General features: G+C 69.9%; 52 protein-coding genes and 1 pseudogene (1 of these 53 only partly in view). 35 read left to right on the forward strand and 18 right to left on the reverse strand.

Annotated features, from left to right (window positions below):
• The coding region (locus ACFV9C_RS38845; protein ID WP_380201925.1) for a hypothetical protein at positions 1-510 on the forward strand (510 nt) is incomplete at its 5' end.
• Positions 480-2,471 carry a M1 family aminopeptidase gene (locus ACFV9C_RS38850; RefSeq protein WP_380201927.1) on the forward strand — a complete coding sequence of 664 codons (1,992 nt, stop codon included), beginning with the start codon at positions 480-482 and terminating at the stop codon, positions 2,469-2,471. The genes ACFV9C_RS38845 and ACFV9C_RS38850, both read left to right, overlap by 31 nt.
• Positions 2,472-2,566: 95 nt before the next feature.
• Here ACFV9C_RS38850 and ACFV9C_RS38855 read toward each other — a convergent pair whose 3' ends face one another.
• On the reverse strand, positions 2,567-3,475 hold the full coding sequence (locus ACFV9C_RS38855; RefSeq protein WP_380201929.1) for a tetratricopeptide repeat protein: 909 nt from the start codon (positions 3,473-3,475) through the stop codon (positions 2,567-2,569).
• Positions 3,472-4,041, reverse strand: coding sequence for a response regulator transcription factor (locus ACFV9C_RS38860; RefSeq protein ID WP_380201931.1), 570 nt, complete (start codon positions 4,039-4,041; stop codon positions 3,472-3,474). Before ACFV9C_RS38860 ends, ACFV9C_RS38855 begins: the two co-directional genes overlap by 4 nt.
• Before the next feature lie 115 nt (positions 4,042-4,156).
• Here ACFV9C_RS38860 and ACFV9C_RS38865 point away from each other — a divergent pair, with 115 nt between their 5' ends.
• The gene (locus tag ACFV9C_RS38865) at positions 4,157-4,975 is read left to right on the forward strand and encodes an NADPH-dependent oxidoreductase (protein ID WP_380201933.1); all 819 of its coding nucleotides are present in this window, start codon (positions 4,157-4,159) and stop codon (positions 4,973-4,975) included.
• A 31-nt stretch (positions 4,976-5,006) separates the two neighbouring features.
• Here the strand turns inward: ACFV9C_RS38865 and ACFV9C_RS38870 are convergent, their stop codons facing one another.
• From ACFV9C_RS38870 to ACFV9C_RS38890, 5 genes are read right to left on the reverse strand one after another with little or no spacing between them, the layout of a single operon-like run.
• Positions 5,007-5,345 carry a hypothetical protein gene (locus ACFV9C_RS38870; protein WP_380201935.1) on the reverse strand — a complete coding sequence of 113 codons (339 nt, stop codon included), beginning with the start codon at positions 5,343-5,345 and terminating at the stop codon, positions 5,007-5,009.
• A gap of 6 nt (positions 5,346-5,351) precedes the next feature.
• The gene (locus tag ACFV9C_RS38875; protein WP_380201937.1) at positions 5,352-5,813 is read right to left on the reverse strand and encodes a MarR family winged helix-turn-helix transcriptional regulator; all 462 of its coding nucleotides are present in this window, start codon (positions 5,811-5,813) and stop codon (positions 5,352-5,354) included.
• A 58-nt stretch (positions 5,814-5,871) separates the two neighbouring features.
• Complete coding sequence (locus ACFV9C_RS38880; protein ID WP_380201939.1) at positions 5,872-6,648, reverse strand: MerR family transcriptional regulator; 777 nt, start codon at positions 6,646-6,648, stop codon at positions 5,872-5,874.
• Positions 6,649-6,662: 14 nt separating this feature from the next.
• Complete coding sequence (locus ACFV9C_RS38885; RefSeq protein ID WP_380201941.1) at positions 6,663-7,421, reverse strand: ABC transporter permease; 759 nt, start codon at positions 7,419-7,421, stop codon at positions 6,663-6,665.
• Positions 7,418-8,176 carry an ABC transporter ATP-binding protein gene (locus tag ACFV9C_RS38890; protein ID WP_380201943.1) on the reverse strand — a complete coding sequence of 253 codons (759 nt, stop codon included), beginning with the start codon at positions 8,174-8,176 and terminating at the stop codon, positions 7,418-7,420. The genes ACFV9C_RS38885 and ACFV9C_RS38890 overlap by 4 nt, the downstream gene beginning before the upstream one ends.
• Positions 8,177-8,287: 111 nt before the next feature.
• On the opposite strand from ACFV9C_RS38890, the gene ACFV9C_RS38895 reads away from it, so the two are divergent.
• On the forward strand, positions 8,288-9,442 hold the full coding sequence (locus ACFV9C_RS38895; RefSeq protein ID WP_380201945.1) for an MFS transporter: 1,155 nt from the start codon (positions 8,288-8,290) through the stop codon (positions 9,440-9,442).
• Here ACFV9C_RS38895 and ACFV9C_RS38900 read toward each other — a convergent pair.
• Complete coding sequence (locus tag ACFV9C_RS38900; RefSeq protein ID WP_380201947.1) at positions 9,358-10,212, reverse strand: helix-turn-helix transcriptional regulator; 855 nt, start codon at positions 10,210-10,212, stop codon at positions 9,358-9,360. The genes ACFV9C_RS38895 and ACFV9C_RS38900 overlap by 85 nt on opposite strands.
• Positions 10,213-10,314: 102 nt before the next feature.
• Between ACFV9C_RS38900 and ACFV9C_RS38905 the strand changes: the two genes are divergently transcribed.
• Complete coding sequence (locus ACFV9C_RS38905; RefSeq protein ID WP_380201949.1) at positions 10,315-10,500, forward strand: hypothetical protein; 186 nt, start codon at positions 10,315-10,317, stop codon at positions 10,498-10,500.
• Here the strand turns inward: ACFV9C_RS38905 and ACFV9C_RS38910 are convergent, their stop codons facing one another.
• The gene (locus ACFV9C_RS38910; RefSeq protein ID WP_380201951.1) at positions 10,501-11,691 is read right to left on the reverse strand and encodes a PucR family transcriptional regulator; all 1,191 of its coding nucleotides are present in this window, start codon (positions 11,689-11,691) and stop codon (positions 10,501-10,503) included.
• Positions 11,692-11,941: 250 nt separating this feature from the next.
• Between ACFV9C_RS38910 and dnaK the strand changes: the two genes are divergently transcribed.
• The 8 genes from dnaK to ACFV9C_RS38950 are packed head-to-tail and all read left to right on the forward strand — an operon-like array spanning position 11,942 to position 19,774.
• A complete protein-coding gene (gene dnaK, locus ACFV9C_RS38915) occupies positions 11,942-13,807 on the forward strand; it encodes a molecular chaperone DnaK (RefSeq protein ID WP_380201953.1) in 1,866 nt (621 codons plus the stop codon).
• The gene (locus tag ACFV9C_RS38920) at positions 13,807-14,307 is read left to right on the forward strand and encodes a nucleotide exchange factor GrpE (RefSeq protein ID WP_380201955.1); all 501 of its coding nucleotides are present in this window, start codon (positions 13,807-13,809) and stop codon (positions 14,305-14,307) included. Before dnaK ends, ACFV9C_RS38920 begins: the two co-directional genes overlap by 1 nt.
• Before the next feature lie 4 nt (positions 14,308-14,311).
• Complete coding sequence (locus tag ACFV9C_RS38925) at positions 14,312-15,157, forward strand: DnaJ C-terminal domain-containing protein (protein WP_380201957.1); 846 nt, start codon at positions 14,312-14,314, stop codon at positions 15,155-15,157.
• A complete protein-coding gene (locus ACFV9C_RS38930; RefSeq protein WP_380201959.1) occupies positions 15,157-15,462 on the forward strand; it encodes a chaperone modulator CbpM in 306 nt (101 codons plus the stop codon). Before ACFV9C_RS38925 ends, ACFV9C_RS38930 begins: the two co-directional genes overlap by 1 nt.
• A complete protein-coding gene (gene clpB, locus ACFV9C_RS38935) occupies positions 15,453-18,074 on the forward strand; it encodes an ATP-dependent chaperone ClpB (protein WP_380201961.1) in 2,622 nt (873 codons plus the stop codon). The genes ACFV9C_RS38930 and clpB overlap by 10 nt, the downstream gene beginning before the upstream one ends.
• Complete coding sequence (trxA, locus tag ACFV9C_RS38940; protein WP_380201963.1) at positions 18,074-18,505, forward strand: thioredoxin; 432 nt, start codon at positions 18,074-18,076, stop codon at positions 18,503-18,505. The genes clpB and trxA overlap by 1 nt, the downstream gene beginning before the upstream one ends.
• Positions 18,506-18,512: 7 nt before the next feature.
• Complete coding sequence (locus ACFV9C_RS38945; RefSeq protein ID WP_380201965.1) at positions 18,513-19,127, forward strand: manganese catalase family protein; 615 nt, start codon at positions 18,513-18,515, stop codon at positions 19,125-19,127.
• On the forward strand, positions 19,124-19,774 hold the full coding sequence (locus ACFV9C_RS38950) for a BON domain-containing protein (RefSeq protein ID WP_380201967.1): 651 nt from the start codon (positions 19,124-19,126) through the stop codon (positions 19,772-19,774). Before ACFV9C_RS38945 ends, ACFV9C_RS38950 begins: the two co-directional genes overlap by 4 nt.
• On the opposite strand, the gene ACFV9C_RS38955 is transcribed toward ACFV9C_RS38950, so the two are convergent.
• A complete protein-coding gene (locus tag ACFV9C_RS38955) occupies positions 19,749-20,696 on the reverse strand; it encodes a Dyp-type peroxidase (RefSeq protein WP_380201969.1) in 948 nt (315 codons plus the stop codon). The two genes, ACFV9C_RS38950 and ACFV9C_RS38955, sit on opposite strands and share 26 nt — an antisense overlap.
• Positions 20,697-20,877: 181 nt before the next feature.
• Here ACFV9C_RS38955 and ACFV9C_RS38960 point away from each other — a divergent pair, with 181 nt between their 5' ends.
• Together ACFV9C_RS38960 and ACFV9C_RS38965 are read left to right on the forward strand one after the other, a co-directional pair.
• Positions 20,878-21,903: a M23 family metallopeptidase gene (locus ACFV9C_RS38960; protein WP_380201971.1), complete on the forward strand. Its 1,026-nt coding sequence runs from the start codon at positions 20,878-20,880 to the stop codon at positions 21,901-21,903.
• A 34-nt stretch (positions 21,904-21,937) separates the two neighbouring features.
• Positions 21,938-22,885, forward strand: coding sequence for a helix-turn-helix domain-containing protein (locus tag ACFV9C_RS38965; protein WP_380201973.1), 948 nt, complete (start codon positions 21,938-21,940; stop codon positions 22,883-22,885).
• Between the two features lie 72 nt (positions 22,886-22,957).
• Here the strand turns inward: ACFV9C_RS38965 and ACFV9C_RS38970 are convergent, their stop codons facing one another.
• From ACFV9C_RS38970 to ACFV9C_RS38985, 4 genes are all read right to left on the reverse strand, one after another.
• A complete protein-coding gene (locus ACFV9C_RS38970; RefSeq protein ID WP_380201975.1) occupies positions 22,958-23,167 on the reverse strand; it encodes a hypothetical protein in 210 nt (69 codons plus the stop codon).
• A 129-nt stretch (positions 23,168-23,296) separates the two neighbouring features.
• Positions 23,297-25,306, reverse strand: a complete 2,010-nt coding sequence (locus tag ACFV9C_RS38975) for a glycoside hydrolase family 36 protein (protein ID WP_380201977.1) — start codon at positions 25,304-25,306, stop codon at positions 23,297-23,299.
• Positions 25,307-25,312: 6 nt separating this feature from the next.
• Positions 25,313-26,050 (reverse strand): FadR/GntR family transcriptional regulator, encoded by a 738-nt coding sequence (locus ACFV9C_RS38980; protein ID WP_380201979.1) that lies wholly within the window; start codon positions 26,048-26,050, stop codon positions 25,313-25,315.
• Positions 26,047-27,360, reverse strand: coding sequence for an L-fuconate dehydratase (locus tag ACFV9C_RS38985; RefSeq protein ID WP_380201981.1), 1,314 nt, complete (start codon positions 27,358-27,360; stop codon positions 26,047-26,049). The genes ACFV9C_RS38980 and ACFV9C_RS38985 overlap by 4 nt, the downstream gene beginning before the upstream one ends.
• A 135-nt stretch (positions 27,361-27,495) precedes the next feature.
• On the opposite strand from ACFV9C_RS38985, the gene ACFV9C_RS38990 reads away from it, so the two are divergent.
• The 7 genes and pseudogenes from ACFV9C_RS38990 to ACFV9C_RS39020 all read left to right on the forward strand — a co-directional run bounded on the left by ACFV9C_RS38990 (position 27,496) and on the right by ACFV9C_RS39020 (position 35,539).
• Positions 27,496-29,850 (forward strand): glycoside hydrolase N-terminal domain-containing protein, encoded by a 2,355-nt coding sequence (locus tag ACFV9C_RS38990; protein ID WP_380201983.1) that lies wholly within the window; start codon positions 27,496-27,498, stop codon positions 29,848-29,850.
• A 26-nt stretch (positions 29,851-29,876) separates the two neighbouring features.
• Complete coding sequence (locus tag ACFV9C_RS38995; RefSeq protein WP_380201985.1) at positions 29,877-30,866, forward strand: ABC transporter permease; 990 nt, start codon at positions 29,877-29,879, stop codon at positions 30,864-30,866.
• Positions 30,863-31,822, forward strand: a complete 960-nt coding sequence (locus ACFV9C_RS39000; protein ID WP_380201987.1) for a carbohydrate ABC transporter permease — start codon at positions 30,863-30,865, stop codon at positions 31,820-31,822. The genes ACFV9C_RS38995 and ACFV9C_RS39000 overlap by 4 nt, the downstream gene beginning before the upstream one ends.
• A gap of 36 nt (positions 31,823-31,858) precedes the next feature.
• On the forward strand, positions 31,859-33,547 hold the full coding sequence (locus ACFV9C_RS39005; RefSeq protein WP_380201989.1) for an ABC transporter substrate-binding protein: 1,689 nt from the start codon (positions 31,859-31,861) through the stop codon (positions 33,545-33,547).
• Positions 33,548-33,561: 14 nt separating this feature from the next.
• Positions 33,562-34,235, forward strand: a pseudogene (locus tag ACFV9C_RS39010) (alpha-L-fucosidase); the annotation flags it as partial.
• Complete coding sequence (locus ACFV9C_RS39015) at positions 34,236-34,580, forward strand: alpha-L-fucosidase C-terminal domain-containing protein (protein ID WP_380202166.1); 345 nt, start codon at positions 34,236-34,238, stop codon at positions 34,578-34,580.
• Entirely contained in the window at positions 34,580-35,539 is a 960-nt protein-coding gene (locus tag ACFV9C_RS39020) for a glycoside hydrolase family 43 protein (RefSeq protein ID WP_380201991.1), read from the forward strand. The genes ACFV9C_RS39015 and ACFV9C_RS39020 overlap by 1 nt, the downstream gene beginning before the upstream one ends.
• An 81-nt stretch (positions 35,540-35,620) precedes the next feature.
• Here ACFV9C_RS39020 and ACFV9C_RS39025 read toward each other — a convergent pair whose 3' ends face one another.
• A complete protein-coding gene (locus ACFV9C_RS39025) occupies positions 35,621-36,115 on the reverse strand; it encodes a DUF3592 domain-containing protein (protein ID WP_380201993.1) in 495 nt (164 codons plus the stop codon).
• 153 nt (positions 36,116-36,268) lie between these two features.
• Between ACFV9C_RS39025 and ACFV9C_RS39030 the strand changes: the two genes are divergently transcribed.
• Both ACFV9C_RS39030 and ACFV9C_RS39035 read left to right on the forward strand, forming a co-directional pair.
• Entirely contained in the window at positions 36,269-39,691 is a 3,423-nt protein-coding gene (locus ACFV9C_RS39030; protein ID WP_380201995.1) for a beta-N-acetylglucosaminidase domain-containing protein, read from the forward strand.
• Positions 39,692-39,775: 84 nt separating this feature from the next.
• Entirely contained in the window at positions 39,776-41,830 is a 2,055-nt protein-coding gene (locus tag ACFV9C_RS39035; protein ID WP_380201997.1) for a transglycosylase domain-containing protein, read from the forward strand.
• On the opposite strand, the gene ACFV9C_RS39040 is transcribed toward ACFV9C_RS39035, so the two are convergent.
• A complete protein-coding gene (locus ACFV9C_RS39040) occupies positions 41,831-42,253 on the reverse strand; it encodes a MarR family winged helix-turn-helix transcriptional regulator (RefSeq protein WP_380201999.1) in 423 nt (140 codons plus the stop codon).
• Positions 42,254-42,333: 80 nt separating this feature from the next.
• On the opposite strand from ACFV9C_RS39040, the gene ACFV9C_RS39045 reads away from it, so the two are divergent.
• Together ACFV9C_RS39045 and ACFV9C_RS39050 are read left to right on the forward strand one after the other, a co-directional pair.
• Positions 42,334-43,113: an alpha/beta fold hydrolase gene (locus tag ACFV9C_RS39045; protein WP_380202001.1), complete on the forward strand. Its 780-nt coding sequence runs from the start codon at positions 42,334-42,336 to the stop codon at positions 43,111-43,113.
• The gene (locus ACFV9C_RS39050) at positions 43,113-43,865 is read left to right on the forward strand and encodes an MBL fold metallo-hydrolase (RefSeq protein ID WP_380202003.1); all 753 of its coding nucleotides are present in this window, start codon (positions 43,113-43,115) and stop codon (positions 43,863-43,865) included. Before ACFV9C_RS39045 ends, ACFV9C_RS39050 begins: the two co-directional genes overlap by 1 nt.
• Before the next feature lie 105 nt (positions 43,866-43,970).
• Here ACFV9C_RS39050 and ACFV9C_RS39055 read toward each other — a convergent pair whose 3' ends face one another.
• Complete coding sequence (locus tag ACFV9C_RS39055; protein ID WP_380202005.1) at positions 43,971-44,630, reverse strand: FadR/GntR family transcriptional regulator; 660 nt, start codon at positions 44,628-44,630, stop codon at positions 43,971-43,973.
• A gap of 104 nt (positions 44,631-44,734) precedes the next feature.
• On the opposite strand from ACFV9C_RS39055, the gene ACFV9C_RS39060 reads away from it, so the two are divergent.
• The 8 genes from ACFV9C_RS39060 to ACFV9C_RS39095 all read left to right on the forward strand — a co-directional run bounded on the left by ACFV9C_RS39060 (position 44,735) and on the right by ACFV9C_RS39095 (position 54,024).
• Positions 44,735-46,183: an MFS transporter gene (locus ACFV9C_RS39060; RefSeq protein WP_380202007.1), complete on the forward strand. Its 1,449-nt coding sequence runs from the start codon at positions 44,735-44,737 to the stop codon at positions 46,181-46,183.
• Positions 46,183-47,067, forward strand: coding sequence for an ABC transporter substrate-binding protein (locus ACFV9C_RS39065; RefSeq protein WP_380202009.1), 885 nt, complete (start codon positions 46,183-46,185; stop codon positions 47,065-47,067). Before ACFV9C_RS39060 ends, ACFV9C_RS39065 begins: the two co-directional genes overlap by 1 nt.
• A complete protein-coding gene (locus tag ACFV9C_RS39070; protein WP_380202011.1) occupies positions 47,064-48,056 on the forward strand; it encodes an ornithine cyclodeaminase family protein in 993 nt (330 codons plus the stop codon). Before ACFV9C_RS39065 ends, ACFV9C_RS39070 begins: the two co-directional genes overlap by 4 nt.
• Before the next feature lie 68 nt (positions 48,057-48,124).
• Positions 48,125-49,513, forward strand: coding sequence for an NAD-dependent malic enzyme (locus ACFV9C_RS39075; protein ID WP_380202013.1), 1,389 nt, complete (start codon positions 48,125-48,127; stop codon positions 49,511-49,513).
• Positions 49,501-50,223 (forward strand): aspartate/glutamate racemase family protein, encoded by a 723-nt coding sequence (locus ACFV9C_RS39080; RefSeq protein WP_380202014.1) that lies wholly within the window; start codon positions 49,501-49,503, stop codon positions 50,221-50,223. Before ACFV9C_RS39075 ends, ACFV9C_RS39080 begins: the two co-directional genes overlap by 13 nt.
• Before the next feature lie 61 nt (positions 50,224-50,284).
• The gene (locus ACFV9C_RS39085) at positions 50,285-51,706 is read left to right on the forward strand and encodes an MFS transporter (RefSeq protein WP_380202016.1); all 1,422 of its coding nucleotides are present in this window, start codon (positions 50,285-50,287) and stop codon (positions 51,704-51,706) included.
• 15 nt (positions 51,707-51,721) lie between these two features.
• Entirely contained in the window at positions 51,722-53,143 is a 1,422-nt protein-coding gene (locus tag ACFV9C_RS39090; RefSeq protein ID WP_380202018.1) for a M24 family metallopeptidase, read from the forward strand.
• Complete coding sequence (locus ACFV9C_RS39095) at positions 53,140-54,024, forward strand: ABC transporter substrate-binding protein (protein WP_380202020.1); 885 nt, start codon at positions 53,140-53,142, stop codon at positions 54,022-54,024. The genes ACFV9C_RS39090 and ACFV9C_RS39095 overlap by 4 nt, the downstream gene beginning before the upstream one ends.
• Before the next feature lie 3 nt (positions 54,025-54,027).
• Here ACFV9C_RS39095 and ACFV9C_RS39100 read toward each other — a convergent pair whose 3' ends face one another.
• A complete protein-coding gene (locus tag ACFV9C_RS39100) occupies positions 54,028-54,888 on the reverse strand; it encodes a MurR/RpiR family transcriptional regulator (protein ID WP_380202022.1) in 861 nt (286 codons plus the stop codon).
• 101 nt (positions 54,889-54,989) lie between these two features.
• On the opposite strand from ACFV9C_RS39100, the gene ACFV9C_RS39105 reads away from it, so the two are divergent.
• Positions 54,990-56,388 carry the 5' portion of an MFS transporter gene (locus ACFV9C_RS39105; protein ID WP_380202024.1) on the forward strand. The gene runs 29 nt beyond the window's last position, so 1,399 of the gene's 1,428 nt are visible here — the first part of the coding sequence; it begins with the start codon at positions 54,990-54,992; its stop codon lies off the right edge, out of view.

Here is a 56,388-nt window from a genome sequence, read left to right on the forward strand (position 1 = left end):
GTGTGGGCGCCGCGGGGCGGGGCGGAGGTGGTGGGCGGGGTGGTGCTGGTGGTGAGGCTGGTGTGGGCGCCGCGGGGCGGGGCGGAGGTGGTGGGCGGGGTGGTGCTGGTGGTGAGGCTGGTGTGGGCGCCGCGGGGCGGGGCGCAGGTGGTGGGCGCGGTGGTGCTGGTGGTGAGGCTGGTGTGGGCGCCGCGGGGCGGGGCGGAGGTGGTGGGCGGGGTGGTGCTGGTGGTGAGGCTGGTGTGGGCGCCGCGGGGCGGGGCGGAGGTGGTGGGCGGGGTGGTGCTGGTGGTGAGGCTGGTGTGGGCGCCGCGGGGCGGGGCGGAGGTGGTGGGTGCGGTGGTGCTGGTGGTGAGGCTGGTGTGGGCGCCGCGGGGCGGGACGGAGGTTGTCGGCGCGGTGGTGTCACCGGACCTGCTGACCGTGGTGGTGAGGGGGTGTATGTGTGGACGCAGTTTCAGCCGTTCGATGCTCGGCGGGTGTTTGCTTGTTTTGATCAGCCGGACTTGAAGGCGACGTTCGCGTTCGAGGTGCGGGTGCCGTTGGATTGGTACTGCGTGAGCAACCAGCGGGAGACCGAGGTTGTCGAGGACGGGGACGCCGCGGTGTGGAGGTTTCCGCCGACGCCGCGGCTGCCGACGTACGCGACAGCTGTGTGCGCCGGACCGTTCCACGTTGTGCGGTCCGGGCGGATGGCGCTCTTCGCGCGTCGTTCGCTGGCGGAGGCGCTGGAGGCGAACGCCGACGAGATCTTCGACCTCAGCGGCCGGGCTCTGGAGCTGTTCGAAGACGCGTTCGGCGTCGCGTTCGACGGTGACTCGTACGACCACGTGTTCCTCCCCGACCAGCCGGGCGCGATGGAGAACCACGGCTGCGTGACCTGGAACGACCAGGTCCTCTACCGCTCCGAGCCGACCGCCGAACAACGCCGCCGCCGCTCACTCGTCCTCCTGCACGAGATGTCCCACATGTGGTTCGGCAACCTGGTGACGCCGCAGTGGTGGGACGGCCTCTGGCTGAGCGAGTCCTTCGCCGACTGGGCCGCCCTCTGGGCCGCCGCCGAACTCGGCGTCCTGGACCAGACCTGGTCGGTAGCAACCGCCCTCGAGAAGGAACGCGCCGCCGACGCCGACCTACTGTCCTCGACCCACGCGGTCAGCCGCCCGATCCCCGACATCGCCACCACCGAAGCGAACTTCGACGCGATCACCTACGCCAAAGGCGCGGCCGTACTCCGCCAACTCGTCTCCGTCGTCGGCGAAGCCGCCTTCTTCGAAGGCCTCCGCAAGTACTTCGCCCAAAACGCCGGCGCGAACGGCAGCCTCCCCGCCCTCCTCGCCGCCGTCCAGCCCTTCACCCCAACAGACCTCACCGCCTGGTCGAGAGTCTGGCTGGAGTCCAGCGGCATCAACACCCTGTCCCTCGAAGACGGCGTACTCATCCAGGACGGCGTACTCCGCCCGCACACCATCTCGATCGGCAGGTACGGCGGTACGCCCCTCGCCGAGCTCGACCGGATCGACCTCACGATCACCGAGCACCGCACCGAGCTCCCGCTCGACGGCTCCGGCCTGCTGCTGCTCGACGACCGCGACACGACGTACGCCCTGCTGCGCCCCGACGCCGAATCGATCCGCACCCTGGTCACATCCGGCGCCGAGCTGAAGGACCCGATCGCCCGCCACACGGCCCGCCGTACCCTCCGAGGCCTCCTGCTCACCGGCCACCTCCCGGCATCCGACGTCTTCACCTACGTAACCGCCGCGGTGACCACAGAACCGGACCCCATCCACCTCAAAGCCCTGACCAACCTCGCCACCGAAGCAACCATCTACGCCAAACCCACCCAACGACCAGCCCTAGAACACCACCTGGCCACCGCCATCACCTCCGCCCTCGACCCGTCCCACCTCGTCCTGGTCGAGGCCCTGGCGGACTGCGCCGGAACCGCAGACCAACTGGCCCTCGTCGACTCACTCCTGACGACCGCCGACCTACCCCAGCCGATCCGCTGGCGCCTCCTCACCCGCCTCGTCGCCCTCGGCGCGGCCGGCACCGACCGCATCGACGCCGAGCAAACCCGAGACCCCGACCCGGACGCCCACTGGCAAGCAGCCGCAGCACGCGCGGCCATCCCCACCACGGCGGCGAAGACCGCCGCGCTAGACCTCCTGCTCACAACCCCCGGCGTACCGGCGGCCGTACTGCGAACCTTCGGCGCAGCCCTCTGGCACCCACGCCACAACACCGCCCATGCGCCGCACTTCCTGGAGCGTCTCATCCCCTTCGCCCACACGACAGACTGGTTCACCGCCGCCCGCGTAGCCCGCTACGCCTTCCCAACCACCGCCGACCTCGCCTTCCTGGACGACGTCCGCGAACTCGCCACCGCCGCACCCCCCGTCCTGGCCCAGGCCCTCCAAGACCAGGAAGAAACAGCCCGCCGCGCCGCGACGGCCCGCAGCACCTGAGGTGCCAACCCAGCCGTCGAGTCGTGGGACTCGGCGGGCGACACGCCGTGCCCGGCGACCTCTATCCACGACTCGCGGTTGCGGGCACGGCGAGGTCAGTTGGACGCTTGGGCTTCGGTGAGGAGTTGGTTGGCCATCAGGCTGAGGTGGGGGATGGGGGACTTGGTGGCGAGGGTGAGCCAGCGGATGGCGTCCGGCCATTCGCGTCGTTCGCGGTGCAGGGCGGCGAGGTTGATGGCGGCCATCGTCGCTGTTTCCAGGTCCTCGTCGGCCGCGAGTTCTTCGAGCAGGGCGCGGGAGCGGTCGTGGTCGCCGAGGTTGAGCAGGAGGACGCCGAGTCGCATCCGGGCCTCGCGGGACTCGGACGGCGCGGTCGAGTCGGCGGCGGCCTCGTAGAACGTCCGGGCGTCGTACGGGAGGCCGGCGCGTTCCTTGAGCTTGCCGAGGTCGAGTGCCGCGGACAGGACGGACGGTGCGTGTCCCGAGTCGTACGCGAGCAGGAGGTAGAGCTCCGCCTCGGTGTCGTTGCCCTGGTCGGCGGTCATCCGGCCGAGAGCGATCGCCGCCTGGGTCATTCGGCGGGTACTCGGGTTCTCGAGCGCGCGCTGCAGTTGCTCGACGGCCTCGGGCTCGCGGTCGAGGTGCAGGAGGAGCTGGGCGCGGCGTAGTGCGACGTCCGGTTCCGCCTGGGGGCCAGCCAGCGCGAGTGCGCGGTCCAGCGTTGCCGCGGCGTCCTGGAGACGTTGCTGAGTCAGCTCGAGCAGCGACATCATCAGCTCGCCGGCGCCCCGGGTGCCGGCGTCCAGGCTGTGCCGCGCCTGCTCGGCGAAGTCGAACGCCTCCGCGACCCGGTCCGCCGCGACCAGGTCGTCGAACCTGTTCAGCGCACCGTCGTAGTCGAGCCCGAGCGTGGAAATCTCCGCCTGCCGTACGCCGAGGTTCGCCGCGACCCGCGCGTCCCGCCGTCGCCGGAACCACCCGCGCGCCTTGCCCGCGTCGTTCATCGCCGCCCCGCCTCCGTCTCGTGCACCCGAAACCCGATGCCCCGGACCGCCTCGATCCGGAGCGCGTCACCGACCCGGGCCCGGAGCCGCTCGACGACCTCGTCGACGCCGGCGCCGCACTCACGCTCGAGCCGCGCACGCGTCACCACCGCGCCCGGCGTCCGCAGCAGCAGTTCGAGTACTGCGTACTCCGCACCGTCGACCGCGAACCGCCGCGCCCCTGGAACCGGAGCGGCCACCGGCGCGCGGCACATGCTGCGCACCCGCTCGACTATCTCCGCTGGATCCACCGGCCAAACCAGGTAATCGTCCGCGCCGTACTGCACGAGCGCCGCGCCGTCGCCTTCCGCGCTCAGCACGAGCGCCGGAATCGTCTCCCCGCCCTGCCGCAGCGCACTCACCAGCGCGACATCGTCCGCCACCAGACCGTCGTACGCCGCACCCGCGAGCGCCTGCTCCGCCGCGGCCCGATCACCCACGGCCGCCGCCTCGAACCCGGCCGCCCGCAGAGCCGAGACTGCCCCAGCTCTGGCCTCACCCTCGCGATGCAGTACCAGAATGCGCACGGCAGCAGAGTCTATTCGAACGATCGAACAGCACTGGTCACCATGTGGGCATTGTCCACTCGATCGGTTGACTTAGGGCTCAATAGAGGCAGGACCCTCGAGGAACGGAGCCGCGATGACGCTGGATGACGCCTATCGACTGCGGTACGGCGCGGGGACGCCGTTCGAACCGCCGACCGCGTGGAGCGACGTACTCGCACAGCAGCTCGGTCACCGGTCGGTGCGGGCGTACCGGCCGGATCCGGTGCCCGACGACACGCTGACGGCACTTGTCGCGGCGGCGCAGTCGGCGCCGACCTCGGGGAACCTCCAGCTCTGGAGCGTGGTCGCTGTCCGCGATCAGGAACGACGTGCCCGGCTGGCGGGGCTCGCCGGCGAGCAGGACTTCATCGCCCAGGCCCCGCTGTTCCTGGTCTGGCTGGCCGATCTCGCCCGGGCCCGGCAGATCACGACCGAGCTCGGAGCCGGGACCGCCGAGGCCGCCGACTTCGTCGAAGCGGCGCTGCTCGCGTTCGTCGACGTCGCGCTGGCGGCGCAGAACGCGGCGCTGGCCGCGGAGTCGCTGGGGCTCGGGACGGTGTTCGTCGGCGCGATCCGGAACCGGCCCCTGGACGTCGCCGCGGAACTGGCGCTGCCGCCGAACGTGTTCCCGGTGTTCGGCCTCACCGTTGGCCATCCCGATGAACTCGGCACGAGCACGGTGAAGCCCCGGCTCCCGCAGCAGACGGTCCTGCACCATGAGCAGTACGAACTCGAACCGCAGGCGGCACAGGTGACGACGTACGAAGGGGTGCTGAACGCCTTCTACGCCGAGGCCGGGCTGCCGGCCGGCTGGATCGACCGGGTGGTCGCCCGGTTCGGGACCGTCGCCGGCCTGAAGGGTCGTGAGCACCTCCGGGAGGCACTCAGGACCCGCGGCTTCGAGCTGCGCTGAAAGCCCTCACCGCAGCCCTCACTGCCACCCGCTACCGGAAGATGTAGAAGCCGGTCACCGCGGTCGGAAGGATGCCGAGCAGGGGCCAGAGCGAGAGCGGGCTCTTGCGGTGGATGGCCAGGATGCCGACCGCGGTCATGACGCCGATCACGCCGGACATGATCCACAGGCCGACGCCCTTGCCGAAGTTGTCGTGCGAGACGCCGATGCTGTATACGGCGAGCGTGACGGCGGGGACAGTGCCGACGTGGAAGAGGACCGCCGAGACGACCCAGCGCTGGACGGTCTCGATGTTCATCGGCTTCGGGGTGCGGCGGCGGATCGTCCGCCGGGTTTGTGGTCGCTGGTCGGCGTACGGTGCCTCTTCCATCAATCCTCACTTCGTGGTGGCGTCGCGTGCGGCGGCGATGACGTGGGTCAGGCGTTCGTGGAGCTCCATCAGCTCGCCGACGTCCAGGCCGAGCCGGGCGACGACGGCCGGCGGGACCTTCAGCGCGTCGTTGCGCAGTGCCCGGCCCTGGTCGGTGAGCGAGACCGCGAGCGAGCGCTCGTCGCGGGTGTCGCGGTCGCGTCGCAGCAGCCCGGCGCTCTCGAGCCGCTTGAGCAGCGGGGACAGCGTCGCGGGCTCGAGCTGGAGCATCCCGGACAGATCCTTGACCGAGACCGGTTCGAACTCCCAGAGCGCGAGCATCACGAGGTACTGCGGGTGCGTCAGCCCCAGCGGCTCGAGCACGGGACGGTACAGCGCGATCACGCTCCGGGCGGCGATCGCCAGCGCGAAACACACCTGGTGCTCGAGCGCCAACGGGTTCTCCGGCAGCGCCTGTTCGGTGGTCACAGGTCGAGAATAGCAATAGTTAGTGCACTAACGGTTAGTGAGTTGGCTAACGCCACGGTCAGCCGCGGACGACTCTGTCCGGGACCTGCTCGATCCGGGTCCAGCCCTTCCAGCCGCGCTCCTCCATGATCGCGAGCAGCCGCGCGGATTCGGGAGCGGACTCGATCATCACGGCGTCCAGCAGCTCGACGAGCCGGTCGTCGAACGGCTCCTCACCGAGCTGGCTGGCCGCGGCCGCGCGGATGTACAGGCGTTCGAGGATGTCGGCGATCTCCATCAGCAAGGCCTCGTCGCCGTCGTGGTCGACCGCCTCGCTCACCAGGCTGTAGAGCTTGCGTGTGTCAGGGTCCTCCAGCTGCTCGTGCTTCGCCGCGATCACGGCGTCGATGACGTCGGGCACCTGGGCGGCGATCATGATCCAGGCGTCGCGTTCCATCTCGATGTAGCGCTCGCTGATGCCGTCACTCCGCAGCCGGTCGAGGTAGCCCACCACGCTCTGCGGGAGCGCGAGGTGGTCGCCGGCGGCCAGCTTGGCGAGCCGCCGGCGACTGTCCTGCAACCGCCGGATCTCCGCCCGCAGGTCCTTGTCGATCCGGTGTACGCCGTCCTCGAACTCCTCCGGGGCCGCGTCGAGCAGCTCCTGCACCCGGGCCAGCGGTACGCCGGCCTCGGCGAGCGTGTGGATGCGGATCAGCCGGACGACGGCGGCGGAGTTGTACGACCGGTACCCGGAGCGGTCGCGGCCGGGCTCCGGCAGCAGCCCGATCTTGTGGTAGTGGCGCACGGCACGCACCGTCACCCCGGCGTACGCGGCCAGCTGGCTGATGGTGAGCATGGGTCCAGCCTGCCTCAGGCGGCCTTCCGTCGATAGGCCATCATCGCCAGGACGTACGCCACCACGAGTACGCCGACGCACCACGCCAACGCCGTCCAGATGGCGTTGCCGACCGGCTGCTGGGCGAACAGCGCCCGGATCGTGTCGACGATCGACGTCACCGGCTGGTGCTCGGCGAACCACCGCACCGGCCCGGGCATGGTCTGCGTGGGCACGAACGCCGAGCTCACGAACGGCAGGAAGATCAGCGGGTACGCGAAGGCGCCCGCGCTCTCCACCGAACTCGCGGTCAGCCCGGGGATCACCGCGAGCCAGGTCAGCGCCAACGTCGACAGCAGCAGAATGCCGGCCACCGCGAGCCAGGCCAGTACGCCCGCGCCCGACCGGAAGCCCATCAGCAGCGCGACGCCGACCACGATCACCAGCGCGATCAGGTTGGCGACCATCGACGTGACGACGTGCGCCCAGAGCAGGCCCGACCGGGCGATCGGCATCGACTGGAAACGCTCGAGGATCCCGCTCTTCAGGTCCATGAACAGCCGGAACGCGGTGTAGGAGATGCCGGACGCGATCGTGATCAGCAGGATGCCCGGCAGCATGAAGTTGATGTACTTCGCCCCGGTGTTGATCGCGCCGCCGAACACGTAGACGAACATCAGCATCAGCGCGACCGGGGTCAGGACGGTCGTGATGATGGTGTCCAGGCTGCGGGTGATGTGCCGCAGCGTCCGCACCGTCAGCGCGGTGGTGTCGCTGAGGAAGTACCGGTTCATCGCTTGTCTCCAATGATGGCCAGGAAGATCTCCTCGAGCGTCGGCTGCTTCTCGACGTACTCGACCTTCGCGGGCGGCAGCAGCTGCTTGAGTTCGGCCAGGGTGCCGTTCGCGATGATCCGGCCCTGGTGCAGGATCGCGATCCGGTCCGCCAGTTGCTCGGCCTCGTCGAGGTACTGCGTGGTCAGCAGCACCGTCGTACCGGAGCCGGCCAGCTCCTTGACCAGCTGCCACACCTCGATCCGCGCCTCGGGGTCGAGGCCGGCCGTCGGCTCGTCGAGGAAGATCACCGGCGAGTCCCCGAGCAGGCTCATCGCGATGTCCAGCCGGCGCCGCATGCCGCCCGAGTACGTCGCGACCCGGCGGGCACCCGCCTCCGTCAGCGAGAACCGCGCCAGCAGGTCGTCCGCGACCTTGCCCGGGTCGGGAAGGTGCCGCAGTTTGGCCACCAGGACGAGGTTCTCCCGGCCGGTGAGGATCTCGTCGACCGCGGCGAACTGCCCGGTCAGACTGATCGAGTCCCGGACGTCGTTCGCCTGCGCCGCGACGTCGAAGCCGTTCACCGTGGCCGTGCCCGCGTCTGCCTTCAACAGGGTCGCGAGGATCCTGATCGTGGTGGTCTTCCCGGCGCCGTTGGAGCCGAGCAGCGCGAAGATGCTGCCCCGCGCCACCTCGAAGTCCACGCCGCGCAGGACCGCCTGTTTGCCGTAGGACTTCTGCAGTCCTTGCACCCGGATGGCCGAATCTGTGCTCATGGCGATCAGGATGAAGGGTTGACCCTGCGTCAAGGTCAAGGCAACGCTTCCGATCAAGCGCACGCGACAGCCGATCAAGCGCGCGGCGGCTCCAGTCGCGAGGCTTGGAGGGTGTCTTCTCCTACTACGTCCCGCGCGGCGGTGCGCCGTACCGGACTGTTGTCTTTGACTGCTCTCGATCTCGGGATCTGCCTGCTGGTGGCGAGCGAGTTCCTGCCGGCCAGCGTGCTGCCGCGGATGGCCGCCGACCTCGGTGTCTCCGAGGGGACGGCAGGGCTGGCGGTCGCCGCCACCGCGATCGCCGGTGCGATCACGGCGCCGTCCATCGCCGTGGTGTTGCCGCGGACGGACCGCCGGCTGGTGCTGATCGGGCTGCTCGCGGCGGCCGCGGTGTCGGATCTGGCGGTGGCCCTCGCACCCGCGTTTGTCGTTGTGTTGTTGAGCCGGCTGGTGCTCGGGGTCGCGATCGCCGGCTACTGGTCGTTCGCGTTCGGTGCCGGCGTCCAGGCGATGCCCGGTCGGGAGCGGCTGGTGTCGACCAGCTTGTCGGTCGGAGTCAGCGTCGCGACGATCGTCGCGATACCGCTGGCGTCGGTCGGGGCGGACAGCGTGGGGTGGCGCGTTGTGTTCGGGGTGGCGGCCGGGGTCACCGTGCTGAGCCTGGGGTTCCTGGTGGCGGTGTTCCCGGCGGTGCCGGCGCATCCGTCGGCGGGGCTCGTGATGATGCGCAGCGCGTTGCGGAATCCGTTGCTGATCGCGGGTCTGGTGATGATCGTGCTCGCCGCGTTGGGGAACTTCGTCGCGTATCCGTACATCCGGCTGGCGATCATGCGGGTGACGCCGGGGGACTCGGCCTGGTTGTTGCTCGCGTGGGGATTCGGCGGATTGCTGGGGAACCTCGCGGCCGGTGCGTTGGCGAGCCGGTTGCGGGTGGCGTCGGCGGTCGCGCCGCTGTTGCTGTCCGCGAGCCTTGCGGTCACCGGGTACGCCGTGGGCGTGCCGATGCTGGTGGTCGGCGTGGTGTGCTGGGGGATCGCGTTCAGCATGATCCCGGTCGCGACCCAGCTCTGGGTGGCGCGGGCCGAGCGGGAACACACCGAGTCCGCGATGAGCCTGCAGGTGACGGCGTTCCAGACCGCGATCACGGTGGGTGCGGCGGTCGGTGGGGCGGTCGTCGACGGTCACGGCGTCGCGGCGGCGCTCACGGTCGGCGCGGTCTGCGCGGTACTCAGCGGGATCGGTTTCGCCGTACTGCGTCCGTCCTGAAGTACGTCGGATCGCCAGGACTGCGGGGAGGCGCCGTGGTCGGCGGTGAAAGCGCGGCTGAAGGCGGCGATCGAGCCGTAGCCGCAGCGGGAGGCGACCGCCTCGACCGGGAGGTACGGGTCGGACAGCAGCCGTCGTGCCTCGCCCATCCGGACCTCGCGGAGCATCCGGACCGGGCTGCGGCCGAGCGCCTTCTGGAAGCGGGCGCTGAGCGCGGACCGGGACAGGTGGACGAGACTCGCGAGCGACTCCACGCTCCACTTGGTCGCCGGGTCCGCGACCACCGCCTCCAGTACCCGCGCCACGAGCGGGTCGCCCGCCTCGGTGACTGGCCCCTGGTCCTGCTGCCAGGACTGCGTCATCGCGGCACCGATCAGCGTGCCGTACCCGTCCGCGAACACCGTCGCGCGGCAGACCCCGTCCAGCGGACAGCCGCGGACCAGGTCGGCGACCCCCGCGTGCCGGCCGGCGAACCCGCGGACCAGCAGCGGACTCGGCACCGGCTGCGTCGCGACCACCACGCGCAGATCCCCGATCGCGAGTTTGGCGCCGTCGTCGGTCCCGATCGCGAAGGCGGTCCGCGCGTCCACCCAGGCCGCGTCCCCGGCCGCGAGCGGCGTACTCCCGCTCGCCGTCTCGAGGTACGCCGTACCGTCGAGGACCAGGAACCACTGGGGTCCGGGAACGCTCAACGTCTCGCGCCTGCCGAGGATGTGGTGATTGAGCTGACCGAGGTCGAACCGGGCCGCTGTACGCCGAGAATCCGCCATGAACGCAAGAACAGCCGGGGCCGGGCGGCCTATTCCACAGAGGTTCCTGTCGAACCTGACAACTGCTGTCCACGGCGCACGCCGGCTCGCTAGTCTCGAACGATGGTGCGAGATCCGAGTGGCGAGGTAGCGGCGGTCACCACCGACCCGAGCGTCGTGGCCGACGACGCGGCCGGGGAGCTGGCCGCCGCGGAGACGAGCGAGACCGAGGACCCGACCTCGACGGACGCGCTGGAGTCCGGCCTGGAGAATCTGGAGGGTGCCGCGAAGGCGTTGGAGGACGACTGATCAGCGGCTCGGACTGAGCTGTACGGCGTACCACGCGCTGGCCAGCTCCGCGGCGTCGTGCGGGTCCGAGAGCGTCCTGCCGGTGAGCTCCTGCAGCCGGCGGAGACGGTAGCGGACGGTGTTCGCGTGGCAGTGCAGGGCGCGCGCCGCGTGTTCCGCCGAGCCGTCGTGGTTCAGGTACTCGTGGAGCGTGTCGAGCAGGACCGTACGGTCGTCGGCCGGGAGCGCGAGCACGCTGCCCAGGACGGCCTCGGCGATCCGGCGGCCCTCGTTCGGGTCGATCGCGATCAGCGCGGCCAGCGGGCTCGGGTCGAACCGGCGTACCTCGGCACGACCGACCGGGACCGTCGCCATCGCCGTTCGGGCGAGCTGGAGCGCCCGCGGCGTGTCGGACAGGTTCGAGTACAGCGGGCTCACGCCGGTCCGGGCGCTGACGCCCTCGCGGAGCAGCGCCAGGACGAGTTCTTCCTGGCCGGCGGCGATCGCGACCAGGCCCAGCTGCAGCGCCGGGGTGAGCCGCCAGCCCGAGACCACGCCACGCTCGGACAGCCGCCGTTCGATCCCTGGCAGGCTTTCCGCCGCCAGCGCGCGGGTCTCCGCCGCGACGACGAGCAGTTGCCCGCCGGGCGGAAGGCCGAGCAGCGACGCGGCCTCCCACGGACCGCCGTCCGGCCCCGGCTGACCGGTCAGCAGCGCCTCGACCAGCGCGGCCCGGCGCCGCTGCCGGGCCAGCATCAGCTCGGCGGTGGCAGCCCGGTACGCCTCGGTGACGGCGAGCGCGTGTTCGTCGGTCACCTGCCAGATCAGGCTCGCCGCCGACAGCAACGCGTCCGACGCGGACTGCTCACCGGTCTCCTTGGCGTGCGCGAGCAGCGCGTCCCAGAGCGTCGCGAAGCTGATCCGGTACGCCTGCAGTACTTCGGGCAGCGGCGCCGACTGCTGCGCCCGGCGGCGGCCGGTCTCCCGCGGCGCGTCCAGGTCCAGCGGGGCCTGCGGCTCCCGGATCGCGCCGACCAGGAAGCGCAGGTTGTGCCCGACCGAGCGCCGCAGGTCCGCGATGGAGACCACCGCGCCGGTCCGGTAGAACGGCATCTTGGCGACGATCGCCGTACAGGCGTTCTCGGCGAGCTCGGGCAGCTGCCCCTCGGCCCAGGCCGCGAGCTGCGCGAGGTCCGGCTCGGTGTCGGTCATGTCCTCATCTCAGCACACCGGCGGCGTCCTAACACCGACCCGCGTCCGATGCAGCGGCGGTTCGCTGGCGGTTCGGACAACCCGGTCGGTCGCTTCGGACAAAGACCCGGGCGATCCGCCGCCGGCGTCGCGGCCCGGCGGTAGCGTCCGGCACGTTCCCGGCGTACCGCGGCGGCCGGCCCGGCACCCGGGCCGATGCCTTGGGCAACGATCATGCCGGGGAGCGGACCGAGCACTAACGGAGGCTGAGATGGCGAAGGCGGTCGGTATCGACCTCGGGACCACCAACTCGGTGATCGCGGTGGTCGAGGGTGGTCACCCGACGGTGATCGCGAACGGCGAGGGATCCCGGACGACGCCGTCGGTGGTGGCGTTCACCGAGGACGGCGAGCGGCTGGTCGGCCAGCTCGCCCGGCGGCAGGCGATCCTGAACCCGAAGGGCACGATCTACTCGGCGAAGCGGTTCATCGGCCGCCGGTACGACGAGGTCACCAGCGAAATGACCGCGGTGTCGTTCGACGTGGTCGAAGGCCCCGACGGGTCGGTGCGGTTCGACGTCCGGGGCAAGCTGTACGCGCCCGAGGAGATCTCCGCGCTGGTGCTGCGCAAGCTCGTCGAGGACGCGTCGAAGTTCCTCGGCGAGAAGGTGACCGAGGCGGTGATCACGGTCCCGGCGTACTTCAACGACACCCAGCGGCAGGCGACCAAGGACGCCGGGAAGATCGCCGGGCTGGAGGTGCTGCGGATCATCAACGAGCCGACCGCGGCGGCGCTGGCGTACGGGCTGGACAAGAAGGAGAACGAGACCGTCCTGGTGTTCGACCTGGGCGGCGGGACCTTCGACGTCAGCATCCTGACGGTCGGCGACGGTGTCGTCGAGGTGCTGTCGACGTCCGGTGACGGGCACCTGGGCGGCGACGACTTCGACCGGCGGCTGGTGGACTACCTGGCCGACGAGTTCAAGAAGGCCGAGGGCGTCGACCTGCGGGACGACGCGCAGGCGCTGCAGCGGCTGTTCGAGGCGGCCGAGAAGGCGAAGGTCGAGCTGTCGTCGGTGACCCAGACGCAGGTCAACCTGCCGTTCGTGACGGCGACCTCGACCGGGCCGAAACACCTGGTGGTGACCGTGATGCGGTCGACGTTCGACGAGATCACCCACGATCTCGTGGAGCGCTGCCTGGGGCCGGTGCAGCAGGCGATGACGGACGCGAAGGTGACCGCGAACGACCTCGACGAGGTGATCCTGGTCGGCGGCTCGACCCGGATCCCGGCGGTCCAGCAGCTGGTCCGGCGGCTGACCGGCGGCAAGGACCCGAACATGACCGTGAACCCGGACGAGGTGGTCGCGATCGGCGCGGCGACCCAGGCCGCGATCATCAAGGGCGAGCTGAAGGACGTGCTGCTGCTCGACGTCACGCCGTTGTCGCTCGGCGTCGAGACGCTCGGCGGGATGATGACCAAGGTGATCGAGCGGAACACCACGATCCCGGCCCGGCGGACCGAGACGTTCAGCACCGCGGAGGACAACCAGAACGCGGTCGACATCGTCGTACTGCAGGGCGAACGTGAGCGGGCCGCGGACAACCGGGTGATCGGGCGGTTCCGGCTGGAGGGGATCCGGGCGGCCGGGCGGGGCGAGCCGCAGATCGAGGTCACCTACGACATCGACGCGAACGGGATCCTGAACGTGTCCGCGAAGGACAAGGACACCGGCGTCGAGCAGACGATCACGATCACCGAGAGCTCCGCGCTGGACTCGTCCGAGGTGGACCGGATGGTCGCGGACGCCGAGCAGCACCGGTCCGAGGACACCCAGCTGCGGGCGGACGTCGACGCGCGGAACGAGCTGGACGCGGTCGCGTACCAGGTCGACCGGCGGCTCGGCGAGCTCGGTGACGCGGTCGCCGTGCACGAGAAGGCGCGCGCGGAGACGCTGGTCGCGGACGCCCGGCAGGCGGTCAAGGACGGCGCCGGGGTGGACCGGGCGCGGCCGCTGACACAGGAGCTGCAGCAGGTGTACCAGAGCTTGGCGGCGAGCCGGCCTGCCGACCAGCCCGCTGCGCCGGCTCCCGATGCTGACGACGACGTGATCGACGCCGACTTCACGGTGGACTGATGTCCGGCGAGGAAGCGCTGTCGGACAAAGTTGATGAGGCGGCGCTGGCGGAGGAGTCTCACAAGGGGCATGCCGAGTCCGAGATTGCCCGGCTCGACGACCAGTTGCGCCGTACGGCGGCCGACCTGGACAACCTGCGCAAGCGCTACCAGCGCGACCTCGACCGGGAGCGCGCCGCCGAGCGTGCCCGGGCCGCGGTCGCCTGGCTGCCGGTTGTGGACAACCTCGAACTGGCCCTCCAGCACGCCGACACCGGCGCCGAGGCCGTCGTCGAAGGGATCAAGGCGGTCCATCAACAGGCCGTCGCGGCACTCGAGCGGCTCGGGTACCCGCGGTTCGACCCGACCGGCGAGCCGTTCGACCCCGCCGTCGACGAGGCCGTCAGCACGCTGGCCGATCCGGACGCGGAGCCGGGCACGGTGATCGCCGTGGTCCGGGCCGGCTACGGCACGCCGGACGCGCTGCTGCGGCCCGCGTCGGTCGTCGTCGCGAAGCAGTAGCGCCATGGCCGATTTCTACGAGTTGCTCGGGGTCGGCCGGGACGCGGCGGCCGACGAACTGCAGCGCGCGTACCGGAAGCTGGCGCGGAAGTACCACCCGGACATCAACAAGGACCCCGGCGCCGAGGAGAAGTTCAAGCAGGTCTCCGAGGCGTACGACGTACTGTCGGATCCCGAGCAGCGGAAGCGGTACGACGCGTTCGGCGACGACTTCCGGCGAGTACCGCCGGAGGTGGATCCGCAAACCTGGGGGCAGCGCGGGCGGCCGAGCAGTTCGTTCGATGCCGGGGACATCGATCTCGAGGACCTGTTCGGCGGCATGTTCGGCGGGCGGCGTGGCTGGGGCCCGATTCCGGGGGCGGACCAGGAGGCGGAGCTCGAACTGCCGGTCGTCGAGGCGTACCAGGGCGGCCGGCGGAAGCTGACGGTCGGCGGCCGGACGGTCGACGTGACGATCCCGGCCGGGGTGACCGACGGGCAGCGGATCCGGCTGGCCGGTCAGGGCGGCCGGGGGAGTGGCGACGCGCCGGCCGGCGACCTCTACCTGATCGTCAAACTCCTTCCGGACCAGCGATTCCGGGTCGAGGGCCGCGACCTCTACGCCGACCTCCCGGTGTCGCCGGCGGAGGCCGCGCTCGGTGCTCAGCTCGCCCTCGACACCCCCGGCGGCCAGGTGAAGCTCCGGGTTCCCGCCGGTACGTCGAGCGGCAAACGCCTGCGCCTGAAGGGCCGCGGCCTGCGGAACGGCGACCTGTACGCCGAAGTACGCATCGTCCTGCCCGACAAGCTGTCCGACGACCAACGTCGCCTCTACGAACAGCTCGCCACCCTCGACCAGGGGAGGTCGTGATGAGTACGGCGCTGGCCCGGCCGCTGTTGCTCGACCTCGAAGCGTTCGCCCGGGTGACCGGCGTACATCCGCAGTTGATCGGGCGGTTCGTCGCGCTCGGGCTGCTGGAGCCGGCACGGGTCAGCGGCGGCCGGGTGTGGTTCGCGTACGACGACGTCGCGGCGGTCGCGCGGATCCAGCGGCTGCGGGCGGCGTTCTCGCTCAACTACGCGGCGGTCGGGCTGGTGATCGACCTGCTCGACCGGCTCGCAGCCCAGGAAACAGCACTCCGTACCCGACACTTCGGAGACCGGACATGGACCTGAACCACCTGACGCAGAAGTCGCAGGAAGCACTGCACGACGCGCAGACCAAGGCGCTCCGCTACGGGCACACCGAGGTGGACGGCGAGCACCTGCTGCTCGCACTGCTCGACCAGCCCGACGGCCTGGTGCCCAAGCTGCTCGCCCAGGCGGGCACCGACCCGGACCGGCTGCGGACCGACCTGGAGGCTGACCTCGACCGCCGCCCCAAGGTGACCGGCCCGGGCGCGCAGCCCGGCCAGGTGTACGTGACGCAGCGGCTGTCGAAGCTGTTCGACACCGCCGAGCGGGAGGCGAAGCGGCTCAAGGACGAGTACGTCTCCGTCGAGCATCTCGTGATGGCGTTGCTGGAGGAGGGCGCCGACACCGCGGCGGGTCGCCGTACACGCGAACAAGGGCTGACGCGGGACAAGTTCCTGCAGGCGTTGACCGCGATCCGCGGCAACCAGCGCGTCACGTCGGCGATGCCAGAGGCGTCGTACGAGGCGCTGGAGAAGTACGGGCGGGAGCTTGTCGCGGACGCGCGGACCGGGCGGATGGATCCGGTGATCGGCCGGGACCAGGAGATCCGCCGGACGATCCAGATCCTGTCCCGCAAGACCAAGAACAACCCGGTGCTGATCGGTGAGCCCGGCGTCGGGAAGACCGCGATCGTCGAGGGACTGGCGCAGCGGATCGCGAACGGCGACGTACCGGAAGGGCTGAAGGATCGGGCGGTGTTCGCGCTGGACCTGGCCGCGCTGGTGGCCGGGGCGAAGTACCGCGGCGAGTTCGAGGAGCGGCTGAAGGCGGTGCTCAACGAGGTCACCGCGGCCGAGGGGCGGATCCTGCTGTTCGTCGACGAGCTGCACACGGTCGTCGGTGCCGGTGCGACCGAGGGCGCGATGGACGCCGGCAACATGCTCAAGCCGATGCTCGCGCGCGGCGAGCTGCACATGATCGGCGCGACGACGCTCGACGAGTACCGCAAGTACATCGAGCCGGACGCGGCGCTCGAACGCCGGTTCCAGCCGGTGACCGTGGACGAGCCGACGGTCGAGGACGCGATCTCGATCCTGCGCGGGCTGCGCGAGCGGCTCGAGGTGTTCCACGGCGTGAAGATCCAGGACGGTGCGCTGGTCGCGGCCGTCGTACTGAGCCATCGCTACATCAGCGACCGGTTCCTGCCGGACAAGGCGATCGACCTGGTCGACGAGGCCTGCGCGATGCTGCGCACCGAGATCGACTCGATGCCCGCCGAGCTGGACGAGCTGACCCGGCGGGTACGGCGGCTGGAGATCGAGGACGCCGCGCTCGCGAAGGAGGACGACCCGGCCAGCAGGAACCGGCTGGAGGAACTGCGCAAGGAGCTGGCCGACCTGCGCGCCGAGTCCGGCGCGATGCGGGCGCAGTGGGAGGCCGAGCGTCAGGTGGTACGGCGTACCCAGGAGCTGCGCGGGCAGATCGAGCGGGTCCGGCAGGAGGCCGACCAGGCGGAGCGTTCGTACGACCTGAACAAGGCCGCCGAACTGCGGCACGGGAAGCTGCCCGAACTGGAACGGCGGCTGCTCGCGGAAGAGGAGCAGCTCGCGACGAAACAGGTCGCCGGGCGGTTGCTGCGCGAAGTGGTCACCGACGAGGAGATCGCGTCGATCGTGGCGCGCTGGACCGGGATCCCGGTCAGCCGGCTGCAGGAGGGCGAGCGGGAGAAGATCCTCCGGCTGGACGACGTACTGCACGAGCGGGTCGTCGGGCAGGACGAAGCCGTGCAACTGGTCGCGGACGCGATCGTGCGGGCCCGGTCCGGGATCAAGGACCCGCGCCGGCCGATCGGGTCGTTCATCTTCCTCGGGCCGACCGGGGTCGGGAAGACCGAGCTGGCGAAGGCGCTCGCGGCGGCGCTGTTCGACTCCGAGGACAACATCGTCCGGATCGACATGAGCGAGTACCAGGAACGGCACACGGTCAGCCGGCTGGTCGGCGCGCCGCCCGGGTACGTCGGGTACGAGGAAGGCGGCCAGCTGACCGAGGCGGTCCGCCGGAAGCCGTACTCGGTGGTGCTGTTCGACGAGATCGAGAAGGCGCACGCCGACGTGTTCAACACGCTGCTGCAGGTGCTCGACGACGGCCGGCTGACCGACGCGCAGGGGCGGACCGTCGACTTCCGGAACACCGTGATCATCATGACGTCGAACATCGGGTCGGCGTACCTGCTCGACGGGGTGACGCCGGACGGCCAGATCAAGGAGGACGCCCGGGAGGCGGTGCTGACCGAGCTGCGGCACCACTTCCGGCCGGAGTTCCTGAACCGGGTCGACGAGATCGTGCTGTTCAAGCCGCTGACGCTGCCGGAGATCGAGCATGTCGCGGAGCTGATGTTCGGCGATCTGCGGGCACGGCTCGCCGATCGCCAGATGACGCTGGTCGTGTCCCCGGAAGCCTTGCAATTCATTGCCGAGCAGGGCTTCGACCCGGTGTACGGAGCTCGGCCGCTGCGGCGGTTCATCTCCCGCGAGGTGGAGACGCGGGTGGGGCGGGCGCTGCTGAGCGGTGAGGTGCTGGACGGTGCGGAGGTCGACGTGACGTTGTCGGACGACGGCGCTATCGCTGTCCGGTACGAGAATCCGCCGGTCTGATGGCCGGCGTCGTGCAGTGCCCGCACTGCGGTCAGAAGAACCGCGTTGCCGGGGAGGGGAAGCCGGTGTGCGGGAAGTGCGGGAAGCCGTTGCCGTGGATCGTCGACGGCGGCGACCCGGACTTCTTCGCGACGGTCGAATCGTCCAAGACCCCTGTCCTGGTGGACGTCTGGGCACCGTGGTGCGGGCCGTGCCGGATGGTCAGCCCGGTGCTGGAGAAGCTCGCGGCCGAGAAGGCAGGCGAGCTCAAGCTGGTGAAGGTCAATGCCGACGAGGCACCGGACGTGTCCCGCCGGTTCGACATCCGATCCATCCCGACGCTGATGGTGTTCCGCTCCGGCAAGCCGGTCGCGACATACACCGGAGCGGCGCCGGCCACGGTCCTGCGGCCGTGGCTGGAAGATGCCCTGAGCAACAGCTCCGCGAGGTGAGACAGCCATGTTCAACCACCGCCGAGACCTCCAGTTCAGCTGCCGCCCGGCGCGGCCGGACCAGCGATCCGCCGACCAGCTCAGCCTGGTCCTCTCCGACCAGTACGCCGAGATCCGCGTCGCCACGCACTACCTCCGCGAGTGGACCGGCGCCGTACCCGGCCACTACCGCGACACGTTGGTACACCTCGGCGTCGACCAGGTCGCGATGATCGAGATGCTCGCCACGATGATCGCCCGGCTGCTCGAAGGCGCTCCGCCGGAGACGGTCGACCGGGTACTGCGAACCCACCCGGCCGTCGCCGCCGTGATGGGTGGTGCCGACCTGGAGCGTGCGCTCGAGCCCGAGGTCGCTCCGTGGCATCGGGAGGGTGCCAGCGATCGGCAGCGCCTGCTCGCCGACTTCCTCGCGAACGCCCGGGCCGAGCGCGACCACCGGGCCGTCGTACAGGCGTTCCACGACCGCAGCGACGACCCGGACATCAGGCTGCTGCTGTCCTGCGTGCTCGCCCGTACGGACGAGCACCGCCGCAAGTGCGCGGCGGCCGTCGGTGCGCTGACCGAAGAGCCGGAAGAGCGTGTCTATCCCTCGACAAGCCGACAGGACTGGAGTAGCAGATGAGTGATGACGAGTTGCAGCGTGATGTGAACGATGCGATCTTCTACGATCCGAAAGTCGACAATGTCGCGATCGTCGCGGCGGTCGAGAAGGCCGTGGTCACGTTGCGCGGGACGGTCGGGTCACTGCGCGAGAAGGTCGAGGCGGAGAACGACGTACGCCATGTCGCCGGGGTTGTCGAGGTCCAGAACGAGTTGGTGGTGACGCCGCTGAACGCGGCCCGGCAGGACGACGCGGACCTGCGGGGCGCCGTACTGCAGGCACTCGTGCTGGACAGCGGCGTACCGTCGACTGTCGACATCAGGATTGCCGACAGTTGGGCGACCTTGAGCGGTACGGCGAGTTGGCAGCACGAGCGTGCCGAGGCGGAGACCGTGGTCAGCCGGATGGAGTCGGTCAAGGGCGTCACCAACAACATCCAGCTCGTGCCGACCGAGCCGATCGCGCCGGACGTCCGGCAGTCGATCGTCGACGCGCTGCAGCGCAACGCCCGGGTCGACGCGAAGGGCATCACGGTCGAGATCGACGGCACCACGGTGGTGCTCGGCGGGACCGCGACCTCGCTGGCCGAGCGGCTCGAGGCCGCCGCGGCCGCGTGGGCCTCGCCGGGCGTGACCGAGGTGGTCAATCAGATCGAGATCGTGAACTGACCGCGGCGGGCGGGTCGTCGAGGAACCCGGCGGCCGGGACGAAGAACAGGCTGCCGGTGACCGCGGTCGAGAAGTCCAGGATGCGGTCGTGGTTGCCGGCCGGTTCGCCGACGAACATCCGGTGCAGCATCCGCTCGATCACGTCCGGCGTCCCGGCGTACCCGATGAAGTAGGTGCCGAACTCGCGGGTGCCGACGGCGCCGAACGGCATGTTGTCGCGGACGATCTGCCGCTGCGTCCCGTCGGCCTCGACGATCGTGTTCACCGCGACGTGCGCGTTCGATGCCTTGTCGGCGTCCGGGATCTCGATGTCGCTGAGCTTGTGGCGGCCGATCACCACCTCCTGCGCCTCGACCGGCAGCTTGTTCCAGGCGTCCAGGTCGTGCAGGTACTTCTGGACCACGACGTAGCTGCCGCCGGCGTACGCCGGGTCCTCGGCGCCGATCGTCACCGCTGCCGTCGCGGCCGCGCCGGCCGGGTTCTCGGTGCCGTCGACGAAGCCGAGCAGGTCGCGTTCGTCGAAGTACCGGAAGCCGTGCACCTCGTCGACGACGTCCGCGTGGCCGGCGAGGCGGTTGGTCAGCTGTGCGGCGAGTTCGAAGCAGAGGTCCATGCGGCGGGAACGGAGGTGGAACAGCAGGTCGCCGGGGGTCGAGACGGCCGTGTGGGTGGCGCCTTCGAGCCGCTGGAACGGATGCAGGCCGGCCGGGCGCGGCTGGTCGAACAGGCGGTCCCAGAGGTCGGCGCCGATCCCGACGACGCAGTTGAGCTGCGCGTCCGGGACGCGGAACCCGACCGCCCGGACGATGCCGGCGATGTCGGGGAGGAGTTCGCGGACGGCGTCCTCGCCTCCTGGGCGTACTGTCGCCACGACAAAAACCGCCGCCACCGCGGGCGGTGCTACCACGTCCTGGACCGTCATGTTCCTCAATCTGTCCGGTCGGGTGTGCACAGGCCAGCGCCACGGCTGATCCCTGTCCGGACCGCCAAACCTCGCTGGCGGATCGGACAACGGTTAAGGGTTCGACTACAACTTCTCGTGGCGGCACGGGCGTTCTGCCACACTCGCGGCACCCATCAGCTCGACCAGAAGGGTCCCGCCCATGCCCTCCAAACTAGCAGCCGCCACCCTCGCCCTCGGTGGCCTCCTCCTCGCCACACCACCCACCTCACCCGCGCAAGCGTCCACCGTGCAGCCCTCCGTCACCGTGAAGCTGCCTTCAGCGGTTGCCGGCACTCTCGGCTCCGGCAGCAAGTCCCTCGTCGACACCGTTGCCGCCGACATCCTCGCCCGCTCCCACGACGCCAAGGGCCTCTCACCGGCCGTTGCCGTCAGCAAGCTCTCCTCCCAGGGCCGCAAAGTCGTCGTCGACGTCCGCACCGCCACCCCCACCTGGGCCCGCGGCGTCGCCTACGTCGAGGCACCCCGCACCGCCGAAGGCAGCCCGGAAGGCTGGCTCTACATCGCCCGCAACGTCAACGGCCGGTGGGTTGCCGGCCTCGAAGGCGACCGTACGTTCGCCACCTACGTCGCCACCTCACCCCTCGTCGGCCAGGCCGAGCGCCGGACGATGACGGCGTACGCCGACCACAAAGCGAACCTCACCGCGGCGAACACCGGCGGCCTGCTGCTCCCGTGGATGCCGGACTACTACATGAACCTGACCGGCGGCCCGCACGCCAGCGACGGCGCGACGGGCTACTGGAGCAGCCTCGACTTCTCCGGCGGCAACGCCAGCGGCCGGGTCCGCTCGTCCGGCAGCGGTACGGCGACCTCGATGTGCGGCGCCGGCGGCGGCTGGACGCGGGTGATCCACCCGAACGGCTTCTCGACGGACTACTACCACATGTGGAACGCGACGTACTACAACGGCACCGCGGTCGGCAGCAGCGCGCTGCTCGGCAATATCGGCATGGACACCTGCGCGGGCGGCTCCGCGACCGGTGCGCACGTGCACTGGAGCCTGCGCACGTACGACGCCAACTACAACGGGACGTACACCTGGCTGAACGGCCGTACCATCGGCGGCTGGACCTGGTGGAACGGCTCCAGCCAGTACACGGGCTGCGCGACCCGGCTCGGCGTCACCGCGTGCCCGGGCAACGACATGTACAACCGCGTCAGTTGATGCCCAGGAGGCCGGCGCGTGCCTAGAATCTGCTGTGGCGCGCTATCAGCTGGAGCCGGGGGACTACGGGCTGGTGCGGTTCGTGGTGTCCCCGCTCACTGAGCTCGGCAACTCGCTGCGGGCGCTGCGCGCGCCGTCCTCCTACCCGTTGCAGGCACCCTGGTACGCCGCCGTGTGCGGCGTCCGCGACCAGCTTCCGCTCGACGTACTGCGCGGGTTGATCGGGCCGACCTTTAACACGCCGGACCTGTTCAACCCGCGGGTCGGCGTACCGCTGACGCTCACCGCGCAGCTCGCGTACCTGCGCGACCAGGACCTGCGGACCCTCGGCGCGGACATCGAGTCCGCGGTCGGCGGCGTACCGCGGGGGCTCGGGGCGAGCGGGCAGTCGTTCGGCCACCGGCTCGCGGACGCGCTGGCGACGTACTGGCGGCTGGCGTTCCAGCCGCACTGGTCGCGAATGCAGGCGGTGCTCGACGCGGACGTGGCGGTTCGTGCGAGGTCCCTCGCGGCCGAGGGCGTGATCGCGACGCTGAACGGCTGCGGGCCGGGGATTCGCGCGGACCGGACGTCGATCACCGCGCACATCCTCGGCCGGGGCGACGACGACCTGGTGCTGACCACGCGCGGCCGGCCGTTGTTCGCCGTACCGTCGCTGTTCACGCTGAGCAGCTCGACGCCGCTGACCGACTCCGACCCGATGGTCATGTACGGCGCGAGCAACCAGCGGTCGATGTGGACCGGCCCCACCGATTCCGGCGGTACGGCGCTGCTGAGCCCGCATCGCCTGCGCTACCTGCGGGCTCTCGGCCCCGGGCGGACGACGACCGCCCTGGCCGAGCAGTTCGGCGTCTCGCCGTCGGCCGCGAACCAGTCGCTCCGCGCGATGACCGCCCAGGGCCTGGTCCGCGCCCGCCGCGACGGCCGCACCGTGGTCTACGAACGCACGCCGCTCGGCGACCAGCTCGCCGACCTCCCCTAGCGTCCGAGCAGCTTCCCGAGCCAGCTACCGCCTTCGCGCTCGCCTTCGGGTGGCCGGGGCACCACCTGGTCGTCAACGGCAACGATCTGGCGACCGGCCGCGTGCAGGAACGAGGCGGCGATCGACGCCCGGTAACCGGCCGAGCAGGGTGACCGGCGTACCCCAGGGGATCAGCCAGCCGAGGTACGTCGCGACCACGAACGCCACGTCACCGTCGTGCGCGAGATAACTTCGGTCGCCGAGCGACGGTGCCTCGACAGTCCGGATCGTCAGCCGGCTCATCACCTGCTCCTCACTGAACGGCCTCCCGAGCCTACTGCCACTCGTCAGCACGGGTCTCCAGCAATGCCTCACCGACGAGGACTCCGATCTCGACCCGGCCAAGCTGGAGAAACTCTTCCTCTCGCTCGCCTAACGCCGAGGTGTGCCGAGGCGGAGGATGCGGGCGGACGGCTCGGGTGTGTCGGTGGTGACGGTGAGCCGTTCGCCGGTCCAGGTGAAGGTCCAGGCTCCGAGCTCGCTCGGGAAGTGCGGATGGATCTCCGTCGGGGGGATGTCCAGGGTGATCGTGGCCGGTCCGGGGCGGCGGTGCCAGATCGCCAGGTACGACGTCGCGGCGCCGTTGAGGCAGACCGCGACCCACTCGTCGGTCCACTCCGGCAGTCCGAGCGGCCAGGTTGGCACGAGGGTGTCGAGGTCCTCGAGTACGGCGCGATGCGCAGTGACAGCCGCGCGGACGAGGTCGAGTTCCGCGGTGGTCATCCGGTTGAGATGACCGGACAGGTACAGGCGGCCGAGGATGCCGTTGGCCAGGGCGAGGGTGAACTCCTCGCGGGTGGTTCCGGTGATCGGGTACGCCCAGTGGCCGGCCTGTTCGGGGAGTACGGCGGCCGGCGCCGCGGCGGCGATCGGTGCGTAACGCAACGGGTCTTCCTGGTCGGACGTCGACTGCAGATGGAGTCGCGAGAGCATCGCATAGTCCATCCGCATCGCGCCTGACGCGCAGTTCTCGATCAGGAGGCCGGGATGGCGCGCCTGGAGGTCGTCGATCCAGCTGAGCAGTGCGCGGTTGTGTTCGAGCAGGCCGTGGCCGAGCGCGGTCCCGCCCTTGTCGGTCCCCGGTCCGGTCATCGTGTTGTTGTCGAACTTGAAGAAGCCGATGCCGAACTCGCCGATCAACCGGTCGACCGTCTCATCGAGGTGCTTGCGGGCGAACGGGCTGCGCAGGTCGAGAAGGTACCGGCCCGACTCCGACACGCGGCGGTCGTGGCGGGTGAGGAAGGCGTCGTCGGGCAGTTCACCGGCGATGGGGGAGCGGACCCCGATCACTTCGGGTTCCAGCCAGAGGCCCGGCACCATGCGGCGTTCGTGGATGCGGTCGATCACCTCGGCGAGACCGTTCGGGAAGCGGGTGGCCGACGGTTGCCAGGCGCCGACGGTGTTCCACCAGTCGCCTTCGGCGTACCAGCCGGCGTCGATACAGAAGTAGTCCGCGCCGGCGTCCGCGGCGGCATCGATCAGCGGCAGGAGCTTCGCGGTGGTCGGATCACCGAGCAACGTGTTCATGTAGTCGTTGAAGATCACCGGCATCCGCTCGTCCGCCGGCCGACGGCGTCGTACGGCGCGCCGCTGCCGGGTGAGCGCCCCGAACACGCTGTCCCGGTCGGTGCCCGCGACGAGCGACACCGGCACCGTGACGAACGGCGCCCCGGGGCTGATCGGCACGCTCCACTGGTGTTCCTGATCGGTCGGGCCGCTGAGCAGCAGGTAGCCGCCGTGCCGGCTCTCACCGAGCTCGTAGTGCCATGGGCCGTTGTGCTCGATCTGCCAGCCGAGCGCGTACGGCGTACTCCGGTCGACGAGGACGCCGATGGGCAGCCGTTCGCCGGTGGACCACGAGTTCGTGCTGGTCACGGCGTACCGGCTTCTGGCGACGTGCTGATGCGCGGCGGTGACGATGTCGGCCAGACCGTCGGAGCGCAGCGCGCCGACCGACCAACGGGACTCGGCCATCCAGCTGTTCGAGGCTGTGTGCAGGTCGGCGTCGACCGAGGGCAGCGCGAGCACAAGCGAGGACAGGAACGTGAGCTCCAAGGTGCCCGTGCCGACCATCGAGGCCTCGGTCCAGGTTTGAATGCCCGCGCCCGCTTCGAACACGCTGGTGACCCGCAGGCCGGCGTCCGGTTCCTCTTGGACGATGCGCAGCGTCGTCCCGGACTCTTCGTGCCGCACGTAGCGCAGCTGCTGCCCCAGGACCGTGTCGACGTGCCGATTGCTGCTCGGCGATCGCCCGAACCCGACGGCCTCCACCTCGACCAGCGGCTGCGCCGGTACGCCGTCGATTGCCAGCCGGACCGGTCCGTCATCGAGGTGGAAGGTCAGCGTCAGGTCGGGTGCGGTCCAGCGCAGCAGGTTGTCCACAGATCCTCAGTCCGTCGTACGGCGTTCGAGGAGGTAGTCCTCGACCGTGAAAAGGTGCGCGGCCATCCGCGTCCGGGCCCGGTCGGCGTCACGGGCCGTGAGCGCGGAAAGGATCGACAGGTGCTCCCGATGGGCGGTCTCGTCGGCGCCGGGCTGGGCGATCGAGCGGCGGAGCCGATCGCGCATGGTGCGGCCGCCGAGGGCGTCGATGAGCGCGGACAGCACCGGGTTCCCGGCGGCCGCGGCGATGATGCGGTGGAACGCGATGTCGTTCTCGATCACCGTCTCGTGGTTGGGTTCGGCCAGCCTGAGCTCGACCTCGTTGCCGTGCAGCAGTTCCGCTGCCGCCGCGAGCGCGTCGGCGCCGATCTGCCCGGCGGCCAGTGCGGCGGCCTCGGTCTCGAGCATCCGCCGGACGGCGTGCAGGTGGTGCGTCCCGCTGGCGTGCTGCAGGTCGACCACGAAGCCCATCGGTGCGAGCAGCATCGACGGGTCGAGTGCGGTGACGTACGTCCCGTCGCCTTGGCGGGTCTCCAGGACGCCCATGATCGAGAGCGCGCGAACGCCTTCGCGCAGCGCGTTCCGGGAGACGCCGAGGGCCGGCGCGAGCTCCTTCTCGATCGGCAGCCGGTCGCCGGGCCGGAGCCGGCCGTCGATGATCATCTGCCGGATGCTCTGCACCACGACATCGGTCTGCGAGGGTCCGGGGGTGCGCCCCGGCGCGGCAGGCTTGACGGCGCTCATGTCGCCGCGGCAGCAGCTGCCGTCCAGTAGGTGCCGTCCGGGAACCGGTAGGTCTCGAGTGACTGCCTGTACATCTCGGCACTGTAACCGGGCGCCGTCGGCAGCACGTAGGCGCCGTTCCGCACCACGCAGGGATCGACGAAGTGCTCGTGCAGGTGGTCGACGTACTCCGTGACGCGGCCGTCGAGTGAGCCGGAGACCGCGACGTAGTCGAAGATCGCGAGGTGCTGGACGAGCTCGCACAGGCCGACCCCGCCGGCGTGCGGACAGACCGGTACGCCGAACCAGGCGGCGAGCAGGTACACCGCGAGGATCTCGTTGACGCTGCCCAGGCGGGCGGCGTCGAGCTGGCAGTAGTCGATCGCGCCGGCCTGGAACAGCTGCTTGAACAGCACCCGGTTCATCCCGTGCTCACCGGTCGCGACGCCGATCGGCGCGACCGCCTTGCGGATCGCGGCGTGGCCGAGGACGTCGTCGGGACTGGTCGGCTCCTCGATCCACAGCGGATCGAACTCGGCCAGCGCCTTCACCCACTCGATCGCCTCGGGTACGTCCCAGACCTGGTTCGCGTCGATCATCAGGTGCACGTCCGGTCCGAGCACCTCGCGGGCGATCCGGCAGCGGCGGATGTCGTCGTCGAGATCGGCGCCGACCTTCAGCTTGACGTAGTTGTAGCCGGCGGCAACAGCTTCCTCACAGAGCCTGCGGAGCTTGGCATCCGAGTACCCGAGCCAGCCGGCGGACGTCGTGTAGCAGGGGTAGCCGGTGTTCTCCAGTTCCGCGATCCGTTGCCGACGGCCACTTTCGCGGGAGGTCAGCAGGGTGATCGCCTGTTCGCGGGTGAGGGCGTCGGTCAGGTACCGCAGGTCGGCGGCGTCGACCAGCTGCTCGGGCGACATCGCGGACAGCAGTTGCCACAGCGGTACGCCGGCGCGCCGGGCGGCGAGGTCCCACATCGCGTTCATCACCGCCGCCAGCGCGAGGTGTACGACGCCCTTGTCGGGGCCGAGCCAGCGCAGCTGGGTGTCCGACTGCAGCTCGCGGTACACCGCGCCGAGGTCGTCGCACAGCTCACCGACGTCCCGCCCGATCAGCGGCTCTGCGCGCTGCACCGCCGCCGCCACGCACAGGTCGTTGCCGCGCCCGATCGTGAACGTGAACCCGTACCCGGCCAGGCCGTCGGCGTCGGTGTGCAGGATCACGTACGCCGCGGAGTAGTCGCCGTCCTTGTTCATCGCGTCGGACCCGTCCCGGGTCAGCGAGGTCGGGAAGCGGACATCGACGGCCTCGACCGAGGTGATACGGGGCATGGCGGCCTCACCTGAGAATAGATGGGATCTTTCGAGATCTTTCGACGGCGTTCAGTATGGACCATGGCGGCCGTGAGCGCTACGATCCCGGAAATTCATGGGATTAATCCTCGTCATCACGACGGAGGGCTGGAGATGAGCGACCTGGTGAGCGCTGATCGGCTCGGCACACAGTCACTGCGGTACGACAGGCCGGCGGCGACCTGGCTGGAGGCGCTGCCGCTCGGCAACGGCCGGATCGGCGCGATGTGCTTCGGCGGCCTCGGAGCCGACCGGATCGGGCTGAACGACGAGACGCTGTGGTCGGGCGGTCCGGAGACGGCCCGCCTGCTGTCGACGCCGCTCGGAGCGACCGGAGCGGAGGCGGTCCGCGACGTTCGGGAAGCGTTGTGGGCCGGTGACGTCCGCCGTGCGCACGAGCTGGCCCGTGGTTTCCATTCGGGCTACTCGCAGGCGTATCTCCCGCTGGGTGACCTGCTGCTCGACCTGACGCTGAACGGCGACGCGACGCGGTACCGCCGAGTGCTCGACCTGGACGCCGCCGTAGTGACGACGGAGTACGACGTCGACGGGACCGCCGTACGTCAGGAGGTCTTCGTCAGCGCACCTGCAGGTGCACTCGTCGTACACCTGACGACGTCGGAGCCCGTACCGGAGTTGACCGCTCGGTTGACGTCGAAGCTGCGCTCTCGGCCGAACCCGGTGGACGCCGGGCTCGGTTTGTTGCTGCAGGCACCGGCCGACGTCGCGCCACCGCACCGCGACGTACCGGAGCCGATTCGGTACTCCGACGGGCCCGACCGCGGGATGGCTGCCGCGATCGCGCTACGGGCCACCAGCGACGGCGAACTCCGTGCCGATGAGGCCGCTCTCACGGTCCGGGACTTCACCGAACTCACGCTGTTCCTGTCGACGGCGACGGGGTACGACGGCCCGTCGAAGGCACCGGTCCGGCCGGCCGAGGAGTGCTGGGCGATCGCGGACCAGGTGGCGCGTGCGGCCGCGGACCGTCCGTACGCGGACCTGCTGGCCGACCATCAGCGGGACCACCGCCGCCTCTTCCGCCGTTCGTCGCTCGAGCTGCCCACGACGGCCGCCGCCGAGCTGCCGACCGACGAACGCGTGGCGCGGTCCGCCGAGACCGATGACCCGGCACTGGCCGCGTTGCTGTTCAACTACGGCCGCTACCTGATGATCGCGAGCTCCCGCCCCGGCGGCCTGCCGACGAACCTGCAAGGCCTCTGGAACGAGGTTCTGCGCCCGCCGTGGAGCTCGAACTACACGGTGAACATCAACACCGAGATGAACTACTGGCCCGCGGAGACGACCGGCCTGCCGGAGTGTCACGAGCCGCTGCTGAGGTTTATCGATCATCTTGCCGAGGCGGGCCGCCGTACCGCCGCGGAACGCTACGGCTGCGGGGGCTGGACAGCCCATCACAACACCGACGCCTGGTGCTGGACCGCTCCGGTGGAGGGTGATCCGCGCTGGTCGAACTGGCCGATGGCCGGCGCCTGGCTGGTGCGGCACCTGTGGGACCACTACGAGTTCACCGGCGACCTGGCCTTCCTCAAGGAGTCCTGGCCGACGCTGAAGGACGCGGCCGTGTTCTGCCTCGACTGGCTGACCGAACTGCCCGACGGAAGCCTCGGTACGGCGCCGTCGACCTCGCCGGAGAACGACTACCTCGCCGCGGACGGGCAACCCGCCTCCGTGACCGTGTCGTCGACGATGGACCTCGCGCTGATCTCCGACCTGTTCGCCAAGGTCGAGCAGGCGGCCGGGCTGCTGGAGGTCGCGGATCCGCTGCTCGCCGAGCTGTCCACGGCACGCAAGCGCCTGCCCGAGCCGTCGATCGGTGGCCGGGGGCAACTACAGGAGTGGGCGGCCGACCTGCCCGAGGAGGATCCCCAGCACCGGCACATGTCGCATCTTGTCGGCCTGCACCCCGGCGACGCGATCACGCCGGATGGGACCCCGGAGCTGGCCGCGGCCGCACGGCGGACCCTCGACCTGCGCGGCGACGACGCGACCGGCTGGTCGCTTGCCTGGAAGATCTGCCTGCGCGCACAGCTGCGCGACGCGGCCGCGGCACACCGCCTGGTCCTGGCGTTCCTGCGGCCGGCCGACGACTCGGCGACCGGCCGGCCGGGCAGCGGCGCCGGCGTCTACCCGAACCTGTTCTGCGCGCATCCGCCGTTCCAGATCGACGGGAACTTCGGCGCGACCGCGGGGATCGCCGAGCTGCTGCTGCAGAGCCACACCGGCGAGATCGAGCTGCTGCCCGCGCTGCCGGCGGCCTGGCCGACCGGCCAGGTGACCGGTCTGCGGGCGCGGGGCGGCGTGGCGGTCGACATCGCCTGGACACCGGACGGCACCGAGGCAGTCCTGACAGCCGACCGGGACCAGGAACGAACGATTCGGCGTGGCGACGACCGGGTGCGGGTCCAGCTGACCGCCGGCGCCGGTCACCGCGTGCACACGGCGTGACCACCGGCACGGACGAGGAGGGTTCGATGGCAACACTGACGACAGTCCGGCCGCCGGCCGGTGAGACACCGGTACGGCGGCGGCGCCGGCGACGCGAACGTCCCGGGATGAAGGGCTTCCGGCGCAGCCTGTCCCGGCACTGGACCCTGTACCTGCTGATGGTCGTACCGCTGATCTGGTTCGTGGTCTTCAAGTACATCCCGATGTCGAACGCCGTGCTCGCGTTCAAGAACTACAACGTGATCAAGGGCATCTGGGGGAGCCCCTGGGTCGGCTGGCAGAACTTCGACCTGTTCTTCCAGAACCCGGTGTTCTGGTCGCTGGTGAAGAACACCTTCGTGCTGTCGGTCTACACGGTCGCGGCGAGTTTCCCGCTCGCGATCGTCCTCGCGCTGGCGCTGAACGAGATCCGCACCGGGCTGTTCAAGCGGACCGTCCAGCTGGTCACGTACGCGCCGTACTTCATCTCCACCGTCGTGGTCGTCTCGATGACGATCCTGGTGCTGTCACCGCGGTTGGGGCTGGTCAACGAGGGGCTCGGCTTCTTCGGGGTGCCGGCGGTCGACTTCCTCGGCAACCCGGACTACTTCCGGCACATCTACGTGTGGTCGGACGTCTGGCAGACCACCGGGTACTCCGCCGTGATCTACCTCGCGGCGCTGGCCGGGATCGACCCGGCGTTGCACGAGGCGGCCAGGGTGGACGGCGCCAGCCGGCTGCAGCGGATCCGGAACGTCGACCTGCCGGGGATCATGCCGACCGCCGTCATCATCCTGGTACTTGCCGTCGGCAACATCATGGCGATCGGGTTCGAGAAGGCGTTCCTGCTGCAGAACCCGCTGAACCTGAGCGAGTCCGAGATCATCGCGACCTACGTCTACAAGACCGGCCTGCTGAATGCCGACTTCAGCGGGGCGACGGCGGTGGGCCTGTTCAACTCGGTCATCAACCTGGCCCTGCTCCTGATCGTCAACGCCGTCGCCAAGCGGGTCACCGGGAACGGACTGTGGTCATGACGACTCTCACCGAACCACGAACGGCCGCGAGCAAGAAGGGCAAGAAGCCCGAACGCCGCGAGGCCCGGGCGCGCCGGATCCGCGAACCGCGCACCGACCGGATCTTCCTGTTCTGCGTGTACCTGCTGCTCGGCGTCTTCCTGCTCGTCGTGCTGCTTCCGCTGCTGTACATCGTGGCGAGTTCGTTCAGCAGTCCCGAAGCGGTGTCGTCGGGGAGGGTGCTGTTCTGGCCGGTCGACTTCTCGCTGCGCGGCTACCACGCCGTGTTCGAGAACCCGCAGATCGTCCAGGGGTACCTGAACTCGCTGTTCTACACGGTCGTCGGCACGATCGTCAGCGTCACGATGACGATCGCGATCGCCTACCCGTTGTCCCGCCGTACGCTCGTCGGCCGGAACGTCGTGATGACGCTGATCCTGTTCACGATGCTGTTCACCGGCGGCCTCGTACCGACGTACCTCGTGGTCCAGTCGGCCGGCCTGCTCGACACCCGGTGGGCGCTGATCATCCCGCAGGCGATCGGGGTCTGGCAGGTGATCATCGCCCGGACGTACTTCCGGACCGCGATCCCGGACGAACTCGTGGAGGCCTCGCAGCTGGACGGCTGCGGCGACCTCAGGTTCCTCTGGTCGGTGGTGATCCCACTGGCCAAGCCGATGATCGCGGTGGTCGCGCTGATGTACGCGATCATGCAGTGGAACTCGTACTTCGACGCGCTGATCTACCTGAAGAACCCGGACCTGTTCCCGCTGCAGCTCGTGCTGCGCAACATCCTGATCCTGAACACGACCGGTGGTGGCGCCGTCGACGCGTCCCTCGTCATCCAGCGCCAGCAGCTCGCCGACCTGCTCAAGTACTCGCTGATCGTGGTGGCGAGCGTGCCGGTGCTGCTCATCTACCCGTTCGTCGCCCGCTACTTCACCAAGGGAATCCTGATCGGCGCCGTCAAGGGCTGATCCTCCAACGTGCCCCAACTTCTGTGAGGAACCCCCATGTCTGTCAAGCTCAGTAGGCGGAGGCGTGCCGCGATCGTCGGCACCAGCCTCCTCGCACTCGCCCTCGCGGCCTGTTCCGGAGGCAGCTCGAACGATTCCAGCAGCAAGCCGTTGCCGACGATCAGCGGCAACCCCGCGGTCACGCTGAGCGTGTTCTCGCCACAGTCCGCGGACTGGAACCTCGCGACCAACGACTTCACCAAGCTGATCCAGCAGAAGTTCAACATCACGATCAAGTGGCAGACCACCACGTTCGACGGCGGACCGGCCAAGGAGAAGCGGCAGATCTCGCTGGCCAGTGGCGACTATCCGGACCTGTACCTGCTGATTCCGTGGGTCGACCAGTTCACGCAGGTCGACCTGCTGAAGCTGTCCCAGCAGGGTGTCGTCGTACCGCTGAACCAGCTGATCGACCAGTACGCGCCGAACATCAAGAAGGCGCTGGACTCCACTCCTGAGTGGAAGGCGATGGCGACCGCGCCGGACGGGAAGATCTACGGGATGCCGCAGTGGGTGGACTGTTTCCACTGCTCGTACCAGGACAAGCTCTGGATGAACTCGGCCTGGCTGAAGAAGCTCGGTCTGCAGCCGCCGAAGACGACCGAGGACATGCGCAAGGTGCTGGAGGCGTTCAAGACCCAGGACCCGAACGGCAACGGCAAGGCCGACGAGATCCCGCTCAGCGCCTCCGTCGGGAACTCCCTGATCCCGTACTTCATGAACGCCTTCATCTACGACCCGCAGGGTACGAGCAGCGGCAACAACGACTCGACCCTCGTCCTCAAGGACGGCAAGGTCGACCTCCAGGCGAACAAGGACGGCTGGCGCGAGGGCCTGCGGTACATCAACTCGCTCTACAAGGAAGGCCTGATCGACAAGGGCGCCTTCACCCAGAACGGGGACGCGCTCTCGCAGCAGGGCAACCGCGCCGGCGGGGTCGTGCTCGGTTCCGCGACCGTCCTGCACCCGGGCCAGTTCGTCAACACCGGCTCTGCGGACGGACGGGACAAACAGTACGACGCCGTCGCGCCGCTCACCGGACCGAGCGGGGCGAACTACACCGGCTTCAACTTCCCCAGTGTCCCGGGCGCTACCTTCGTACTCACGTCCAAGGCGACCCAGGAACAGCAGATCCAGGCGATCAAGATGCTCGACTACATCTTCACCGATCCCGGTCAGATCAACGGCCAGTTCGGTATGGAGGGCAAGGGCTGGACCCAGCCGGGGTCCGGTGACGTCGCGCTCGACAAGTCGCTGAAGCCGATCTTCAAGCAGATCCCGCAGAAGCCCGGGTCGAAGCCGCTGAACTCCGGCTGGGGCGCGCTGGCGCAGTACAACAACACCGCGCGCTTCCGGAATTCCGAGGCGATCGGCACCGACATCTACTCGCAGCCGGGCTACGAGCGTAAGTTGTTCGAGGCAACCAAGCTGTACGCCGGCCACGAGGACAAGGCGCAGATCTACCCGTTCTGGAAGGTCTGGCCCGACCCGGCGCAGGCCAACGAACTCGCGACCCTGCAGACCAACATCCAGAACTACGTGCAGCAGAACGCGCTCCAGTTCATCACGGGTTCGAAGAACCTCGACACCGACTGGGACGCCTACGTGAAGGGCCTCGACAGCCTCGGCCTGAAGCGCTACCTGGAGATCCAGCAGGCCGCGTACGACAAAGTCCCGAACAAGTAGACCAGGAGCGACCAGTGCCGTTCGACGCAACCTTTGAGTCCCTGACCACGTTCGAATGCCCCGACTGGTTCCGGGACGCGAAACTCGGTATCTGGTCGCACTGGGGTCCGCAGTGTGGAAGGCGGAGAGGTTCGAGCCGGACGCGCTGATGGATCAGTTCGTGGCCGCGGGCGCACGGTACTTCGTGTCGCAGGCGGTGCACCATGACAACTTCTTCAACTACGACTCGGCGGTGAACCCCTGGAACTCGGTGAAGGTCGGTCCGGGCAAGGACATCGTGGGGCTGTGGAAGGCCGCGGCTGACCGGCGCGGCGACGGGCCGCTGCCGTTCGGCGAGGCGACGTACGAACCGGGGCTGCGGGCGGTCAGCCATCTCTACAACACCAACCCTCGGGCCGTGTACCAGCAGAAGGACCGGCGGCCCGAGGTGAGCGCCGTCGGGATCATGGACATCGAGCGCAGCCAGACCCCGGGGGTCCATCCCACGCCGTGGCAGACTGATACCTCGGTGGGCGACTGGTTCTACAACGTCCGCGACGTCTACAAGACCGCCGGCCACGTCGTCGAGCTGCTGGTCGACATCGTGTCGAAGAACGGCAACCTGCTGCTCAACGTGCCCCAGTTGCCGGACGGCACGATCGACGGCGAATGCACGCGCATCCTCGAGGACCTGGGTGCCTGGACCGCGATGTGCGGCGAGGGCATCTACGGCACCCGGCCCTTCCATGTGTTCGGCGAGGGATCGTCGAACGTGCTGATCAAGGGCTTCACCGAGGACCGGGTGCCGTGGACGAGCTCCGACTACCGCTTCACCCGTCGCGACAACACGGTCTACGCCTTCCAGCTTGTCTGGCCCTCGGACGGCCGCGCCGTGATCCGCAGCTTCGTGGACGACCGGGTGACCGGCGTACGGCTCCTCGGACACGGCCCGGTCGCGTTCGAGCAGGCCAAGGGCATCCTGGTCGTCAGGCTCCCCGACACTCCACCGGCCGCCGTCGCGAACTGCCTTGCCGTCGACCTGGAGGCCAGTTGATGTACCACGGCTATCTGTACGCGCACTTCAAGCGTGAATCTGCGGACGGCGAGCAGATCTACTTCGCCTTGAGCGACGGCAACGACCCGCTCCGGTTCCACGACCTCAACGGCGGCCGGCCGGCGCTGCGCTCGACCGCCGGGGAGTACGGCGTACGCGACCCGCACCTCGTCCGCTCGCCGGACGGGTCCCGTTTCTACCTGCTCGCGACCGACCTGCGCCTGTACGACAGCCTCGACTGGGACCGCCACCAGCGACACGGCAGCCGTTCGGTCATGGTGTGGGAGTCCACCGATCTGGTGCACTGGGACACCGGCCGCCTCGTCGAGGTCGCGCCACCGGAGGCCGGCAACGCCTGGGCTCCCGAGGCCGTTTGGGACCCCGAGCAGGACGCGTACCTCGTGCACTGGTCGTCGACGCTCTACGACAATCCCGAGCACGTCGGCGAGAGCTACAACCGGATCATGTACGCCGCCACCCGCGACTTCCGCGAGTTCTCCGAGCCGCGGATCTGGATCGACCGCGGCTGGCAGACGATCGACGCCACCGTGATCGTGCACCAGGGCCGGTACTACCGCTTCCTGAAGGACGAACGGAGCCGCGACGGCGGGGCGCCGTTCGGCAAGACCGTGTTCTCCGAGATGTCGGACTCCCTGACCGCCGCGGAGTGGAAGCCGCTGACCGAAGGCATCGGCCTCGGCACGATCACGCAGGGCGAGGGGCCGCTGGTCTACAAGTCGAACACCGAGGACAAGTGGTACCTGTGGATCGACGAGTTCACCGCGGACCGGCGCTACGTCCCCTTCGAAACCACCGACCTGGAGGGCGGTGGATGGGTCCCCAGCACGGACCACCGGCTGCCGGAAGACCCCTGCCACGGCGTCGTCCTGCCGCTGACGGCCGACGAGTACCACCGCCTCGACTCTGTCTGGGGGAGCGGGCTGGAACCACAGCAGTGAGCTGGGCTGTGGCGCCCGCCCTGCGGGTGATCTACGCGCCATGCCTGCCCAGTGCCCACGGGGCGGCTGAGTTGGTCGCGGCTACCAGGGATCGCGGACGTAGTTGATGTAGCCGACCGTGCTGCCGACCAGCATCATGGCGGCCAGGACGAGGATCAGGATGTCGCGGAAGCGCTCGACGCCGAGGGACGAGGTGTAGAACGAGTCCGGGTTGCGCTGGTCGTACACCACGTCGACCTTGTCGCCGATGTGCCGGGCGCGGCTCCACAGCTGGACCGTCTGGGTGGTGGTGTGGAAGCTGCCGTCCGCGGACCGGAAGCCGACCGTGACCTCGGTACCGCCGCCGGTGCCCTGGGGCTCGTGCGGGAGTTTGCGGGCGGCAACGATCTCGCCGCGGGCGCGGGCCTGGTGGTCGGCCAGGTCGCCGACGTCGCTGAGCCGGTGGATGCCCCAGAGCAGCGTCGCGACCCCGGCCGCGAACACGCCGACGGCCATCGCGGTGAACATGATCCAGGCAGCGACGACGCCGAGTCGCTTCCGGCGGGTCAGCCGCCGCGCCGAATGCTGGGTGCTCACATCTCTCAAGAGAACTCAGCGGCCGGAATCTGTCCAGTCGAACCGGCGCGCCGCGTCGCGGTGCAGACTGCCTGAAGATGCCTGTCTCCACCCCTTGACGAGCACTTCTGCGCAATGGCTAACTGTCGGCACCCGCCTGCCCGAGGAGACTCGATGCGCCTGCTCCGGTCTGCTGTCTGCGTGCTCGCCCTGGCCGCCCCGTTCGCGATCGCGCCACCCTCCGCCGGCGCCGCACCACCACCGGCGCCCGCCGACTCGCCGTCCGCCGACTCGCCGGTCGCCAGCTCGGCGGCCGGCGTTTCCCCCGCGCCGCAGCAGTTGGTGCAGCGGGCCGACGGCTTCCCGATCACCCCGGTGGTCGGTCTCGTCCGTACGGCGCGCACCGACGCCGACGCCGAGCGCGTCGTCCGGCAGGCCCTGGACCGCGCGGGCGTGAAGACGGTCCGGACGACGGACGGCACCGACCCCGGTACGCCGACCACGATCTGGCTCGGCCGCGCCGCGCCCGTGTTGGACTCGCTGCACGTCACCGACAGCACCGGCCTCCCCGCCGAAGGCTACGTACTCGCCGCCGGCCGCGACCGGAACGACCGCGCCCAAGTGGTCCTCGACGGCGTAGATGCCGACGGCACCTTCTACGCGGCCCAGTCCTTCGCCCAGCTGATCCAGAACCACGACGGCCGCGACTGGCTCCCTGGCGTCGCGATCCGGGACTGGCCGACGATGCGCTACCGCGGCGCGATCGAGGGCTTCTACGGTACGCCGTGGTCGCAGGCGGACCGCCTCGACGAGTTGAGCTACCTCGGCGAGCACCGGATGAACACCTACGAGTACGCCCCGAAGGACGACCCGTACCACCGCGAGCAGTGGCGCGACCCGTACCCGGCCGACAAGCTCGCCCAGCTGTCCGAGCTGGTCGCCCGCGCCCGGCAGAACAAGGTCGACTTCACGTTCGCGCTGTCGCCCGGCCTGTCGATCTGCTACACGTCCGAGGCCGACTTCCAGGCGCTGATCGCGAAGTTCCAGGCGCTGTACGACGTCGGCGCGCGGTCGTTCAACGTGCCGCTCGACGACATCGACTACAACACCTGGCACTGCGCCGCGGACAACGCGAAGTACGGCACGGGCGGTGGTGCCGCCGGGCGGGCGCAGAGCGACCTGCTGAACCGGGTGCAGCGCGAATGGGTGGCGTCCAAGCCGGACGTTGCCCCGCTGCAGATGGTGCCGACCGAGTACTACAACGTCAGCGAGACGCCGTACAAGAAGACCCTGCGGGAGCAGCTCGACAGTCACGTGGTCGTGCACTGGACCGGGATCGGGGTCGTGCCGCGCACGATCACCGCGGCGCAGGCCGCGCAGGCGAAGGCCGTGTTCGGCCACGACATCCTGATCTGGGACAACTACCCGGTCAACGACTATGCGGCGGGCCGCCTGCTGCTCGCGCCGTACACGGGCCGCGAGCCCGCCATCGCGGACAGCGTCGCCGGCGTCATCTCGAACCCGATGAACCAGCCAGCGGTCAGCAAGGTCGCCCTGTATTCGTTCGCCGAGCTCGGGTGGAATCCGGCGAAGTACGACCCGCAGGCGTCCTGGCACCGGGCTCTCGCCGAACGCGCGGGCGGTGACCCGGCCACGACCGCCGCGCTCGAGGTGTTCGCCGACCTCAACACGTACGACGGCACGCTGCACCCGGAGAGTGCGCCGGTGTTCGCCGCCGCGGTCGACCAGTTCTGGCAGCTGTGGCGGTCGGGCCGGCGGACCGACGCGATCGCCGTACTGCGGCCGAAGGTGACCGCGATCGCCGCCGCCCCGGCCACGATCCGCGCGAAGGTGGTCGACCCGGCGTTCGCCGACCAGGCGGAATCGTGGCTGAAGGCAACCGAGCTGTGGGGCCAGGCGATGAACCGCGCCCTCGACCTGCTCGCCGCCCTCGATGCCGGCGACGGAGCGGGCGCCTGGACCGCGCGACAGGCGATGAACGCGCTCGTGACCCAGGCGAAGGCGATCCGCGACAGCCGGCTCCCGCACAGCGGCACGTACCCGCGGATCGGGGAGGGCGTCGTCGACGCCCTGGTCGCCGAGGCCGCCCGCGTCCAGGACCGCTGGCTCGGTGTGCAGCCCGGACGTACGGCGACGACCAGCCTCGGCACGTACCAGGACAACGTGCCGGCGCGGATGATCGACGGCGACCCGAACACCTTCTACTGGAGCGACGGCGCGCCGAGCACCGGCTCCGAGGTGCGGGTCGACCTCGGTCAACTGTCGACAATCGGAGTGATCACCCTCCTGATGGGGAAGTCGTCCAGCCCGAACGACTACATCCACTCGGGTGTCCTGGAGTACTCGCCCGACGGCAGCCGCTGGACCGAACTCACCCGTGCGACCACGGCCGAGGTCCGCGCCACGGCTCCGGCGGGCACGACCGCGCGCTACGTCCGGTACCGCTCGCTGAGCGCGAGCGACTACTGGCTGGTCGTCCGTGAGTTCACGGTCGAGACGATCGGCGGGCGGACCACCACGCTGACCGCGAGCGGTACGCCGGCCCCGGCCGCGGGCTCCTCGTTCCGGCAGGCCGTGGACGGCGACCTCGACACCGCGTACGTCCCGGCGACCACACCCGCCGCCGGTGAATTGTTGACAATCGGATTGTCGGCACCGCGGGAGCTGGCCGGTCTCACGGTCCTTCAGCGGAGTGTCGGGTCGGCGGACGTCGAGGTCCAGGTCGGGGGAGTGTGGCAGCGCGTCGGCTCGGTGTCGTCGGCGTACACGGAGCTGCCGGTGGCCGACCTGAAGGCGGAAGCCGTACGCCTGGTCTGGACGGGCGGTACGCCGGCCGTCGCCGAGGTGGTGCCGCTGTGGTCGGACACGCCGCTGGCCGCGTTGCACGTCGACGAGAACCGCGCCGACGTGATCCGTGGCGAGACGTCGACCTTCACAGTCGACGTCGCGGCTGACCGCGGCACCGACGTCAACGGCACGTTCGCCGTCACCGCGCCCGCGGGCTGGACGGTCGACGCCGCGTCCGCCGTGACCGTCAAGCGCGGCTTCACCCAGTCCGTACCGATCAAGCTGACCCCGCCCGCCGACGCACCCCTGGCCGACGTGGACGTCCCGCTCAAGCTGACCGTCGGCCAGACCGCCTTCGACGCCGTCCTACGCGTAGCAGTTCGTCCGCGTACGGCGACGACGAACGTCGCCCTGCACCGCCCGGTCGTTGCGTCCAGCATCGAACCCGGTACGTCGTTCACCGCCGACCTGGCCGTCGACGGCAACACCGGCACCCGCTGGGCGTCCGGGTACGACGACGCCTCCTGGCTGCAGGTCGACCTCGGTACGCCGACCCGCCTCGGCAAGGTCGTGCTGCGCTGGGAGACGGCGTACGGCTCGGCGTACCGGATCCAGGTGTCGGACGACGGGACCACCTGGACGACGGCGACCGAGGTCACGAACGGCGACGGTGGTGCCGACACCCTCTGGCTCGACACCACCGCCCGCTACGTCCGCATGCAGGGCGTCCACCGCGCCACGCAGTACGGCTACTCGCTCTACGAACTGGAGGTCTACCCAGCTGTCTGACAGCTGAGGGCCGGCCGGCCACTCGACATGAGAGGACGCTGAGAGGGGCGTGTGTGCGGCGGCCCGGCGGCTTACGGTGGAACGGTGGGCACGGGGCAAGGGGTCCGTCAGCTGACGCGTTTTCTGGGCGTCAGCGCGCTGGCCGGTGCACTCGCGGCCGGCCTGGCGGTGCCGATCGCCGGATTCGCCGGGCTCGGCACCGAGGCGGTGATGGACTCGCTGGCCACCCTGCCGAAACCGCTGAACAGCCGGCCCGCCGACGTCGGGACGCGGATCCTGGCCGCGGACGGCAGCCTGATCGCGAACCTGTACGAGGAGAACCGGGTCCCGGTCGCGCTGGACAAGGTCGCGCCGGTGATGCGGCAGGCGATCGTCGCGACCGAGGACTCGCGGTTCTACCAGCACGGCGCGATCGACCTGCAGGGCACGCTGCGCGCACTGATCCGCAACCACGCCGAGGGTACCCAGGAGGGCGGTTCGAGCATCACCCAGCAGTACGTGAAGCTCACGCTGCTCGAGGACGCCCGGACGCCGGCGGAGCAGCGCGCCGCGACGGCCCCGACGTACGAGCGGAAACTGCTCGAGCTGCGGTATGCGATCGCGGTCGAGCAGCAGCAGTCGAAGGACCAGATCCTCGACGGCTACCTGAACCTCGCGAACTTCGGCGACGGCGCGTACGGCGTCCAGTCCGCCGCCCAGCACTACTTCGGGGTGAACGCCGCGGACCTCGACCTGGCGCAGGCCGCGGTGCTCGCCGGGCTGGTGAAGAACCCGAGCGGGTACGACCCGGTCACGCACCCGGCGGCGGCGACCGACCGGCGGGCGACCGTGATCCAGCGGATGCTTCAGCTCGGCACCGTCTCGGTCGCCGAGGCGAACAGCGCGCTCCGGTCGCCGGTGATCGACCTGTCCCAGATGCACCTGGTGCCGAACGGCTGCGGCAACTCGGCGTACCCGTTCTACTGCGAGTATGTCGTCTCGAAGCTGCTCGACAACCCGGCGCTCGGCCCCACCGAGCAGGCCCGCGACCAGTACCTGAAGACCGGCGGGCTGACGATCCGGACCTCGCTCGACCCGCGGATCCAGGCGGCCGCGCAGAAGTCGATCGACGAGAACAGCAAGCCGACCGACAGCACGATCGCCGCGATCACCGTCGTGCAGCCGGGCACCGGGCTGGTCAAGGCGATGGTGCAGAGCAAGCCGTACGGCGAGGGCCGCGACGAGACGGCGTACAACTACAACGTCGAGAAGTCGTACGCGGGCGGGTACGGCGGGTTCCAGAACGGCTCGACGATGAAGGCGTTCACGATCGCGGCGGCGATCCAGCAGGGCATCCCGATCGACTACCAGATCGACTCACCGCAGCAGATCGACCTGAGCATGGTCCCGTACCGGACCTGCGACGGCTGGACGCGGGACCAGAACTACCAGCCGGTGAACTCGACCAAGAGCGGGACGTTCACGATGGTCGACGCCGCCCGGTTCTCGGTGAACACGTACTTACTGCAGCTGTCCCGCAAGACCGGGCTGTGCCCGATCGCGACGATCGCGGGCAAGCTCGGCATGTACAACGCGCAGACACTGCACCCGCTCGAACAGGTCGTCTCGATGACGCTCGGCGTCGGGTACGTGACCCCGCTGATGCTCTCGAACGCGTACGCGACGTTCGCCGACCGGGGCGTGTACTGCGAGCCGCTGCTGATCACGTCGATCAAGGACCAGAACGGCAAGTACCTGTCGACACCGAGCGAGTCCTGCAAGCAGGTCCTCGAACCGTGGGTCGCCGACGGCGTGAACCGCGTGCTGAGCGCGGTCATGCAGCCCGGCGGCACCGGCGGCAACCTGAAGTTCGGCAGCTGGGACCTGGCCGGAAAGACCGGCACCATCAACCAGAACCTCGCCGTCTGGTTCTCCGGGTACACGCCGAACCTCGCCGCCGCCGCGGTCGTCGCCGACGCGACCCCGCCGTACCAGAACCTGATGGGCCAGACCCTCGACAACCAGACCATCTCCGACCCGACCGGCTCGGGCACCGCCGGCCCCCTCTGGGAGGCGGCCATGCAGGGCGCCCTCGAAGGCCTGCCCCACGACCACTTCACCGCGCCACCTTCCCGCGTCCTCGGCAGCCTCGGGCCCTAGCTACGCGGTCGGATCTGGGCCGAGGGCGACGTCCAGTAGCCCGCCCAACTGATCGAGCTGGGCGGGAGTGAGCGTGTCGAAGGACGTCTCGAAGACGGCGTTGACCGCTTCCTGACCCTCGGCGCGGAGCTCTTCGCCTTTCGCCGTCAGGCGGTGTTTGACGGCGCGGCCGGGGCCGGGGACGCGTTCGATCAGGTCGCGGTCGGCCATCCGGGTCGCCAGGGAGCCGAACGACTGGTCGGTCTGGAAGGTGAGGACGGCCAGGTCGTGCAGGGAGGCGTCCGGGGTGCGGTGCAGGTGGCGGAGGGTGTCCCACTGCACAAGCGAGAGGCCGAGTGGGGCGAGCGCGCGGCTGAGGGCGCGGTGGTGACGGTACTGCAGGCGTTTGACGGCCAGGGCGACGTCCGCGGGCTGGTGTTTCATGCCGCTCACTGTATCAGGTTGCTTATATCAGGATACTGATCTAAGGTTCCTGATATAAGCAACCTTGTGAGGGAGTCACGATGAGCGCACCGATCCCGGCCGGCAGCCTCCGGCCCGTCCGTACTCTGACCACCGCCGCCGGCATCACCGTCCAGGACCGCGACCGCACCCGGCCGTTCCTGTTGCTGCACGGTGGCGGCGGCGCCCTGACGATGGCCGGCTTCGCCGACCTGCTCGCCGAGCGCACGCATTCCCAGGTGCTGCTGCCGACACATCCCGGCTTCGGCGGTACGCCGCGGAACGCGGAGCTGACCACCGTGCGGGACCTGGCTACGGCGTACGTCGCGATGCTCGAGGAGCTCGACCTCGCCGACGTGACGGTGATCGGGAACTCGTTCGGCGGCTGGCTCGCGGCGGAGATCGCGCTGCGGCACAGCCCGCGGGTGAGCGGCGTGGTGATCGTGGACGGGATCGGCATCGAGGTCGAGGGGCAGCCGCTCACCGACGTCAGCGGGTTCTCCGCGACCGAGATCCAGAAGTTCTCCTGGCACGACCCGAGCAAGGCGCCGGTGCCGGCGAGCGCGGGCGGGACCGGGCCGAGCCCGGACATCCAGGCGCTGATCGGGTACACCGGGCCGGCGATGTCCGACCCGACGCTGGCCGGCCGGCTCGCCGGCATCGACATCCCGGTGCACGTGGTCTGGGGTGCGAGCGACCGGATCGCGGGGCCGGAGTACGGCAAGGCGTTCGCCGGCGCGATCCCGCTGGCGACGTACACGCTGCTGCCGCGGACCGGTCACCTGCCGCAGCTGGAGACGCCCGAGGAACTGCTCGGCGCGCTGCTCGGACTGGGGGCGTGATGACGACGGTGACGGTGACCCGGATCGGGCACGCCTGCCAGCTGATCGAGATCGGTGACCGCCGGATCCTCACCGATCCGTGGTTCACCCAGACCTCCACCTACTACCAGGGGGAGCCGGTCGCCGCCACGGTCGCGGAGCTCGGCCGGATCGACGCGGTCGTGGTCAGCCACGAGCACTACGACCACTGCGACCTCGACGCGCTCGTCGCCGGCGGCTTCGACCTCGGCGTACCGCTGGTCGGACCGGGGACGGTCGCGGCGATCGCGCGGGGCAAGGGGTTCCGGGACGTACGCGCGATCGAGGCGTGGGAGGCGACCGAGGTCGGCGATGTGCGGGTGACCGCGGCGCCGGGGAAGCACGGCGTGCACGAGATCACGTTCGTGATCCAGGGCGGCGGGCGGACCGTGTACTTCGGGGGTGACTCGCTGCGGGTGCCCGAGCTGGACACGATCCCCGAGCGGTTCGGCCCGATCGACCTCGCGATCCTGCCGACGAACGGGTTGTGCATCCGGCCGATGAACCTCGAGCAGGTCGTGATGGATGCCGAAGAGGCGGCGGAGCTCACGGCGGTGCTCGAACCAACGGTCGCGGTCGCGCAGCACTACGCGTTCCACAGCGGCCGCCTCGGCGACCAGATGATCACCAAGGGGGACCAGGACCCGCGGCACTACGCCGACGCGGTCGCACGGCTCGCGCCGCACGTCGACGTACGACTGGTGCTGCCAGGCGTCCCGGTGACGGTCCGATGAGGCGCCGGCCTTGGATGGCTGCACCCCATCTGGGGTCGGGCGACAAGCAATAGCTTGTTCCGCGACCCCTTGGCGTGTTCAGGGGCCTGGCAGCCGGTGGTGCCGCTACCTGCTGCTCTCCAGTAGGGACAGGGAGGCGGCGGCGGCGCTGGTGCTGTCGCCGGCTTCGATCGCGGCGGCCAGTGCTTCGTGCCAGGTGTCGCCGCCGGACGAGAAGACCTGCAGGCACTGGTCGTCGCGGACGCTCTCGGTGAGGGCCCGCGCGAAGCTCGTGTAGAGCTCGATGAGGACAGGGTTGTGTGAGGCGCGCGCCACGCACAGGTGGAACTCGACGTCGTTGGTGACGAACGCGGCCTCGTCACCCGCCTCGCCCGCGGTGGCCCGGGCGGCGAGCGCCTTGTTCAGCGCGTTGACGTCGGTCTTGGTACGACGGGACGCGGCCAGCCCGGCGGCCACGATGTCGAGGCCGCGGCGGACCTCGACCACGTCGCCGTGTTCAGCCGCGCCGAGCCGGCGCCGGATCGCGACGTCGGTGGCGTCCTGTGCGGTGACGTAGGTGCCGTCGCCCTGCCGGGTGGCGAGCAGACCGGCGTGCACCAGCCCGCGCACGGCCTCGCGGACCGACGCCCTGCTCACGCCGAGTTGACCGACCAGCTCGGTCTCCGACGGGATGCGTGCGCCGACCGCCCAGCGACCCGCGGTGATCTCCTCGCGGAGCTGGGTTCCGACGGACTCGACCAGAGAGACCCGCTCGACCTTTTTCATCGCAGCCTCTTCCTCAAACATCAGATGACTGGTAATCCTATCACCAAGCAACTCCGAGATCCCGGCTCGGTTCCGACGAACATCCTCCAGAGGAGGTCGGTCCGATGCACTCGACTGAATCACCGAACCAGCTCACCTCCGCGCAGGCCGCTCCGGCCGCGGACGCCGTGTCCGTCGTAGGTCGCGTCCTGGACGCGATTCCGTTCAACCGTGCGCACCGGTTGATCCTGCTGATGGTCCTGCTGGGCGCGTTCTTCGACGTGATGGAGGAGAACTCGCTCGGCGCCGTCGGCCCGGCGCTGAAGTCGGTGTGGAACATCTCCACGCCGGAGCTCGCCTTCCTGCAGACCGTGACGATCGGCGCGATGATCATCGGCAAGGTCGTCACCGGCGCGCTCGGCGACCACAAGGGCCGCCGGTTCGCGCTCGCGTTCAACCTTGCGATCTACTGCCTCGGCGCGCTGGTCTGCGCGCTCGCCCCGGGGTACGCCGTCCTCGCGATCGGCCGGTTCATCGTCGGCGTCGGCCTCGGCGGCGAGATCGCGGCCGGTATGACGATGCTCAGCGAGCTGGTGTCGACGAAGTACCGCGGCGCGGTGGTCGCCTCGCTGAACGTCGGCGCCGGCGGCTTCGGCAACGTGGTGTCGTTCGGCTTCGCGGCCGTCGTACTCGGTCCGCTCGGCAACTTCTTCGGCGGCCCGGGCAACAGCTGGCGCTGGATGTTCGGCCTGCTGGTGCTGCCCGCGCTGCTGGTGCTCGTGTACCGGCGGTTCCTCCCGGAGACGCCGCGGTACCTGGCGTCCCGCGGCCGGATCGACGAGGCGAACGGCGTACTGACCCGGCTGGCCAACGGCCGCTTGAAGGACCGGGGCGGACCGGTCACGCCGTACATCCAGCACACCGGAACGGCGCCGGCGGTCGAGAAGGTGCGGTTGTCCGAGGTGTTCCGCGGCGTGCTGCTGCGGCGTACGGCGGCACTCGCGGTGATCTCCTGGATGACCTTCGGCGCGCAGGTGACCGTACTGGTGCTGATGCCGACGATCCTGGTCGAGCAGGGCTACACGATCACCAAGAGCCTCGCGTTCACGATGGTGATGAACCTGGGCAGCCTGTTCGGTGCCGCCGCGGCGACCTGGGCGGCGTTGCGGCTGCCGCGCCGCGCGGTGATCACCGGCGGTGCCGTCGCGGCGTGCGCGGCCGCGCTCGCCTTCGGGTTCCTGGCCACGTCGCCGGCGCTGGTACTGATCCTCGGCGCACTCTTCCAGTTCTTCGTGCTGCTGCTGAACAGCACGATCTTCGCGTGGGCACCGGAGCTGTATCCGACCCGGGTCCGCGCGTTCGGCACCGCGATGGTGGCGGTCCAGGGCAATGTCGCCGGGGCGTTCGTCCCGATCGGCGCCGGGCTGCTGCTCGACCGCGCGGGCGTGGTCGCGGTGTTCGTCCTGATCGCCGCCATGTACTGCGTCATGGCGATCACGAGTCGGTTCGCGCCCGAAACCCACGGCCGCTCGCTCGAGGACATCAACTCCGACACGACTCAAGGAGTCTCATAATGGATCGCTTGCACGTCACCGCCACCTCGCACTGGCCGAACTACCTGCCGGAGTACGTCGCCCGCGAGCTGGGGTACTACGAGGCCGAGGGCCTCGAGTTCTCCCGGTCCGCGCCGGACGACTGGACGCAGGTACTGCGGGACCTCGAAGGCGGCACCGCGGACGTCGTACTCGGCGGCCTGTGGGTGCCCGCGATGTACCACGGCCGGGGCCGCGAGTACCGCGCGTTCGCGCAGCTGAACGCGCGCAACCCGAAGGCGCTGGTGACCCGCGAGCCGGTCGCGGACTTCAGCTGGAAGGACCTCGAGGGCAAGGTCGTGCTCGCGCCGGGCGCCGGCGGCACCGCGCCGTTCGTGCACACCGCCGGGCTGATGCGCGCGGCCGGTGTCGACATGTCGAAGGTGCGCTGGGTCCGCGACCTGTCCGGGTCGATGCTCACCGAGCTGTTCCTCGGCGGGATGGGGGACGCGTTGGTCACGGACCTGGTGAACGCGTCGTTCATGGAGCACCGCAAGGAGGCGTTCGTTGCCGTGCGCCACGATCGGGCCGGCGGCCTGATGCCGAACAGCGTGTACTACACGACCGACGACGTACTCGCCCGCGACGACCAGCTCGTGCCTCGGTTCTACCGCGCGCTGCAGAACGCGTACGACTGGCTGAAGGCGCACGAGGCGGCCGAGCTGACCGATCTGCTGGCGCGGGAGTGGCCGTCGCTGGACACCGGCGTACTGGTGTCGATTGTCGACGATCTGCGGGCGAGCGGGATCTGGGACGACCTGCGGATCAGCGAGGAGGGATACGACGAGTGGATGCGGATCCTCGCCGAGGACGGCCTGCTCGACGAAGCTCCGGCGTACGGCGACCTGGTCCGAGGAGTGTCATGAGTGCGCGGCCGATCCTGGCGCTCAGCCGGGAGGAGATCGCGAAGACCCTCGAGATGCCGGCCGTCATCGAGGCGGTCGAGAACGCGCACGCCGCCCTGTCCACCGGCGGTGCGGTCCAGGCCGAGCGGTCCACCGTCGAGGTTCCCGGCTGTACGACGTTGCTCGTGCCGATGACGGCGGCGATCGGGTCGCGCGCGGCGGGCATCAAGCTGCTCACCGACACCCCGGCCAACCTGGCGCGGGACCTGCCGGTGCAGCAGTCGACGATCCTGCTGGTGGATCCGGAGACGGGTACTTGTGAGGCGATCCTGGACGGGCCTGCTCTCACCTTGTTCCGTACTGCGGCCGCTTCCGCGGTTGCTACCAAGTACCTGGCGCGAGGTGGGGCGCGGACGGTCGGGTTCGTCGGGGCGGGGGCGCAGGCGCGGGCTCATCTGGACGCGCTGGCGTGTGTTCTCGACATCCAACGGGTTGTGGTGTGGAGCAGGACGAAGGCGCGGGTCGAGGGATTCGCCGCGTACGCCCAGGACCGTGGGTATGACGTGGTTGTTGCCGAGGGCCCCGAAGAGGTCGTGCGGGCGGTGGACGTGGTGTGTACGTTGACGCCTTCGCGGGAGCCGATCGTACGGGGCGAGTGGTTCGCGCCGGGATTGCATGTGAACGCGGTCGGGGCGCCGCCGCGGCCGGATCACCGGGAGATCGACAGCGACGGCATCGCCCGGAGCAGGGTCGTCGTCGACAGCTATGACGTCGTACGCCGGGAGTCCGGCGACGTCCTGGTACCGCTGGCCGAGGGCCGGATCAGCGCGGAGCACTTCGCGACCGAACTCGGTGACGTGGTCGCCGGCGTCCGGCCGGGGCGCCGTACCGACGACGAGATCACGCTGTTCGACTCGGTCGGCCTCGGGCTGCAGGACATGGCGGCCGCCCGGCTCGCCGTGGACGCGGCCCGCCGTACCGGGCTCGGCGTCGAGCTGCGACTCAACTAGACGTGTGGCCCGCCGCTCGCCGGGATCGAGACGGCGGGCCACACCCCAAAACTGCGACAAGGAGCGACATGCCCACACCGAGCCCCGGATACTCGATCACCGCACGGGTCGAGGCGCCGGCCGCACCGCACCTCACCACCGCCCTGACCACCGCGATCGGCGCGGCCGGCGGCGCGCTGACCGCGCTCGACGTGGTCGAGTCCCGCGCGGACCGGATCGTCGTCGACGTGACCTGCGACGCGGTCGACGTGAACCACGCGGCCGCCCTCGAGAAGGCGCTCGGCGCGGTCGAGGGCGTCGTCGTCCGGAAGGTCAGCGACCGGACGTTCCTGCTGCATCTCGGCGGCAAGCTGACCGTGGTGCCGAAGGTGCCGCTCAAGCACCGCGACGACCTGTCCCGCGCGTACACCCCAGGTGTCGCCCGGGTCTGTCGGGCGATCGCGGAGAACCCCGCCGACGCGCGCCGGCTGACGATCAAGCGGAACACGGTCGCGGTCGTCACCGACGGCTCGGCCGTCCTCGGGCTCGGCAACATCGGCCCGGCGGCGGCGCTGCCGGTGATGGAGGGCAAGGCCGCGCTGTTCCAGCAGTTCGCCGGCGTCGACGCCTGGCCGGTCTGCCTGGACACCCAGGACACGGACGCGATCGTGGAGATCGTCCGCGCGATCGCGCCCGTGTACGGCGGCGTGAACCTGGAGGACATCGCGGCACCGCGGTGTTTCGAGATCGAGAAGCGGCTGCGGGAGCTGCTCGACATCCCGGTGTTCCACGACGACCAGCACGGTACGGCGATCGTCGTACTGGCGGCGCTGACGAACGCGCTGCGGGTGGTCGGCAAGCCGATCGAGGACGTCCGGATCGTGGTGTCCGGGGTCGGCGCGGCCGGGCACGCGATCATCCGGCTGCTGGCCGCGCAGGGCGCGGGCGAGATCGTCGCCTGCGGGCGGACCGGTGCGGTGCACTCGGGGCAGACGGGGCTGGACGAGTACCGCGGCTGGATCGCGGCGAACACCAACCCGCGCGGCGAGACCGGCACGCTGACCGAGGTACTGCCCGGGGCGGACATCTTCATCGGGGTCTCCGGTCCGGGCCTGCTGACCGGCGACGACGTCGCCACGATGGCTGGTGACGCGATCGTGTTCGCGCTCGCGAACCCGGACCCGGAGGTGGACCCGGCCGCGGCCGGCGAGCACGCCGCGGTGGTCGCGACCGGACGGTCCGACTACCCGAACCAGATCAACAACGTGCTCGCGTTCCCCGGCTTCTTCCGCGGCATGCTCGACGCCGGCGCGCACGAGATCACCGACGCCGTGATGCTGGCGGCCGCGGACGCGATCGCGAACTCGGTCGCGGCCGACGAGCTGAACGCGGCGTACATCGTCCCGAGTGTGTTCGACCCCGCCGTCGCACCTGCGGTCGCTGCGGCAGTGCGGAAGGTGGCCGAATGCGCATCCTGATCGCGAACGTGAACACCACCCGGGCGATGACCGAGACGATCCGCGCGTCGGCCGCGGCGTCCGCGTCCGAGGGGACCGAGATCGTCGGCCTCACCCCGGACGTCGGGCCCGAGTCCGTCGAGGGGAACTTCGAGAGCTACCTGGCCGCGGTCGCGGTGATGGACGCGGTCGTGCGGTACGACGCCAAGTACGACGCCGTGATCCAGGCCGGGTACGGCGAGCACGGGCGGGAGGGGCTGCAGGAGCTCCTCGACGTACCGGTCGTCGACATCACCGAGGCGGCTGCCCAGGTCGCGATGCTGGTCGGGCGGAGCTACTCGGTGGTGACGACGCTGGACCGCGCCGTACCGCAGATCGAAGACCGGCTGATGCTGGCGGGGTTGTCGGCGCGGTGTGCGTCGGTGCGGGCCAGCGGGCTCGCCGTACTGGAGCTCGAAGCCGATCCGGAGCGCGCGGTCGAGGCGATCGTCGAGCAGTCGGTCAAGGCGGTGACGGAGGACCGGGCGGAGGTGATCTGCCTGGGCTGCGGGGGAATGGCCGGTCTGGACCGCAAGGTCGCCGCGGCCACCGGAGTGCCGGTGGTGGACGGGGTGGCGGCGGCGGTACAGCTGGCCGAGTCGCTGGTCCGGCTGGAGCTCACCACCAGCAAGGTTCGTACGTATGCCGCGCCGCGGCCCAAGGTCATCAGCGGATGGCCGTTGCATGTGTAGGTAACACCCTGAGATCCCGGCTCGATCGACAGCAGAATCCCTTGTCAGTAGGAGGTCGGCCATGAACCCCTCGGATCTACGAAGCACCGAAACACCGCAAGCCAACAGTCGCCTCTCGGAGGTGATGGACCGGATCGGCTGGACCCGCGCGCACTGGGTGGTGGCCGGCCTGGTCCTCGCCGGGATGTTCTTCGACGCGCTCGAACAGGACACCACCGGCGCCATCACCGAGGGCCTGAAGGCCTCCTTCGGGATGGGGACCACGGACCTCGCGTTCCTGAACACCGTGATGATCATCGGCGGACTGGTGGGCCGGCTCGGCACCGGCTACCTCGCGGACCGCAAGGGCCGCCGGTACGCGCTCTCGTTCAACCTGTTGCTGTACACGCTCGGCGGCATCCTGAGCGCGGTCGCGCCGAACCAGACGTTCCTCGAGGTGTCCCGGTTCATCGTCGGGATCGGCCTCGGCGGTGAGTTCACGGTCGGGCTCGCGCTGGTCACCGAGATGGTCGCGACCAAGTACCGCGGCACCGTCGCCGCCTCGCTGAACATCGGCTCCGGCGGCGTCGGGAACTTCGTTGCCTTCGGCCTCTTCCTGATCGTGCTCGGCCCGCTGAACGACTCGCTCGGCGGGACCTCGGCGAGCTGGCGGTGGCTGTACGTGCTGCTCGCCGTACCCGCCCTGCTGATCGTCTTCATCCGCCGGTACATGCCGGAGTCGCCGCGGTTCCTGCTCTCCAAGGGCCGGTTGCACGAGGCAAACGAGGCGCTCACCACGCTCGCGTCCGGCCGGCTCGGCCGCAAGGGCAGCGCTCCGGTCACGCAGTACCTGACCGAGCAGGACATCCCGGATGTCGTCGGCCAGACGGTGCCGTTGCGGACACTCGTATCGGTGGGCTCGCTGCGACGTACGGCGGCCATCGGGGTCGCGTCGTGGATGTCGTTCGGTGCGCAGATCACACTGCTGGTGCTGATGCCGACGATCCTCGTTGCCCAGGGCTACAGCATCAGCTCCAGCCTGGCGTTCACGATGGTGATGAACCTCGGCAGCCTGCTCGGGGCCTGCGCCGCGGCCCTGGTCGCGCGGAACGTCGGCCGCCGGACGACGGTCGTCAGCGCGGCGGTCCTCGGCTGCGGGGCGGCGGTCGCGTTCGCCACCTTCGCGCACGGTACGACGCTGATCCTGCTGCTCGGCGGCACGTTCCAGTTCTTCGCGCTGCTGCTCAACACCACGCTCGCCGCCTGGTCGCCGGAGGTCTACCCGACCGAGGTACGCGCGCTCGGCTGCTCGATCGTCAACGGGATCGGCAACGTCTCCGGCGCCGTGATGCCGCTGATCGCGGTCCCGGTGTTCGCCGCCTGGGGGATGAGCGGCGTGTTCCTGATGCTCGCGCTGATGTACGTCGTGCTCGCGATCGCCGCCCGGTTCGCGCCGGAGACGTACCACCTGTCGCTCGAGCAGATCAACCAGAGCCAAATCTGAGAGAGGAAGCGTCCTGTGAGGGAATACAGCACCCCGGTCGACTACAAGCGGATGGAGTCGCTGCTGCGCGACTTCGAGCCGAGCTTCGACTTCGAGCCCGCCGCGCAGCTCGGGGAGGCGGAGTACGCCGACCGGATCGAGCGGCTCCGCCGGGAGGCGACGGTCGCCGGCCTCGACGCGCTGCTCGTGCACGCCAGCCTGGTCGGCTGGTACCACACGTCGAACCCGTTCCTGCGGTACCTGTGCGACTGGATGCGGGAAGGGGTGCTGATCCTTCCGACGGACGCGGATCTCGAACCCGAACTGCTGTCGTTCTGGACCGAGTCCGCGGTCGTGCCGCCGGGCGGTGAACCGGTGCTGGTCGGCGACATCTGGCAGATCTCGCCGTTCGGCCGGGAAAGCGTGAACCGCCCGGGATCTCCGCTGCGGAAGACGATCGACGGCTGCGTCGGCGTCCTGCGACGGCTCGGGCTCGCGGGTGGTTCGCTCGGGCTGATCGGCGACGACACCGCCGCGACGTTCTTCGCCGGGCTGCGCGAGGAGCTGCCGCGGACGGCGTTCACGAACGCGACGGACCTGATCCTGCGGATGCAGCGGGTCCGGTCGGCGGCCGAGATCGACATCATCCGGTCCGCGGGCGAGCTGATCGGGATCGGCTGGGAGGCGTTGTGCCACGTCGTACGGCCCGGCGTCACGGACTACGAGGCGTACGCGGCGTTCTCGTACGCGCAGATGGCGCGCGGCGGTGAGACCGGCGACGGCTACCAGATCGGTGCGAACCGGTACGGCACGCTCTGCGGGAAGCCGTACGGGCATGTCCTCACCGAGGGCGACCTGCTCAACCTGTACATCTCGAACGTCACCTACCTCGGGTACTGCGCGCAGGCCGCGCGGATGCTGGTGGTCGGTACGGCGACCCCGCAGCAGGACGAGGTCCTGGAGATGACGGTCGACGCCGTACGGCGGGCCGAGGCGCTGATCCGGCCGGGCGTGAAGTTCAGCGAACTGCACGACGCGGCGTTCGAGGCGTACGTCGAGCGCGGGTACCTGAAATCCAAGGAAACGCGGACGATGCCGTTCAACTGGGAGGCGATGCCGGACGGCTCACCGCGCCAGGTGAAACGCCAGCACGTCGAGGACGCCGACTGGGAGGCGCAGGGCCGGCGGCTGATGCACGTCTGGCCGGCGGCGCCCGGGCCGCACAACCCGAACCTCGGGCACGCGATCGGGATGCCGAAACTCCCGCAGTACAACGTCGCCTCGCACAACACCGACCGGATGGAGCCGGGGATGGTGTTCGTCCTGCACGCGCAGTGGGTCGACCCGCTGGTGGCCGGCTCGAACCTCGGCGACCTGTACGTCGTGACCGAGGACGGCTACGAGAACCTGACCTGCCGGACCTCGGTCGAGCCCTACCGAACGGAGACTTCCGTATGACCATGCTCAAGCTCAGCTCGATGGCGCACGGGCTCAACTACCTCCCGGAGTACGTTGCGCGCGGCAACGGAATCTTCACCGCGAACGGGATCTCGGTGCCGTACACCCTGCACGACCCGTGGGACGGCATCATGCACGCGCTCGCCGACGGCAGCGCCGACGTCGCCCTCGGCGGGGTCTGGGTACCGGCGATGTACTCGGGCCGCGGCAAGGACTTCGTGGCGATCGCGCAGCTCAACGACCGGTTCCCGATGTGCGTCGTGACCCGGGAGCGGGTCGACGGCTTCGAGCTGTCCTGGCTGCGCGACCGCACGATCCTGGTCCCCGGCCAGGGCGGCACGGCGCCGGCCGAGTTCACCCGCGGGCTGATGCGCGAGGCGGGTCTCGACCCGTGGCAGACCCGGTTCGCGCACGACCTGTCGATGCCGATGCTGTACGACCTGTTCGTCGGCGGCCTCGGCGACGCGTTCCTGACCGACCTCGTCACCGCACTGGAGTTGCAGCGCGCCGGCCTCGGCCACCTCGCGTACTTGCACGCCGAGCGCGGCGGCCGGATGCCGAACAGCGTGTACTACGTCCTCCGCGAACGCCTCGACGAGCTCACACCGGCGCTGATCCCGTTCGTGAAGTCGATCGACCAGGCCATGCAGCAACTCCGCGACGGAACGGTCGCCGACCTCACCGGCCTCTTCGCCGCGGAGTGGCCGGGCGCGGATCCGTCGACGCTGCTGGCCGCCACCGAACTGCTGATCAAACACGGCGTCTGGAACACCGCCCGGGTGGACCGCGACGCCCTCGAACGGTGGACCGGCATCCTGCACACCGCGGGTCTCACCGTCGACCATGTCAAGTACGACGACATCATCGCGACCGTGGACTGATTCTCAGTCGGGGACGAAGAAGTCCATGTCCTGCCAGAGGCTGTCGACGTGCGAGATCGCGGTGCGGCTGCGTTGCGGCTCGATCGCGATCAGCGCGGCGGCCAGCCCGTACGCGAGGCTGGTGGCGACCGTCATCGAGCGGAAGTTCGAGATGCCCTCGGCGGGGATGATCAGCACGTGGTCGGCGTGATCGGCGGCCGGGGAGTGCCGGGTGTCGGTGACCGCGCACGTGGTTGCGCCGACCTGCTGCGCGAACCGCAGCGCCGCGACGGTCTGCTTGTAGTGCTGCCAGAAGCTGAACGCGACCACGCAGTCGTCGCTGGTCAGCCGGGCGAGCGCGTTCGCCAGGTGCGCGCCGCCGCGGTCCTCCAGCGTGATGTCGTACCCGCGGCTGGCCGCCATCATCGCGAGCCCCTGCGCGGGCAGCGCGTGCGTCCCGGTCGCCACCACCAGCGTCCGGGGCGCGGCGTGGATCGCCTCCACCACGGCGGCCCCGGCCGTGAAGTCGAACGTGTGCAGGCAGGACTGCAGGTTCTCCGCGTCCCGCGCGAACGCGGTCGCCAGTACGCCGGCGTGCCCCGTCGTGGGCGCGCCGGCGTCGACGTCGTACCGGCGTACGACGTACACCGAACGGAACTCGGCCTGGAACTGCGGCCAGCCGGCGAACCCGAGCGACTGGGCGAACCGGACCACGGTCGCGCCGTTCACCTCCGCCCGCTCGGCGACCTCGGCGGCCGTCGCGTACGACGCGAAGCTCGGCTGGGTGGACACCACGTGCCGGACGCGCTCGGCCTTCGGCCCCAGCCGCGTACCGGGGGACCGGGCGTCCAGCCACTCGCCCACCGTATGGACCTGGTCAGTCATCACCCCATTGTGCCGGATGCACGAAATATTGCACCAGCTATTGCATGCATGAATTCATGCATCTACTGTCCTGGGCATCCACCCCGCTGAAGGAGGCTCCGATGACCGTCGACATCCCTGCGTCCGGCCGGACCCTGCTGGACCGCCTGGAACGCCTGCCGCTGTCCCGTCCGCACCTGATGCTGCTGCTGATCGGCGGCCTCGGGATCGCGTTCGACGGGATGGACGGCTCGCTGGTCTCGTACCTGCTGCCGGCCGTCAAACCCCTGTGGCACCTCGCCCCGTGGCAGATCGGGCTGGTCGGCAGCTCGCTGCTGATCGGCATCCTGGTCGGCGCGCTGAGCGCCGGAATCATCGGTGACGCGATCGGCCGCCGCAAGGTGATGATGTATGCGCTCGCGCTGTACTGCGCCGCCACGCTGGTCGCCGCGTTCGCGCCGTCCTGGGAGCTGTTCTTCAGCGCCCGGATCGTCGCGGGCATCGGCGTCGGCGCCGAGGCCGCGATCATCCCGGCGTTCATCGCCGAGTTCATCCCGGCCCGGTCCCGCGGCCTGCTGGTCGGCGCGGTCGCCGGGTTCTTCTCCGCCGGGTACGTCGTGTCGGCGCTGCTCGGCCGGTTGTTCGTCCCGGCGTTCGACAACGGCTGGCGGGTGGCGCAGGTGCTCACCGCGCTGCCGGTGCTGATGCTGCTGTGGTGGCGCCGCGGTCTGCCGGAGTCGCCGCGCTGGCTGATCCAGCAGGGCCGGTACGCCGAGGCGGGCGCGGTCGTCGACGCGCTGGAGGACGCCGTACGGGCATCCGGCAAGGATGTCCCGCCGGTGCCGGCGCAAGTTCCGCAGACGACGTTGTCGGTGCCGCGGGCGACGAAGCCCGGCGCGGGGCTGATCCTCATGTGGCGCGACGGCCTGGCCCGGCGTACCGCTGTGCTGTGGTTGTTGTGGATCTCGATCACGTTCGCGTTCTACGGGTTCTTCACCTGGATCCCGTCGCTGCTGGTCGAACGCGACCTGACCATCTCGAAGAGCCTCAGCTACGCGTTGCTGATCACGGTCGCGCAGATCCCCGGGTACTACTCCGGCGCCTACCTGAACGAGCGGCTGGACCGGAAGTGGACGATCGCGTTCTACCTGACCGCCGGGTCGGTGTCGGCGCTGCTGATGGCGAACGCCGGGAGCAACGGGCAGTTGCTCGTGGACGGCATCCTGCTGTCGTTCTTCATGAACGGGACGTACGCCGGGTTGTACGCGTACACGCCCGAGGTCTACCCGACGGCGATCCGGGCGACCGGTATGGGTACGGCGTCCGCGGTCGGGCGGCTCGGCGGGATCAGCGCCCCGATCCTGATCGGCGTGCTGTTGACCTCGATCGGGTTCCTCGGGGTCTTCTCGATGATCGCGGCCGCGCTGCTGCTCGGTGCGCTGGCGATTCTCACGCTCGGGCTGTCGACCCGCGGCCGGCGGCTGGAGGATCTCGATCCGGAGTACGCGGTCGCGCACAACT

Source organism: Kribbella sp. NPDC059898 (assembly GCF_042730855.1).
In the GTDB taxonomy this organism is placed as follows: domain Bacteria; phylum Actinomycetota; class Actinomycetes; order Propionibacteriales; family Kribbellaceae; genus Kribbella.

Bases quoted from the DNA above. Each gene is read 5' to 3' on its own strand.
- ACFV9C_RS38855 (WP_380201929.1), bottom strand. From the start codon at position 3,475: ATGAACGACGCGGGCAAGGCGCGCGGGTGGTTCCGGCGACGGCGGGAC.
- ACFV9C_RS38865 (WP_380201933.1), top strand. From the start codon at position 4,157: ATGACGCTGGATGACGCCTATCGACTGCGGTACGGCGCGGGGACGCCG.
- ACFV9C_RS38870 (WP_380201935.1), bottom strand. From the start codon at position 5,345: ATGGAAGAGGCACCGTACGCCGACCAGCGACCACAAACCCGGCGGACG.
- ACFV9C_RS38880 (WP_380201939.1), bottom strand. From the start codon at position 6,648: ATGCTCACCATCAGCCAGCTGGCCGCGTACGCCGGGGTGACGGTGCGT.
- ACFV9C_RS38885 (WP_380201941.1), bottom strand. From the start codon at position 7,421: ATGAACCGGTACTTCCTCAGCGACACCACCGCGCTGACGGTGCGGACG.
- ACFV9C_RS38890 (WP_380201943.1), bottom strand. From the start codon at position 8,176: ATGAGCACAGATTCGGCCATCCGGGTGCAAGGACTGCAGAAGTCCTAC.
- ACFV9C_RS38900 (WP_380201947.1), bottom strand. From the start codon at position 10,212: ATGGCGGATTCTCGGCGTACAGCGGCCCGGTTCGACCTCGGTCAGCTC.
- ACFV9C_RS38905 (WP_380201949.1), top strand. From the start codon at position 10,315: ATGGTGCGAGATCCGAGTGGCGAGGTAGCGGCGGTCACCACCGACCCG.
- ACFV9C_RS38910 (WP_380201951.1), bottom strand. From the start codon at position 11,691: ATGACCGACACCGAGCCGGACCTCGCGCAGCTCGCGGCCTGGGCCGAG.
- dnaK (WP_380201953.1), top strand. From the start codon at position 11,942: ATGGCGAAGGCGGTCGGTATCGACCTCGGGACCACCAACTCGGTGATC.
- ACFV9C_RS38920 (WP_380201955.1), top strand. From the start codon at position 13,807: ATGTCCGGCGAGGAAGCGCTGTCGGACAAAGTTGATGAGGCGGCGCTG.
- ACFV9C_RS38925 (WP_380201957.1), top strand. From the start codon at position 14,312: ATGGCCGATTTCTACGAGTTGCTCGGGGTCGGCCGGGACGCGGCGGCC.
- ACFV9C_RS38930 (WP_380201959.1), top strand. From the start codon at position 15,157: ATGAGTACGGCGCTGGCCCGGCCGCTGTTGCTCGACCTCGAAGCGTTC.
- clpB (WP_380201961.1), top strand. From the start codon at position 15,453: ATGGACCTGAACCACCTGACGCAGAAGTCGCAGGAAGCACTGCACGAC.
- trxA (WP_380201963.1), top strand. From the start codon at position 18,074: ATGGCCGGCGTCGTGCAGTGCCCGCACTGCGGTCAGAAGAACCGCGTT.
- ACFV9C_RS38945 (WP_380201965.1), top strand. From the start codon at position 18,513: ATGTTCAACCACCGCCGAGACCTCCAGTTCAGCTGCCGCCCGGCGCGG.
- ACFV9C_RS38950 (WP_380201967.1), top strand. From the start codon at position 19,124: ATGAGTGATGACGAGTTGCAGCGTGATGTGAACGATGCGATCTTCTAC.
- ACFV9C_RS38955 (WP_380201969.1), bottom strand. From the start codon at position 20,696: ATGACGGTCCAGGACGTGGTAGCACCGCCCGCGGTGGCGGCGGTTTTT.
- ACFV9C_RS38960 (WP_380201971.1), top strand. From the start codon at position 20,878: ATGCCCTCCAAACTAGCAGCCGCCACCCTCGCCCTCGGTGGCCTCCTC.
- ACFV9C_RS38970 (WP_380201975.1), bottom strand. From the start codon at position 23,167: ATGAGCCGGCTGACGATCCGGACTGTCGAGGCACCGTCGCTCGGCGAC.
- ACFV9C_RS38980 (WP_380201979.1), bottom strand. From the start codon at position 26,050: ATGAGCGCCGTCAAGCCTGCCGCGCCGGGGCGCACCCCCGGACCCTCG.
- ACFV9C_RS38985 (WP_380201981.1), bottom strand. From the start codon at position 27,360: ATGCCCCGTATCACCTCGGTCGAGGCCGTCGATGTCCGCTTCCCGACC.
- ACFV9C_RS38990 (WP_380201983.1), top strand. From the start codon at position 27,496: ATGAGCGACCTGGTGAGCGCTGATCGGCTCGGCACACAGTCACTGCGG.
- ACFV9C_RS38995 (WP_380201985.1), top strand. From the start codon at position 29,877: ATGGCAACACTGACGACAGTCCGGCCGCCGGCCGGTGAGACACCGGTA.
- ACFV9C_RS39000 (WP_380201987.1), top strand. From the start codon at position 30,863: ATGACGACTCTCACCGAACCACGAACGGCCGCGAGCAAGAAGGGCAAG.
- ACFV9C_RS39005 (WP_380201989.1), top strand. From the start codon at position 31,859: ATGTCTGTCAAGCTCAGTAGGCGGAGGCGTGCCGCGATCGTCGGCACC.
- ACFV9C_RS39015 (WP_380202166.1), top strand. From the start codon at position 34,236: ATGTGCGGCGAGGGCATCTACGGCACCCGGCCCTTCCATGTGTTCGGC.
- ACFV9C_RS39020 (WP_380201991.1), top strand. From the start codon at position 34,580: ATGTACCACGGCTATCTGTACGCGCACTTCAAGCGTGAATCTGCGGAC.
- ACFV9C_RS39030 (WP_380201995.1), top strand. From the start codon at position 36,269: ATGCGCCTGCTCCGGTCTGCTGTCTGCGTGCTCGCCCTGGCCGCCCCG.
- ACFV9C_RS39040 (WP_380201999.1), bottom strand. From the start codon at position 42,253: ATGAAACACCAGCCCGCGGACGTCGCCCTGGCCGTCAAACGCCTGCAG.
- ACFV9C_RS39045 (WP_380202001.1), top strand. From the start codon at position 42,334: ATGAGCGCACCGATCCCGGCCGGCAGCCTCCGGCCCGTCCGTACTCTG.
- ACFV9C_RS39050 (WP_380202003.1), top strand. From the start codon at position 43,113: ATGACGACGGTGACGGTGACCCGGATCGGGCACGCCTGCCAGCTGATC.
- ACFV9C_RS39055 (WP_380202005.1), bottom strand. From the start codon at position 44,630: ATGAAAAAGGTCGAGCGGGTCTCTCTGGTCGAGTCCGTCGGAACCCAG.
- ACFV9C_RS39060 (WP_380202007.1), top strand. From the start codon at position 44,735: ATGCACTCGACTGAATCACCGAACCAGCTCACCTCCGCGCAGGCCGCT.
- ACFV9C_RS39065 (WP_380202009.1), top strand. From the start codon at position 46,183: ATGGATCGCTTGCACGTCACCGCCACCTCGCACTGGCCGAACTACCTG.
- ACFV9C_RS39070 (WP_380202011.1), top strand. From the start codon at position 47,064: ATGAGTGCGCGGCCGATCCTGGCGCTCAGCCGGGAGGAGATCGCGAAG.
- ACFV9C_RS39075 (WP_380202013.1), top strand. From the start codon at position 48,125: ATGCCCACACCGAGCCCCGGATACTCGATCACCGCACGGGTCGAGGCG.
- ACFV9C_RS39080 (WP_380202014.1), top strand. From the start codon at position 49,501: ATGCGCATCCTGATCGCGAACGTGAACACCACCCGGGCGATGACCGAG.
- ACFV9C_RS39085 (WP_380202016.1), top strand. From the start codon at position 50,285: ATGAACCCCTCGGATCTACGAAGCACCGAAACACCGCAAGCCAACAGT.
- ACFV9C_RS39095 (WP_380202020.1), top strand. From the start codon at position 53,140: ATGACCATGCTCAAGCTCAGCTCGATGGCGCACGGGCTCAACTACCTC.
- ACFV9C_RS39100 (WP_380202022.1), bottom strand. From the start codon at position 54,888: ATGACTGACCAGGTCCATACGGTGGGCGAGTGGCTGGACGCCCGGTCC.